The sequence below is a fragment of the Streptosporangium sp. NPDC087985 genome, from assembly GCF_044741965.1.
Taxonomy (GTDB): Bacteria; Actinomycetota; Actinomycetes; order Streptosporangiales; family Streptosporangiaceae; genus Streptosporangium.
Map to the genome: position 1 here is coordinate 57672 of NZ_JBIUTQ010000021.1, position 40833 is coordinate 98504.

Sequence of the window (40833 nt, forward strand, 5' to 3'; positions counted from 1 at the left end):
GTCCGCCCCGGGTTCTTCTTCCCTGTCCACGCGGAGGAGCGGAGCGTCACGACCGGCACGGGATGTGGGGGAGGCACCGTCCGGGGACGGGCCGGTGGGGACTCCACCGGGTGGGCCGGCTGCCCGCTCGCCCCTCTCCGGCCGGGGGAGGGGACCGTCTGCGTCCGCCTGGAAAGCGGTGAAGGCGCCACCGGGTGACGAGGCGGCGGCCGTACCACCGACCGGGGAGGAGCCGGCGGCGGCGTCCTCTTCACGGGAGGTGGCGGCAGGGCCGGTCAGCGACGCGATGGTCGCCTCCGCGGCGGCGGCCGCCGCGCGGAAGGCGGCGAACGCGTCCTCCTCGGACGGGCCGGCGGCATCGTCCCGCTCACGGGCGGGAACGCCACCACCCTGGGACGCGACAGACTCCTCACCGGCCCCCGGAGGCCGCTGAAAGGGAGCGGCACCGTCGCCGTCCCCGGAGGAGGCGTTCTTACGACCGGTCGGAGGAGAGGAGTCCTCGCCACCGGTCAGCGACGCGATGGTCGCCTCCGCGGCGGCAGCCGCCGCGCGGAAGGCGGCGAACGCGTCCTCCTGCGACGTGGCCGCCGTACCGCCCGCCCAACGGGAGGTACCACCGGCGCCGGGAGAGGCGGCCGTGCTCCCCTGAGACGAGGGGGCGGCGGCACCGCTCCCCCGCGGCGGAGTGGACCGCTCATCGCCCCGAGGGGGGGCGGCCGCATCGCCGGTCAGCGACGCGATGGTCGCCTCCGCGGCGGCAGCCGCCGCGCGGAAGGCGGCGAGGGGGTCGTCCGGGGCCGGGGTATCCCCCCTACCGGCGGCCTGTGGGTGGGAGGCGGAGGCCGCGTCGTCGTCCGGGCGGATGGCCCTGAAGGTGACCGTCTGTTCGACGGGGAACTCGGCATCGCCCGGCGAGGTGCCGCCGGGTGACTCCTGAGAGGGGCCGGCGAGGCGGTGGTCGCGCTCGCTCGGATGGGTGGGCTTGTTGGCAGCCGACTTCACGGTACCCGCTCCGCTCGAACCATCTCGACCTCCTGGCCGACCTTCACGACATCGCCAACGATCACGATCGCAGGTGGCCGAATCCCAGCCGCGGTCACGCGCTCCGCCACAGTGGAGAGCGTGGCGTAAAGAGCACGTTGGGTGGGAAGAGTACCGTCCTGTACCACCATTACGGGAGTTTCTGGCGAACGTCCATCATGGATGAGTGTTTCGGCAATCGTTCCGATCCGTTCGACGGCCATCATGAGCACCAGGGTTCCGCTGGATCTCGCCAGATTCGGCCAGTCGACGGTGGATCTGGCATCACCGGGCGGGACATGTACGGAGATCACGTGGAACTCCTGGCTCACGCCGCGGTGGGTCACGGGCACATTTGCCGCGGCGGGCACCGCGACCGGGCTGGTGATCCCAGGGACGACGATCACCGGGATGCCCTCACGGGCGCAGGCGAGCATCTCCTCACCGCCCCGGCCGAAGACGAACGGGTCGCCTCCTTTGAGGCGGACCACGAACCTGCCCTTCTTCGCATGCTCGATCAGCAGTTCGTTGATCTTCTCCTGGGCCATGTAGCGGCCGTAGGGAATCTTCGCGGCGTCGATCAGCTCGACATCCGGGGAGAGTTCGTCGAGCAGGGCCTGGGGCGCGAGGCGGTCGGCGATGACCACGTCGGCCTGGGCGAGCAGCTGCCGCCCGCGGACAGTGATCAGGCCGGGATCACCGGGGCCGCCACCGACCAGGGCGACGCCGACCGGCTTGGTGCGGTTACGCCGGGCATCGACCGTGCCGTCGCGGAGCGCCCCCACGACGGCGTCCCTGATCCCGGCCGCCCGGCGGGGGTCACCGCCGGCGGTGACCGCAACGCTGATCTCGTCCACGCGCCCGCTGGCGGGGGTCCAGGCCGCCGACGCGTCCCGGTCGTCCGCACGCACACACCAGATCCGCTTGGCCTCGGCCTCGGCGGCCACCGCGGTGTTCACCGCGCGGTCGTCGGTGCAGGCCTGGACCAGCCAGGCCCCGTCCACGTCACCGACCTGGTACGGCCTGGCCTCCCAGGTCACCCGGCCGGTCGCGATGAGATCGTCAAGGGCGTGCGTGACGCTCGGCGAGACGACGGTGACCAGGGCACCTGACTCAAGCAGGGCCGGGACCCGCCGCTGTGCGACGCGCCCTCCACCCACGACGAGCACCCGCCGCCCGGAAAGGCGCAACCCGAGCAGATAGGGCGACATATGACAGATCTCCCGTCTGCGATTAATCGTGAAGCACGACGCGTTAAGAGGTAAACCTACCGGCTAATGGCCTGATGTCTGTGGCCACCGCGTTAACAGGGTAAAGAAGAGGCTGACCAAAATTCACCTCGCGGAGTCAGGCCTTTCGTAGATCATGCTCCCTTGTCGGTGACCCCGGCGGAATCGAAGGTCGCCACCTCGTGCATCACCCTGACCGCCGCGCAGACGAGCGGATGAGCGAGCAGGCCGCCGGTGCCCTCTCCGAGCCGGAGCTCCAGCTCGACCAGGGGGCGCAGGCCAAGGTGGTCGAGCGCGACGGCGTGACCGGGCTCGGCCGAACGGTGCCCGGCCACGCAGTGGTCCACCACGTCGGGGGCCAGCGCGGCCGCCGCCAGCGCGGCCGATCCTGTGATGACGCCGTCGAGGATGACCGGCACCCTGAGTGCCGCCGCTCCCAGGATGAATCCGGCGATCGCCGCGTGTTCCAGCCCGCCGACCGCGGCCAGGATCTCCAGCGCCGACACCGCTCGGCCCGCCCCGGACACGCGCTCCGGCCCCGCCGCATCGGAGCCGTCCTCCGCTGCGGCGTCCGCCCCTCTCACCAGGCCGTTCACCCGTAGAGCACGCCGGACCACCTCGACCTTGCGGGTCAGGGTCTCGTCGTCGACACCGGTGCCCCTGCCTGTCACGGCGGCCGCGTCCCGGCCGGTGAACGCACAGATCAGAGCGGCTGAAGCGGTGGTGTTGGCGATGCCCATGTCCCCGGTGATCAGGCAGCGGGCACCTTGGTCCACGAGCGCACGGGCCACCGCGATCCCGGCCTCCAGGGCCGCCACCACCTGGTCGGCCGTCATCGCCGGCCCGAGGGACAGGTCGGCCGTGCCGTACGCGACCTTGCTGATCGTCAAGCCCGGCGCGGGGGTCAGATCGGCGGCCACGCCGACGTCGACAACGGTCACCGAGGCGCCGATCTGAGCTGCGAAGGCGTTGGCCACGGCGCCGCCCGCGAGGAAGTTTCCGACCATCTGCACGGTGACCTCCTGCGGCCACGGAGTCACACCCTGAGCGTGAACGCCATGGTCGGCAGCGAAGATCGCCAGAGCCGCGGGGGCCGGGAGCGGCGGCGGGCTGACGGCCGCGGCTCCCGCCAGCCGTACGGCCACCTCCTCCAGCACGCCCAGGGCGCCTCGGGGTTTGGTCAGGCTCTGCTGGTGGGCCCGTGCCCCGGCGAGGGCCGCCGGATCCGCGGGCCGGATCGCGGCGACGGTCTGTTCAAGGGTGGTCATACCGTCAAGTGTCCCCCCAGGAAGGGGACCTCACGGCAAGGTCACCAGGCGATCCCGCTGAGCGCCTCCTCGTAGCGCTCGACGACCACGTCGGCCAGGCCCTCGCAGTCGCCGATGACGTCGGCGCAGCGGACGTCCAGATCCGGGTGGCCCGCGGCATAGGCCATGGCCTGGGCCCAGACGCGATCCAGCGCGCCGCCGGCGAACAGCAGATAGGGGACGACGATCACGCGCTTGGCGCCGAGACGTCGGCAGCGCTCGATGCCGCCGGGCACGCCGGGCGGGGTGAGGGAGACGAAGGCGGTCTCCACGGTCATGTACTCGGGCGCGTGGGTCTCCCAGAACAGGCGGGAGACCCGGTGGACGTCGGCGTTGGTGTCGGGGCTGGTGGAGCCGTCGCCGACCAGGACCACGGCGGTCTCGCCGACCTCGATGCGCTCGGGTTCGTCGTCGAACGGCGCGGCGGCCGCGGGGACCAGGCGGAGGCTGGCGACCTCGGCCGCGGCATCGGCAAGGCGCTCGGCGAGCAGCGCCAGGACGCGGGGGTCGGCGCCCAGGGGACGGCCGTAGTCGCAGGCGAGCGTGGGATGCCGCACGTGTTCACGGGCCATCGCGGCGAGGACGTCGGCGTCGATCCGCGTCTCCCCGGCGAGGCTCAGCGACAGCGCCACCATGCGGTGGTGTCCGCGTGCCACCAGCGAGGCGACCGAGTCGCTGAGGCGTGGCGTGACCTTGGAGACGTATCCCCCGGACACGTCGGCCGCCACCTGGTCGAGGCGGCAGCGGAGCCGGTGGACGAATCTACCGAATTCAGCAGATCCATTGTCATCGTGCGAGCCCTGCCCGATGAGCAGCAGCGGCGGTTTCATCGAAACGGGACTCCAATGACCTTGACCTGGGAAGATGCAACGGCGACTCGCGAGGATATCCGAAAACGCCGTGGCATGGACAGGTAACGGTTCAGCAAAGTCCGGCCGATCACCGCCGGACGGATCCGGCCGGCGGTGGAGCGGGGCCGGGCTGAGGATCAGCGGGCGACCACGACCTCCAGCGTGCGGGGACCATGCACGCCCTCGACCCGGTTCAGCTCGATGTCGCTGGTCGCCGAGGGACCGCTGATCCAGGTCAGCGGCCTGGCCGGGTCGAGCCTCCTCACGGCCTCGGGCACGCCCGAGACGAGCTGGCCGGCCCGCACCACGCACAGGTGGTAGTCCGGCACCAGGGTCAGCGCCCGCCGCCCCTGGCCGGGGCCGGCGTCCAGCACGATCGTGCCGGTCTCGGCGATCCCCAGCGCGCACCCCGTGATCACGCCGTCGGCCGTGTCCAGCGCCGCCGCGCTCAGCGGAGGCTCGTCCCGCATGATCGCGGCCGCTCCGGTCTCAGGTGCCCCGCGCCCGGGATCGACGGCTCCCGCTCCGACGGCCGACCGTACGGCCCGCACCCATTCCTCCGGCAGCCCGTCGGGGACGACCAGACGGGTCGCCGCCCGGCGTTCCAGCGCCGCCGCGATCACCTCCGCCACCTCGCCCGCGTCCACCACGTGGACGACGGCCCGGTAGTCGGCCACGCGCTCGGCGAACAGTTCCACCACCTCGTCCGTAGCCGGCGACGTGCGGTAGACGCGGGTGATCGCGACTTCCGGCGCACCGGCGACGGCCGCGCGGATCCGGGACAGGATCAGCTCCCTGCCTCCCGTGGTCGCGCTCGCCCGGGTCCCTCGCTCTGCCCCGCCGCTCATCGGGCGCCTCCGCCGGTACGGCTCCACCAGTCGCGGAAGGACTCGGCGGGGATGTCGGGGAGGTCGCGGGTGTCGGTCCAGGCGGCCAGCGGGCCGGGCAGGCGCCGGGGGACGTACCTGCGGAGGCGGCCGGCGAGGCGCTGGGCGCCGGCCAGCCGTGCCGGGCGGTTGAACACCCAGCCGGCGGCGCGCATGCCCAGGCGCTCGGCGCGCGGGTGGCGGGCCTTGCCGCGCAGGTGGACCAGGACCTCGGGGATGTCGATCGCCACCGGACAGGCGTCGAAACAGGCGCCGCAGAGCGTGGACGCGTACGGCAGGGAGTCCTCCAGCTCCGAGCCCATGCCGCGTAGCTGCGGGGTGAGGATCGCGCCGATCGGGCCGGGGTAGACGGAGCCGTAGGCGTGACCGCCCACACGCTCGTAGACCGGGCACACGTTCAGGCAGGCCGAGCAGCGGATGCAGCGCAGTGCCTGGCGGCCGACCTCGTCGGCGAGGACCCGGGTGCGTCCGTTGTCCAGTAGGACCAGGTGGAACTCCTGGCCCTCGACCGCGCCGGTCCAGGTGGAGGTGTAGGGGTTCATCCGCTCGCCGGTGGAGCTCCTGGGCAGCAGTTGGAGGAAGACCTCCAGGTCCTGCCAGGTCGGCAGCAGCTTCTCGATGCCGACCACGCTGATCAGCGTCTCCGGAAGGGTCAGGCACATCCGGCCGTTGCCCTCCGACTCCAGCACGACCAGCGTGCCGGTCTCAGCGATCATGAAGTTCGCGCCGGAGATCGCGACTTTGGTGGACAGGAAGCGCTCCCTCAGGTGGAGCCGGGCGGCCTCGGCGAGGGCGCGGGGCTCGTCGGTCAGTCCCTCGGGGGCCGCCCGGCCGAAGGAGGCCATCTTCTCCTGGAAGATCTCGCGGATCTCCGAGCGGTTGCGATGGATCGCGGGAACCAGGATGTGCGACGGCCAGTCGTCGCCGAGCTGCACGATCAGCTCGGCCAGGTCGGTCTCGTAGGCGGAGATGCCCTGCTCGGCGAGGGCCTCGTTGAGGCCGATCTCCTGGGTGGCCATCGACTTGACCTTGACAACGTTGGTCTCGCCGGTCGCCCTGACGAGGTCGGCGACGATCCGGTTGGCCTCCCCGGCGTCGGCCGCCCAGTGGACGTGGCCGCCGGCCGCCGTGACCGCCTCCTCCAGCTGGAGCAGGTAGCGGTCCAGGTGGCGCAGGGTGTGGTCCTTGATCTCCTTGCCCGCGGCCCGGAGCTCCGCCCAGTCGGGCAGTTCGGCCACCGCGGAGGCCCGCTTGCCGCGGATCGTGTGCGTGGCTCTGCGCAGGTTGAACCTGAGCTGGGAGTCCTGTACGGCCACCGCGGCGTTCCGGGGGAACGCGGGCATGCCGAGGAACGTGGCGCTGCCGCTCATCGACCGGCCTCCGTGGTGGCGAGGATCTCGGCGAGGTGCATGATCCGGACACCGGCACGCTGGCGTCTGAGCATGCCGCCGATGTGCATCAGGCAGGAGTTGTCCGCCGCGCAGAGCACCTCGGCGCCGGTGGCCGTGACGTTGCCCACCTTGTCGCCGCACATGGCGGTGGAGACGGCTGGGTTCTTCACCGCGAAGGTGCCGCCGAACCCGCAGCATTCCTCGGCTCCGGGGAGGGGGACCAGCTCCAGGCCCCTGACCTGCTCAAGCAGTCGGGTGGGGCGGTCGCCCAGGCGGAGACCGCGCAGAGAGTGACAGGTCGGGTGGTAGGTCACCCGGTGCGGGAAGTAGGCGCCGACGTCGGTGACGCCGAGGACGTCGACCAGGAACTCGGAGAGGTCGTGGACCTTCGGCACCAGGGCGGCCGCCTGGCCGCCCTCCACCAGCCGGGGATACTGCTCGCGGACCGTCGCGGCGCACGATCCCGACGGCACGACGACCGCGTCGTATCCGGCGAAGACGTCTACGAAACGCCGCGCCAGCCGTTTCCCCTCCTCGGGATATCCGGTGTTGACGTGCATCTGACCGCAGCAGGTCTGCGCCCGGGGGAACTCGACGTCGCATCCGAGGCGGCGCAGCAGCGTCACGACCGCCCGGCCGGTGCCGGGGAACAGCGTGTCGTTCACACACGTGATGAAAAGGGCGACGCGCACGGCGTTCCTTCCGCTCTGTGATCTGACCCCAGTATGGTCTGGCCGCCGGGGCCCTGATCGACCCGCTCCGGCTCCGCCGTCCAGACCTGCCCGTGGCACACGCCTACCCGGACACCTCACGGACCTCGGTCACCTCAGGGAGGCCGGAGGCCGGAGACCGAGATCGGGCCGAAGACCGAGCCGGGCCCGGGGAAGGGGAGGGATGGTGGCGGCTCGATGAACGGGGGTGGTGCGACGAACGGGGGTGGCCGGACGGAGTCGGCTGAACGACAGGTCGCGCCGGAACAGGCCGCCAGGGTGTCGAGCTGCTGGTCGAACTGGGCGATCACGGCGGGCGGGACCTTGGCGGCGAGGTTGTGCAGCTGGGACGGGTCCCTGGTGAGGTCGTAGAGCTGGTACTCACCGGTCGAGTAGCGGACGAAGGTGTTCTGGGAGGTCCGCATGCCCTGGTAGGCGGGGACCGGCGTCTGGCGGCCCGACCTCTCACTGGTCGGGCGGTAGAACTCCAGCAGGACGTTCTGCCGCCAGGGGGAAGGCGTCTGGCCACGCAGGAGCGGGAGCAGGGACCTGCCCTCGACAAAGCTCGGGAGCTGGGCCCCGCCAAGTTGGGCGAAGGTCGGGGCGAGGTCCACGTTGGCGCCCATCTCGCTGATGACGCCACGGGGTCTGACACCCGGCCCGCGGACCACGAGGGGCACCTTGATCGACTCATCGAACGGCGTCGTCTTGCCCTGGGCGAGGCGGTGCTGGCCGAGGTGGAACCCGTTATCGGAGCTGAAGAATATGTAGGTGTTCTCCAGTTTCCCCGCGGCTCTCAGGGTCTCCATCAGGGAGCCGACCATGTCGTCCACGCCGAGCATGGCCCGGAGCCGGCGGCGGTAGCGCTCGTCGATCTTCTCGACCGTCTGGGGGGTGAACCTCTCCCGCGACTTCAGCCAGCGGGGCTCGTTCCTCACGTCCGGCTGGTCGAAGGACGGTGTCCGGGGAGCGGTGGCGCCGGCGAAGTCGTCGGCGTGCCGGGGCGCGTAGTTGGCCGGATTGTGCGGGGAGATCGGGGCGAGGTACAGGAAGAACGGCTCGGCGCTCCCCTGGGAGACGAACGCGTCGGCCTTCTGGCTGAGGACGTCCTCCAGATAGTCCTCCGACGTGTAGCCGTGTTCAGTCAGCAGCCCGTTCTCGTTGAGCGTGTAACCGTACTCCTCGTAGAGCCTGCGCACCGGCACGGCCCAATCGTCCCAGCCGGGCGGCACGTATGTGAGTTCGGCGGCGCCCCCGGGATAGTGATTCAGATATTTGCCCATCAACCCGGTGCGGTAGCCGGCCGATTTCATCCAGGTGCCGATGGTGGAACGTTCCAGATCGGAGTAGTGAAACTTGGTGAATCCCCCTTCCGGGGCCGTGTTGGTCAGCACGCCGTGGCTGTGAACGTACTGGGAGCGCAGGATCGACGAACGTGAGGGACAGCACCAGGAGTTCGACACGAAGAACTGCTCGAAGCTGGTGCCTTTAAGAACGATCTGGCTCCATATATTCGGAAATTTCTGCAAATCCCCGGCTTCCAGGTCGTCAACGAGAATGAACACGATGTTCGGTCGTTCGGTGACCTGGGCAACAGCGGGAGCAACTCCGGAGGCCGTGAAAACGGACAGCAACATCAGACACAGGGTCTTGCGGACAGCATTGAGCACAAGGGCTCGTTTCCCAGTAGATCGAATATCGACACCTCTCTCCCGGCCAGCCAATATAGAACGTGTTCTAAGTAAGGTGTGCGTATCCGCCTGGAGGCCTCCCGTGAGCACCGACCTGAAGCTCGGCCTGAACCTCGGCTACTGGCAGCGGAACGCCGACGACGCCGGCGGCTGGCTCCCGCTGTTCGCGCTTCCGGAGAAGGTCGAGCAGATGTACGGCCCGTCCCTGGCCGCGGCCAGGGACGGCTTCGATGAGGACGCTCCGCGATCTCGTCCTGGGCTGATCCCGGCCGTGGTCAGTCCGGACGCGGAGCGGGGTTGGCGGTGACGGAGCGCAGCAGCGGCGCGCTCGCCGCTCCGGCCCCGACCACCCCGGCGAAGCCGAGCGCCACGCAGACGGACAGGATCGTCAGGCCGGTGGTGTTCATCATGGCGAAGGCGAACGGAAGGGCGCAGAACATGCCGACCGCGATGGCGCCGCCGCCCATGACCGTCAGCGGGATGAGCGTCTCGGCGCGGCGTGCGCTGTTCAGCACCTCCAGAGGGGTCCCCGCCAGGCGGAGCAGGGCGTAGGTCTGCCTGCGGTCCAGGATCGAGGAGGCCGCGGTGATCCCGGCGCTGGCGATCGCGATCAGGAACGAGACCGTGAGCACGGCGACCGTACCGGTGCCGATGTCGCCGAGGGTCCGGGCGACGGAGTGATCGTCGTCGGCGGCCGTGGTGGCGACGCGCCCCGGAACGAGGTCCGTGAGCGCGGTACGGGCCCGGTCGACCGACCCGGCGTAGCGCGAGCCGGGGGAGACGACGAGCACACCGGTCCCGCCGCCGGACCTGCCGATCTTCACCGCGGCGGGGACCCCTGCCGCGGACAGGCGCTCGCGAGCACTGGCGGTGACCTCAGCCATCTGCGACGAGGGGACCGACACGCGCAGGTCGACGGCGTCCCGGACACCGAAGAGACCGCTGTCCGGGCTGAGCAGGCCGATGAACCCGGCGATGAACCCCGTCATGGCGACGCCGCTCACCGTACGCCAGGCGGACCGGGGATCGTCCATCAGGCGCCGCCCGGCCAGCAGCCGGACCGGGCCACGGGCCCTACGCGCTACGATCCGGCCGATCACGCCGACCACCCACGGACCGGTCAGGTTGACGGCGAGGAAGGCCAGAGCCAGGACGGCCACGACCACTCCGACGCCGGCCCCCAACCCGAGCGTGGGCACCACGGCGAGGATCGCCAGCAGGGCGACGACCCGGACGGCGCGCATCGCCGGAGGTGTCTCCCGCCTGGCGACGCCGAGCGGGCTGACCACGACGCGGCGCAGGCCGACCACCGCCGACAGCCCGACGAGCAGGGGCACCGCCACCAGTACGGCGAGCACGGGGAGCACTCCGGGCCACATGTCGGAGAGGAACCAGCGGCCACCGGAGATCTCGACCCCGGTGAGCAGCGGAGCGGACACGCCGTACAGGACCAGGCCCAGCAGCGCCCCGCCGAACGCGGTGATCGCGGCCTCCGCGACGGTCATCGCGACCACCTGCCCGGGGGTCGCGCCGACCAGCCGGAGCGCGGCCAGGCGCTGGTCGCGGCGGGCGACGGTGAGTCTGGCCGCCGCGCCGCCGAACACGAGCAGCGGCACGACCATGAGGACGCTGGCGATCAGCCCGAGTATCTGGTAGCCCACCGCGTTGTCGGTCGGCTGCCCGGTGAAGCCGGAGATCTTCACGGGGCCGGGGCTGTCCATGGAGCCGGACGGGCCGGCGGTCATCAGCGGGGAGTCCGGCGCCTGGCCGCGGACCGCGACGAGCTCGCCGGGGTGGACCAGTGTCTCCTCCCGGATCGTCCCGCCGATCTTCTGCGGGAACCGGCCAGCGAGCTGGTCGGCGGGGAGTTCTCCGGCGAGCTCGGCCAGCGCCGGGGAGAGCCAGACCTCACCGGGGGCGGGGAAACGCTCCAGACCGGGCGGCGGGGCCACGTCCGGTCTCAGCGCCGCCAGGTTCACGACGATGATCCGCCGGTCGCGCACGTAGTCCTCACGCACCGCCTGGATCGCCACGGCCTCTCCCCTGGCCTCGACCGGGTTGCGCCACGCCTCCCGGTCGGCCCGGCCCTGGAAGGCGAAGTTGACCGCCGCGGCGAAGAGCAGCAGCGCGGTGGAGACCGCCACCGCGGCCACGGTCAGCCACGTGCCCAGCAGGCCACGGCGGCCGCCGCCGCGCAGCAACCGCCATGCCAGGCCCATCAACCCGCTCATCCCGTCACCTCGGGGGTCCCGGGAGCCCGCAGAGCGCCGGGGAGGAGCCGGGTGAGCGGCTGCCGCACGGTGTCATGACCGGGAGGCGGTGGCGCGCCGTACCGGGCGGGGGCGATCTGGCCGTCGCGGACCTCGACCACGCGGTCGCACCAGCGGGCCACCTCAGGGTCGTGGGTGACGACCACCAGCGAGGCGCCGCTGTGCTTGGTGGCCTCCACCAGCAGGCGCATCGTGTCGTGGCCGGTGCTCTGGTCGAGCGAGCCGGTCGGCTCGTCGGCGAAGATCACCGCAGGCCGGGTGACCAGCGCGCGGGCGATCGCCACCCGCTGCGCCTGGCCGCCGGAGAGCTCCCCGGGCCGGCGTCCCTCCATGCCACCGAGGCCGAGCGGGCCGAACCATTCGCGGGCCTGCCGTACGGCGTCGGCCCGGGACACGTCTCCGAGCATGAGCGGCAGCGCGACGTTCTCCTCGGCCGGCAACTCCGGCAGGAGCTGGCCGAACTGGAAGACGAACCCGAACCGAGTGCGGCGCAGGGTGCTGCGCTCCCGCTCCCGCATCGTGTCGATGCGCCGGCCGAGCAGGTGCACCTCCCCCGCGTCCGGCTTCATGATCCCGGCGAGGCAGTGCAGCAGGGTCGACTTTCCCGACCCGCTCGGCCCCATGATCGCCACAGCCTCGCCGCCGTGGACGGCCAGCCCGACGCCTCCCAGCGCCACGGTCGGGCCGAACCGCTTGACCAGGCCGGCCCCTTCAAGAACAACATCCATGCCGACGACCCTCCCTCGCGGGGGCGCCGCGGCGGATCGGCCGAGCGTCCGATCCGCCGGACGGGGCATCGTCCGAAAGTCGGAGAAGGCGTGATGGTGGCAGAATCCGTCAGGTGACAATTCGGGTGCTCATCGCTGACGACCAGGAGCTGGTGCGGACCGGTTTCCGGATGATCCTGGACGCCCAGGAGGACATGGAGGTCGTGGCGACCGCGGGGAACGGCGCCGAGGCGGTCGAGCGTGCGAGGAGGTTCCGGCCTGACGTGTGCCTGCTCGACATCCGGATGCCCAAGCTGGACGGTCTTGAGGTCACCCGGCTCCTGGCCGGCCCCGGCGTGCCCGATCCGATGCGGGTGGTCATCGTCACGACCTTCGATCTCGACGAATACGTCTACGGGGCACTGCGCGCGGGCGCGACCGGGTTCCTGCTCAAGGACAGCGGGCCGACGCTGCTGATCGAGGCGATCCGGGCCGCCGCGGCCGGGGACGCGCTGGTGTCACCGTCGGTGACCGTGCGTCTGCTCGAACACCTGGCCCATCCCCGGGCGGGAAGCGTCCGGTCTCTCACCGACCCGCTCACCGAGCGGGAGCTGGACGTCGTCCGCCTGGTGGCCCGGGGCCGGACCAACCAGGAGGTCGCCGGGGAGCTGTTCGTCTCGCTGTCCACGGTCAAAACGCACCTGGGGAGCGTCCAGGTGAAACTCGGCGTCAGGAACCGAGTGGAGGTCGCGGCATGGGCCTGGGAGTCGGGTGTGGTGAGCTGATCCGCCGGGCGCGGGGAGCGGGTTAGCGGAGGGGCGGACGGGATAGAAAAAGGGCAAGTCCTTCAGCGCATGCCGGGGGGAGATACACATGCGCTTCATCCCGTCTCTACAGAAAAAGGCCATTTCGGCCGTTTATCTGGCCCTCACCGTCCAGGTGGTCGCCACCGCCGCACTGATGGTGTTCGAACAGGTCCGCGGCCGGCGGCTGGCCCAGGAGATCTCGACGCTTGGCGGTGACCCCCATGCCCCCGGCGCGCAGGCCCTCGTCGGCGCGGTCACCGTCTTCGCCATCCTGATCATGCTCGTCACCGTGACCACGGTCGCGGCCGTCGCCGCCTATCTCACCTGGCTGATCCGGGCCCGCCGGAGCGCCGTCCCCCGGGCGTCGGCGGCCCCGGTCCTGGCCGCCTGGCTCGTGCCGGGGGTCAATCTGATCGCCCCGCCGCTGCTGGTGTATCGCCTCTGGTGGGCCTCCCGCCCGCCCGCGGACCGCCACGGCCGCTGGGTGGCGCTGCTCGCCGCCTGGTGGGTGAGCTGGCTGGCCGCACTCGTCCTGGTCCCCCTGCGGCTGCCGCTCCGCGGCGTTCCGGGGAACACCGGCCTGACCGGCCTCGGCCCGGTGGAGCTGACCACCGTCGTGATCTCCGCCCTGCTGTGCGCGGCGACCGTCCGGCAGATCACCCGGATCCAGACCACGGGCGCCCGCTACCGGCGCCGGGCGCAGGAGGACCCGCTCCCCCCACGGGCGGACCCGGTCACGCCGCAGGCCGTTCCGCCGATCCTCACGAGGCAGATCCCCACGCAGCAGGCCCATCACACCCGGCGCTGACCGTGTGTCCGCCGGTCTCCCCGGACCGATCGGGCAGGGCGGCCCGGCAGTCCCCCGTCCTCGTCGGCGGCCGGCCCTCGCCCGCGGTGCCCAGGCGGGCCCCGGATCCCGGGCCTACGTTCCTACGGAGCCTGACGCAGGTCCCCCGGCTGCCGCACCAGGGGGTTGACGTCCACGGAGCTGCGGACACAGAAGGTCACGCCGCCCGCGCGGTAGCGGTCGTCGGACCACTCGACCGGGCGGCCCTCGTGGGTGGTGGTGACCCGCCGCTGGCGCAGCAGCGGGCTGCCCCGCCGTACGGCCAGCAGCCGGGAGTCCTTCACCCCGGCCGCGACCGCGTCGATGAGGTGCTCGCCATAGGCGAAGACGGGGCCGACGCTGTCGTGGAGGGCCTGGGTGACCGACTCGCACCCGGGGTCGATCCGCTCGACGGCCGGGGCGATCCACCCGGCGTAGACGGTCCGTTCCAGCATCACCGGCTCCCCCTCAAGGGAACGGAGCCGCAGGACCGACAGCACCTGCTCACCTGGCTGGAGTGCCAGCCGTACCGCTTCGGTGGCGTCCGCGCCCCGGCGGCGCTGCTCCAGCACGCGCCCGCCGACCCGGTAGCCCATCGTCCGCGCCCACCGCGCGAAGCTGAGAAGTTCGGCGAAGCTCTGGCTCGGCTCGCGGCCGAGCACGATGCGCCTGGCCCCCTGCCGGGAGCCGACCAGGCCCTCGGTCACGAGCGCGGCCACCGCCTGACGGACCGTGCCGCGCGAGGCCGCGAAACGGGTGGCGAGCTCGGCCTCCGTGGGCAGGCGCGCCCCCACGGCGTACTCACCCCGCAGGATGGCCTCCCGCAGCTCCGCGGCGATCCCCACGTAGCGCGCCGTCACGATCGTCCCCGGCCGGGCACTCGCCGGCCGCGCGATCCCGCCTCGCCTCTCAACGTCCGCCCTCCGTCCCGGCCCGGAGCCTCTCGATGCGCACAGCGGGCGACCGGTCCGTCTCCACCCTAAACACCTATGAATCACTCATAAATCCGCAGCTCTCGAGTTCCTCCGACGTATTTCGGGCGTTCACCGGATCGCAACCGACTACCGGCCTACGGGGTCTAGCTTGTTTGTACAAGTTCGCCTACTTTCGTTGAATATTGCACGCCCCCCTTGGGAGAAAACGTGATCGCATCCCGAGTTCGCTCCGCAGGCCTGGCCGCGTTCCTCCTCGTAGGCGCCGCGGCATGCGGGGCGGCCCCGACCACCGCCGCGCCGTCCGGCAACGGCTCCGCGGCCGGTGCGGACGCCAGGACCGCCACCTCCGCGGCCGACCTGGGCGGGCTGGACAAGCTCGTCGAGGCCGCGAAGGCGGAGGGCAAGCTCCATGTCATCGCCCTGCCGCCCGACTGGGCCAACTACGGAAAGATCATCGAAGCCTTCACCGCGAAGTACGGCATCCAGGTCGAGAGCGAGACCCCCGATGCCGCCAGCGCCGACGAGATCAACGCGGTGAAGACCCGCAAGGGCCAGGACCGCGCTCCCGACGTGGTCGACGTCGGCCAGTCCTTCGCCATCAGCGGCGCCGCCGAGGGCCTGTTCGCGCCCTACAAGGTCCAGACGTGGGACAAGATCCCCGACAACCAGAAGGAGCCGAGCGGCCTCTGGTTCAACGACTACGGCGGCTACGTCTCGATCGGCTGCGACGCCAAGAAGATCACCACGTGCCCGGAGACCTTCGCCGACCTGCTCAAGCCCGAATACAAGGGCAAGGTCGCGCTGAACGGCAACCCGACCCAGGCCGGCTCGGCGTTCGCGGGCGTCTACGCGGCGGCCCTGGCCAACGGCGGCTCCTTCGACGACATCCAGCCCGGCCTGGAGTTCTTCAAGAAGCTGAAGGCCACCGGCAACTTCAACCCGGTGGAGACCACCCCCGCCACCATCGAGAAGGGCGAGACCCAGATCAGCATCGACTGGGACTACAACAACGCCGCCTACGGCCCCACGATGGCCGAGAAGGGCCTCGACTGGAAGACGATCATCCCGAGCGACGGCAAGTACTTCCAGCTCTACGCGCAGGCGATCAACAAGGACGCCCCGCACCCGGCCGCCGCCCGTCTCTGGCAGGAGTTCCTCTACAGCCCCGAGGGTCAGAACCTCTACCTCGGCGGTTTCGCCCGGCCGGTGCTGCTGCCCGCCATGCAGGCCGACGGCTCGGTCGACAAGGCCGCCGAGGCCAACCTGCCTCCGGTCGAGGGTGAGCCCACCTTCCCGAGCGAGGCCCAGGTCAACAAGGCCAAGGAAGTCCTGGCCGGCGGCTGGGGCGCCGCCGTCGCCGGCTGACCCGTGACGACGACCGATGTGGGTACGGCTGCCCGGAGCGGCGGCCGTACCCGATCCACGAGCTGGCCGGCCGCCCTTCCCCTGCTCGCCTTCGTGGCGCTGGCCTTCGGGATCCCGGCGATCGCCCTGCTACTCGGCGCGTTCACCGTCAGGGACCCGCAGACCAGGATCTCCTCCCCCGGTGTCGCCAACCTGACCGCGAGCCTCCAGGGCAACTACCTCAACACCCTCGTCAGCAGCGTGCAGCTGTCGGCCGTGGTCGCGGTGCTCGGCGCGGTCCTGGGCACCTTCCTGGCCCAGGCCGTGGTCACCTCCCGGTTCCGGGCGCTGCGCGAGTCGGTGCTGACCGCCTCGGGTGTGCTCGCCAACTTCGGCGGCGTCCCTCTGGCGTTCGCCTGGATCGCCACGCTGGGCAACTCGGGTGTGATCACCAAGGCGTTCGGGCTGCACGAGGCCGGCTGGAGCCTGTACACCTTCTGGGGCCTGGCCATGGTCTACATGTACTTCTCCGTGCCCCTGATGGTGCTCGTCATGGTGCCCGCGCTGGACGGCCTGAAGCCGCAGTGGCGGGAGGCGGCCCGCAACAACGGGGCCGGTGCCTGGCAGTACTGGCGGCACGTCGGCATCCCGGTGCTGACCCCCTCGCTGCTCGGCGGGGTGGTGCTGCTGTTCGGCGGAGCGTTCGCCGCCTACGCCACCGCCAAGGCGATGGTCGGCAGCACGGTCCCGCTGGTCACCCTGCAGATCGCGGACGCGCTCACCGGCGACGTGCTGATCGGGCATGAGAACATCGCGCTCGCGCTCAGCCTCGACATGATCGTCGTCGCGGGCCTGGTGATGGCGGTCTACCTGCCGTTGCAGAAGAGGAGCAGCCGATGGTTGCGGTGACCCCGCTCCTGGAGACCCCGACGGCCGTCTCCCATGCCCGCCCGCGACGTCCCCGTATCTGGCGCGGCGCGGTGCTGGGGATCGCGGCGGTCTACTTCCTGGTCCCGATGGGGGCCTCGTTCTGGTACTCCGTCTACAACGACCGGCAGGGCTTCTCCCTCGACGCCTACCTGGGGATCTTCGGTGCGGAGGGCTTCGGCACGAGCATGCTGCTCTCCCTCTCGCTGGCCGCCGCCACGATCGTGGTGGTGCTCGGGCTCACCCTGCCGGCGATGCTGGCCGTACGGCTCGGCGCGCCCCGGCTGGGCCCCGTACTGGAGGTGATCTGCACGATCCCGCTGGTCGTGCCGCCGATCACCTTCGTGGCCGGGATCAGCACGGTGCTGCGCTGGGGGCCCGACTACCTGGCCGCCACCCCGTTCTGGGGGACGTTGATCGCGATCCAGAACGAGACGTTCCCGGTGGTGCTGGTGCTGGCCTACGTGGTGCTGGCACTGCCGTTCGTCTACCGCTCGCTGGACGCCGGGCTGCGCGCGATCGACGTGCGCACGCTGGTGGAGGCGGCCCGCAACCTGGGCGCCTCGTGGCCGCACGTCGTGTTCCGCGTGGTCATCCCCAACCTGCGCTCGGCCATGGCCAGCGCCTCGTTCCTCACATTCGCGCTGGTGCTCGGCGAGTACACCGTCGCCGCACTGCTCGGCTACCGGACGTTCCCGGTCTGGATCCTGACGATCGCCGGCTCCAACGGCCAGCTCTCCGTGGCCGTCTCGATCCTCAGCCTGCTGATCATCTGGCTGCTGCTCCTGACCCTGTCCAGCGCGGGTTCCAAGCGAAGGAGATCCTCATGACCGCCGGCGTCGAGTTCCGGGGGCTGCGCCGCACATTCGGCCGCACGGTCGCCCTGGACGGCCTGGACCTCACCGTCGAGCAGGGCGAGCTGATGGCGCTGCTCGGGCCGTCGGGCTGCGGCAAGACGACGGCCCTGCGGTGCGTGGCCGGTTTCGAGCATCCCGACGCCGGGGCCGTGCTCGTGGACGGCGAGGACATCACCCGGGTGCCCGCCAACCGCCGGGACGCGGGCATGGTCTTCCAGTCCTACAGCCTGTTCCCCAACCTCAACGCCCGCGACAACGTGGCCTTCGGGCTCCGGGTCCGCAAGGTACCCGCCGCGAGGCGGCACGCCCGGGCGGCGGAACTGCTGGAGCTGGTCGGTCTCCCCTCGCACGCCGGGCGCTATCCGCACGAGCTCTCCGGCGGCCAGCAGCAGCGCGTCGCGCTGGCCAGGGCGCTGGCGCTGGAGCCGCGTGTGCTGCTGCTGGACGAGCCGCTGTCCGCGCTGGACGCCAAGGTCCGCGTCACGCTGAGGGAGGAGATCCGGCGGCTCCAGCTCGACCTGGGCATCACCACGATCTTCGTGACCCACGACCAGGAGGAGGCGCTGTCGGTCGCCGACCGGGTCGCGGTGCTCCGCGACGGGCGGCTGGAGCAGTGCGGGCCTCCCGCCGAGGTCTACGACCGGCCGGCCACGCCGTTCGTGGCCGAGTTCGTCGGCACGATGAACCACATCCCCGGCCGGATGTCCGGGGACGAGGTCACGGCGCTGGGCCAGCTGCTGCCGGTGGACGGACCGCTGCCCGCCTCCCCCGACGTGGACGTGCTGGTCCGCCCGGAGGCCGTGCTCGTCACGCCGGACCCGGAGGGTGAGGCGCTGGTCGTGGCGTCGTCGTTCCGCGGTTCCTCCGCGCGGCTGCGGGTGCGGCTGGGCGAGCTGGAGATCCTCTCCGACGTGCCCGGCCATGACGCGGTGCGGCTGGCCCCTGGCACGCAGGTGGACCTCAAGCTCGTGCAGCGGCCCGTCCTGGTCGCCGAGCGCGCCGCGGCGGCCGCCCGGACACCGGCCGCCGCCGGTGCCACCGGGCGACACGGCGATGCCGTACGGCGTGCTGACCGTTGACAGTCCGGAGAAAGTGAATTCGACACTGTTGCGGCTGCTGGCGGAGGGGAAGATCCAGATAGGCTGAGCCACTTCACATGACGGTATGCGCGGTTAGGCAGGACGGTGAACGACCTCACTTCGGATGACCCCGTACAGATCGGGCGATACCGCGTGCTGAGCCGGCTGGGCCGGGGCGGGATGGGCACGGTCTACCTCGGCGACTCCCCCGAGGGGCAGCGGGTCGCCATCAAGGTGATCAATCCGGAGTTCAGCCAGCACGACCAGTTCAGGATGCGTTTCCGCCGGGAGGCCGACGCGGCCCAGCGGGTCCGGCGGTTCTGCACCGCCGCGGTCATCGAAGCCGCACTCGACGGGGAGCAGCTCTACGTCGTCACCGAGTACGTCACCGGTCTCAACCTTGAGGATGCCGTGCAGTCGGGAGGGCCGCTCCGCGGCTCCAGCCTCGACGCGCTGGCAGTCGGCGTGGCGACCGCCCTCACCGCCATCCACAGTGCCGGGGTCGTGCACCGCGACCTCAAGCCCTCCAACGTGCTGCTCTCCCCGTTCGGCCCCCGGGTGATCGACTTCGGCATCGCCCGCGCGCTGGACACGCTCAGCGGGATCACCGGGACCGGAGAGATCATCGGCACGCCCCGCTACATGGCGCCCGAGATGCTGCGCGGCGAGCCGGTCTCCCCCGCGTGCGACGTGTTCTCCTGGGGCTGCCTGATCGCCTTCGCCGCGAGCGGCCGGGCGCCGTTCGGCGGGGAGGCGCTGGCCGCGGTGGTGTACCAGGTGCTGAACACCGAACCCTCGCTGGAGGGTCTGGAGCCCGCGCTGCGCGAGCTGGTCACCTACGCCATCGCCAAGGACCCCAGGAACAGGCCCACCTCCCAGCAGCTCCTCGACCACCTCGTCGGCCGCTCCGCCGCCCCCGAGCAGACCGCCCACTCGGTCCAGACCGTCTGGCAGCAGAACCCGCCCACGATTCACGGGACCGGCCCATGGGTGGGAGCCGTGTCGACGGGACCGTACACCGGGCCGGGCACAGGCGCCTTCGCGGCCGTGCCCGCCGGGCGATCGGCGCGGAGGAAGAAGCTGGTCACCGGGGCGGCGGTGGCTGCCCTGGTCACGGTGTGCGGCGGGTCCGCCCTCCACCTCGCGCTCTCTCCCGGCGGACCGCCGGAGGACCTTTCCCCGCTGTACCAGGACGACTTCACCCAGAGCCAGAGCGGCTGGAGAGGCGGCATCTACGACGGGAGCAGCCCCCAGGGATACGCCCCCGAGGGCTACTACGCCGTCGACGTGGACGGCGACGATCCCGTCGTGCGGCAGAAGGCGCCGATCCCCTTCCTGACCGCTCCGCCGGCCACCCCCAACCCCACGGCCAGCCCCACGCCGGTCATACCCGGCCGGCTGCTGCTCGGCGTCGACGTCGGGATCCGCGACGGCAGCAGCGGCCTGGGCGAGTACGGGCTGTTCTGCCGGGGCGCGGACACCTACGACGCGACCCGTTACGAGTTCCTGCTCGACACCAGCGGCGGCGTCCGCATCCGCAAGAGCGTGAAGAACGCCGGGGGGGAGCTCACCAAGTCCGTCCAGGTCGACCTGCCCAGGGGCGAGCCCGCCCGCCTGCAGGCCGAGTGCTCCGGCACTCCGGAGGGCGTGCAGCTGACCATGTGGGTCAACGGCGAGCAGGTCCAGTCCGTGCTGGACCCCAGCCCGCTGCCTGCGGGCGAGGTCGGCCTGCTCGCCCGGGTCGGGGAGAACAGCAGGTCCCGGCTCAAGGCCTCGTTCGACAACTTCACCCTGCACGGCGCGCTTGAGGGCACGGCTTCCACCAGCCCCTGACCGGGAATGGCGAGTGATCGTCCCGAGGTTGGGGAAGATCCAAGCACTCGACTGAGCGAAGGAGCCCCAGCACGATGCACGCCATAGTCGTCTCCGCCACCGGCGGTCCCGAGGTCCTCACCTACACCGACTGCCCGGACCCCGAGTTGAACCCCGGCGAGGTACTGGTCGACATCGCGGCCAGCGGTGTGAACTTCATCGACGTCTACCACCGGATGGGCCGCTACCCGCTCTCCCTCCCCTTCATCCCCGGCAGCGAGGCGGCGGGCACCGTCGTCGCGGTCGGCGAGGACGTGCGGGGGATATCCGTGGGAGCCACCGTGGCCTGGGCGAACGTGATGGGCAGCTACGCGGAGAGGGCCGTGGTGCCCGCGTCCCACCTGCTCGTCGTGCCCGACGGGGTCACGGCCGACATCGCGGCGGCTCTGCTGCTCCAGGGGATGACCGCGCACTACCTGACCCACTCCACCTACGAGGTGAAGCCGGGCGACGACGTGCTGGTGCACGCCGCGGCCGGGGGCGTGGGCCTGCTGCTCACCCAGATCGCCAAACTGCGCGGCGCCCGGGTGATCGGCACGGTCTCCACCCAGGAGAAGGAGAAACTGGCCCGGCAGGCGGGCGCCGACGAGGTGATCCGCTACGGCGGCTTCTCCGAGGCGGTCCGCGAGCTGGCCGGTTCCGGCGTGCACGTGGTCTACGACGGCGTGGGCGCGGCCACCTTCGAGGGGAGCATCACCTCACTGCGCCCGCGCGGCATGATGGCCCTGTACGGCCAGGCCAGCGGCCCGGTGCCGCCCGTCGACCCGCAGATCCTCGCCAGTAACGGCTCTCTCTTCCTGACCCGGCCCACACTCGCCCACTACATCGCCACCCGCGACGAGCTGGCCTGGCGGGCCGGCGACCTCTTCGGCTGGGTGGCCTCGGGGCAGCTCCAGGTGCACATCTCCCACCGCTACCCTCTCGCCGAGGCCGTCCGTGCCCACGAGGACCTGGAGGCACGCCGGACCACGGGCAAGATCCTGCTCATCCCCTGACCCTGAACCGTCCCACCGGCGTACAGCAGCCGCTCCCGGACAGGGCCGGACCACGCCTCCGCCGGGCTTCCCGCCCGAGGTGCCGCCGCCCCACCATGGCGGCGGCCGGTCTCACTCCGGCCGGGACTCCCCGAGACCGACGGGGAAAGCGTCGAAGTGGATGATGACGCGCGCGGTGTCCGGGGTCTCCTCGGCCCTTTTCCCCTCCCCCGCCCGCTCGTGGCAGGCGTCGAGAACCCGTGAGACGTCCCGCACGAGGCCGGCGAGCTCCTCCTCGGTGAGGCGCAGCGTCATGCGGGAGTGGGTCCCGGCCTCCAGCCATGGCCGCGGGGTGGTCCGTGACTCCTCCATCCAGTGGGTGAGCTCGGCACCCCGCTGGCGCACCATCTCGGCGAGCAGGTACTCGGCGGCCTCCGCCGTCTCGGGGTCGCGGCGGAGCCGGTCGCCGTCGAAGGAGAAGCCACGGGCACGCCACCAGCGCTCCTTGCCCTTGCCCCGCTCGGGGATGTCCTCGATCAGGCCGTGCCGCGCGAGCCGGCGCAGGTGGTAGCTCGTCGCCCCGGTGTTCTCGCCCGTCCGGGCGGCGAGCTGGGTCGCCGTCGCGGGACCGTGCAGTTCCAGCAACTCCAGCAGCCGGAGCCGGGAGGGATGGGCGAGCCCCTTGAGCGCCGAGGCATCGAGTTCGCGAGTCTTGTCATCCACTGCATGCAGCCATATCTTTGCAAAGGAACATTTGCACACTTTCCTTTAAACAATACCGGAGGCCCTTGTGATCGGACCGTCGTTCCGCTGGCTGTGGACGGCCTCCGGCCTGTCGAACATCGGCGACGGCATCGCGGTCGTCGGCGTGTCCCTGATCGCGGTGACCCTGACCAGGTCGCCGCTGCTGGTGTCCCTGATCAGCGCGGCGGCGACACTGCCCTGGCTGCTGCTCGCACTGCACGCGGGCGCGATCGTCGACCGGCACGACCGGCGCCGGATCATGGTGGTGGCGAGCTGGAGCCGGGCCGGCGTGCTCGCGGTGCTGGCCGCGACGGCGTGGCTGGGGGCGCTCAGCCTGCCGGTGCTCCTTGCCGGAGCGCTCCTGATCGGCGTCGCCGAGGTCTTCTCCGACACCTCGGCCCAGTCCGTGCTGCCGATGGCCGTCCCGCGTGATCGCCTCGACGGCGCCAACGGCCGGCTCATCGCCGTGCAGACGCTCGGCAACAACTTCCTCGGCGGCCCGCTGGCCGGGGTCCTGATCGCCCTCGGCTCGGCCGCGGTGCTCGGGACGCCCGCCCTGCTCTACGCCATGGCGGGACTGGCCCTGCTCGGCATGCGCGGACGCTTCCGGGTCGAGACCCCGTCGACGCGCTCCCTGCGCGCCGACATCACCGAGGGCCTGCGCTACCTGTGCGGCCACCGCGTCCTGCGGTCTCTCGCCGCCTTCTCGGGCGTGCTCAACTTCGCCAACGCGGCCTACTTCGCGGTCTTCGTCCTGTGGGTGGTCGGCGAGGAGTCGCGGGTGGGGCTTCCCCCCGGTGGCTACGGCATCCTCATGGCGGCGCTGGCCGCCGGGGCGGTGACCGGCTCCCTGGTGGCCGGCCGGCTGGCCCGCTGCGCCGGCCAGGTCAGGACGCTGCTCACCGCCGACCTGGTCAACAGCCTCCTGCTGCTGGTGCCCGTCCTGATCCCCACCCCGGTCGCGATCGGCGTCACCGCCGCGCTGCTCGGCGCGACCAACGCCGTCTCCAACGTCATCCTGGTGTCGCTGCGGCAGCGCCTCATCCCCGAGGACCTGCTCGGCAGGGTGAACTCCGGCTACCGCCTGATCGGCATGGGGGCCTCGCCCCTCGGCGCGGCGGCCGGTGGCGTCCTCGGCTCCTACGCCGGGCTGCCCACCGTCTTCTGCGCCGCCGCCGCGCTGTGCGTCATCGCGGTCGCCCTGGTCTCCCGCCCCGTCTCCACCCGCTCGGTGGCCGCCGCGGAGGCGGAGTCCCAGCGGGACCTGACCCCGCACCTCGTATGACGGACCGGTGAGCGGACGGTCAGCCCGGTGCGTGAGCGGACGGTCAGCCTGGTGCGTGAGCGGGCCACTCCAGCAGGCGGGCGCCCAGGACCGCCGTCTCCAGGGTGAACCGCTGGGTGGGGTCGTCGGGTGAGAACCCGGTGAGGCGGCGGATCCGCTCCAGCCGGTAGGTCACCGCCCGGGTGCTGACGCCGAGCCTGCGCGCGGCGGCGGTCTGGTTGCCCTGGGAGGCGAAGACGGCCTCCAACGTGCCGAGCAGCGGCTCCGGGCCGCCTCTCGCCTCCCGCAGCGGGCTCAGCACGGTCGTCACCAGATCCTCGATGGCCGCCCTGTCCCGCAGGAGCACCGGGAAGACCAGCAGGTCGGCGGCCTTGAGCACGGGTGCCCGCAGATCCAGCCGGTCACCGAGCTCGATGGCGCCGGTGGCTTCCCGGTAGGAGGTGACCACCCCGCCGGGCCCCCGGTGAGGCCGCCCCAGGCCGACCCGCCAGCCGGGTGCGAACATCTGCCGCACGTGGTGGGTGAACTCCCCCGTCGCGACGGTGAGACTGCCGGGCACGACGCACACGAGCCCGCCGTCGCGGACCGCGACCAGCACGTTGTGCGAGCCGAACCGGGCGACCATCGCCTCCTCGATCCGCCGGGCCGGCCCGTCGCCGTCCCAGACCACCCCGCCGCCATCTCGCACCACCCCGCCACCGTCCCGCACCGTCCCGTCGCGCACGGAACCGTCGTCCAGTGGCACCGCCGGGCGGGCGACCGCAACCGCGTAGGTCTCGGCCAGCCGGAGGCCGAAGTGCTCGGCACGCTCGGCGAGCCGGTCGGCCCGGCCCTGGAGCAGGTCGTCCACGAACTCCCGGCGCGCGACCTCCTCCTGGCGCAGGGCCAGCCGCTGGGCGTTCTCGTAGCCCTCCATCAGGGCGGAGACCGCCCTTCTCAGGGCCGGGAGCGGAACCGGATCCATGGATTCGGCCATGACCAGGGCGGTTTCGACGAGCACGCGCAACGGCACGCCCGACTCGGCGGCCCGCGCACCGGCGGCGCGGTAGTCGTCCAGCGCGGCACGGCCGGGCAGCCGGCCGGTCGCGGCGGCTGCCGCCAGAACACGGGGGTGCCCGCCGAGCAGACCGGCGGGCACCCCCGGGACCTCGTCCATCAGACTCCTACGTCACGCCGATCGAAGGCGAGGATGGCGGCCAGGAGCAGTACGACCGTCGCGCCCGCGAGCACCAGGTAATCACCGGTGGGGAAGCCCTGGTAGAGCGGCCTGCCGTCGAGGTAATAGTGGAACGGCGAGATCCACCGGAGCCAGGAGATCGCGTCCACGTTCCTGCCCATGGTCTCGATGACGTAGCCCCCCACCGCGAACACGCCCACCACGGCCATGGCAAGGTTCTTGCGCCCCGTGGCGGCGCCCACGGTGAAGGCCAGCGTGCCGAAGAACAGGCCGACCAGGAAGAGCCCGGTGTGCCCGGCGAGGATCCTGTCGAACGCCACGTTCACACCGGCGGCGGCCGACAACGACCACACCACGAGGAACGTCGCCACCGCCACGCTCAGCAGACCGAGGGCGAGGGCGGCGAAGCGCTCGACGACCAGCCTCCTGCGGTCGATCGGCAGCGTGACGGTCAGCTCCAGCGTGCCGGACTCCTCCGGCTGCGCGATGGCCCGGTTGCCGAGGATCGCGGCGCAGACGGCGAACAGCATCGGCCCGAACATCTGGTAGACGAGGCTGTGCAGGTAGCCCACGCCGCTGGTGAGGTCCTCCAGGCCCCCCATCAGGTCACGCATGGCCCCGGGGAACTTGGCCATCATGGCCGAGCCGTAGACTCCGGGATCCTTGGCGATACTGGGATAGAACGACAGGTACAGCCCGCAGAAGGCGGTGATGCCGATCGTCCAGCCGATCAGCGTCCTGCGATAGTCCCGCAGGCCCTTAGACACCAGCACGGGCATGACGCTCCCCCTCTTCGCTGTAGTAGGTGAGGAAGATCTCCTCAAGATCGGGCTCGGCGCTGACCATGTGCACCACGGTGAAGCGTGCCGCCGCCTTCACCAGCGCGTCGGGACGACCGTCGATGGTACAGCGGACGCTCGCGCCCTCCACCCGCAGGTCCCGCACGCCCGGCAGGTTCTCGAACGCCTCCCGGGGCACCGGCGCGTCGAAGTGGAACTCCACCCGCCGCACCGCCTTCTCCCGCAGCGCGGTGATGTCCTCCACCGCCACCAGCCGCCCGGCGCGCACGATCCCCACCCGGTCGGAGACGTCCTCGACCTCGGCCAGCACGTGCGAGGACATCAGCACGGTCCGGCCCGAGGCGCGGACCTCCCGGACCATCGCCAGGAACTCCTGTTGCACCAGCGGGTCCAGGCCGCCGGTCGGCTCGTCCAGGATCAGGAGCTCCGGCTCGTGCATGAACGCCTGGATCAGCCCGACCTTCTGCTTGTTGCCCTTGGACAGCTTGCCCATGGGCACCGACAGGTCGGCTTCCAGCCGCTCGGCCAGCGCCGTGATCCGCTCCCTGGGCACACCCCCGCGCATCCCGCCCAGGAAGGCGAGATAGTCCCTCGCCTTCTCCCTGCCCTCCAGGGCGAGCTCTCCGGGCAGGTAGCCGATCCGGCCGCGCACCCGCGCGTCGCGAGGGTCCACGCCGAGCACGGCGGCCCGGCCGCTGGTGGGCCTGATCACGTCGAGGAGCAACCTGATCGTGGTCGTCTTCCCCGCGCCGTTCGGGCCGAGATACCCGAACACCTCCCCGGGATGGATCACGAGATTGAGATCCTCGAGCCCCCGGCGCTTCCCGTAGAACTTGGTAAGTCCCTCGATCTCCACTACCGCTGTCATGCCCCCGATCGTGCCGGTCCGCCCTTGCCCCGGCCATTACCGGACCCGGACAGTTGGACACCCGTTCGTTGCCCGGATCCGGAACTCCCCACCCGCCGCGGAACCCGCTCCCTGACCGGGCGGCCCGTCACCTGCCCGGGCCCGGCGGCCTATCGTGAGGTCATGGCAGTGGAAACAGCCTTCGTGCTCGGTGGCGGGGGGGTGCTCGGCGCCCACGAGGTGGGCATGCTGCGGGCGCTGGACGAGGCGGGCATCAAGCCGGACGTGATCGTCGGCACGTCCGTGGGCGCACTGAACGGCGTCATGCTCGCGGCCTCTCCAGGGGACGCGGTGGACGCTCTGACCGGGCTGTGGCAGTCCGACGTGGTCCGCACGGCCTTCGGCGGGTCGTGGATGACCCGGCTGTCCACCCTCGCCAGGACCGGCACCCACCTGCACTCCTCCGGCCCGCTGCGCGACCTGCTGGCCGGACTGCTCCCGGTCTCCCACATCGAGGACCTCGCCGTACCGTTCCAGTGCGTGGCCGCCTCCGTCGAACGCGCGGCCGCCCACTGGTTCACCGAAGGTCCCGTCGTCGAAGCGGTCCTCGCCTCCTGCGCCGTCCCCGGTCTGCTGCCCCCCGTCCGCATCGGTGACGACCACTTCCTCGACGGCGGCCTGGTCCACAGCATCCCGGTCGGCCGCGCCGTCGCCCTCGGCGCCCGCCGCGTCTACGTCCTGCACGTCGGCCGGATCGAGCGGCCCCTGGTCGCCCCGCGCCGCCCGTGGGAGGTCGGCCTGGTCGCCTTCGAGATCGCCCGTCGCCACCGGTTCGCCGAGGAGATGGCCACCATCCCCGCCGACATCGAGGTCCACGTCATGCCCGCCGGCGGCGACATCCGCCCCGGAGTGGATCTCTCCCAGCTGCGCTACCGGGATTCATCGCGTATATCTGGATACATAGATCGTGCCTATCGGGCATCGACCCGCTACCTGGCCCAGCACCCGTCCACCTGAGCCAGACCAACCGGAGACCGGGGCCGCGTCCAGGAAGGAGAGGCCCGTGCTCCCTCCTCGCTTCCTGCGCCGCCTGATCCTCGCGCCGCTCGTCATCGTGCTCGCCGTGGTCGCGGTGGTCACGCTCCCGATCTGGCTGCTGGTGGTGGCCGCGGCCTCCCTGGGGCTGCCGCCCCCGCAGCGGCGCGGCACCCGGCTGGTCTGGTTCGCGGTGGCGTGGCTGACCCTGGAGACGATGGCGCTGGTCGCCTGTTTCGGCATCTGGGTGACCTCCGGATTCGGCGGCCGGCTCAGCCGGGACGAGTACGAGGAGAGGCACTATGACCTCATCAGGTGGTTCCTCTCCAGGGTGTACGGCGCGGCCGAACGGATCTTCGGCCTGAGCGTCGAGATCGACGGGCCGCCGCCGGTCCCGGACGGACTCTCCCGGCGCCTGACCCGCCCGGTCATCGTGCTGTCCCGCCACGCGGGCCCCGGCGACTCCGTCCTCCTGGTCCACCACCTCCTCAGCGTGTACGGCAGGCGTCCCAGGATCGTGATGAAGGCGGTCCTGCAGCTCGACCCGTCCCTGGACGCGCTTACCCACCGGCTGCCCAACGTCTTCGTCCCCCGCGAGGTCGGCGCGGACGGGGTCATCGCCGAGATCCGCCGGCTGGCCTCCGGCATGGACGCCGACGACGCCCTGGTGATCTTCCCGGAGGGGGGCAACTTCACCCCCAGACGGCAGGCGCGGGCCATCCGCCGCCTGGAACGCAAAGGCCTGACCGAGGAGGCCGCCCGCGCCCGCCGGCTGAACCACCTGCTCGCCCCCCACCCCGGCGGGGCCATCGCCGCCATCGACGCCTGCCCCGCCGCCGACGTGGTCTTCGTCGCCCACACCGGCCTGGACGACCTGGTGACCCTCGGCGACCTCTGGCGCAAACTGCCCGTGCGCGCCAGGGTCAAGGCCACCTGGTGGCGGGTCGACGCGGCCGACGTCCCCCGCGACCGGGAGGGCCGGACCCGCTGGCTCTACGAGAACTGGGAGAGGATCGACACCTGGATCACCGCGAACCGCCACACCCCGGCCGCGAGCGCCTGAACGGTCCGGCCGACCGGACCGCTCCCCCCGGCTCCCAGCCATCCGGCGGCCTCCTACCAGTCCTGCGACAGGCCGGACATCCGGCGCAGGTATTCGTCCTCGTCGATCTCACCGGCGGCGTAGCGGCGCCTGAGGATCTCACGCGGGTCATCGGGCAGAGGTCCGCGCGCCATGGAGCCGCGGACCATCAGAGCGACACCGATGACCGCCGCGGCGATCAGCGCCATGACAAAGAAGACCAGCACGATCCGGATCATCCTTCACCTCCCGAACCCCTATTCTGCGCAAAATCCAGCGCTCCGTGTAGAGCTGCCGCCGGGAGGCAGGAGCGGCAGGCCCCGCGGAGCCCCGCCCTCCAGGAGTCGCGCCAGGGCATCGGTGTCCAGGTGCCGCTCCACCAGGTCGCCCAGGGCGTCCAGCCGCTCCTCGCGCAGCGCGGCGAAGGAGACGTCCGGGGCGGGGGTGAAGTCACGGCCGGAGACGGCCGCCACGTCGGCGAGGAACGCGCGGCGGAAGTCGTCGTTCTCCAGTGCTCCGTGCCAGGTGGTGCCCCAGACGGACCCGGCCCGGCAACCGTCCAGGAAGGGCTCGCCGCCCTCGGCCGTCACGACGCCGTGATGGATCTCGTAGGCCGCGACGCGGCAGCCGTACGCGCTGCCGACCGGGCGGCCCAGTGTCTTCTCCGCCGCGAACTCCACCGTCGCGGGCAGCAGCCCGAGCCCCTCGACCCGGCCCGCCCCCGACTCGACGTCGTCGCGGATGGTCCGGGCGAGCATCTGGTAGCCGCCGCAGATGCCCAGCACGGCCCGGCCGGGCAGGGCGCCGGCCAGACCGGTGGCCCGGAGCCAGGCCAGATCGGAGACCGTCGCGCGGGAGCCGGGCAGCACCACCAGGTCGGCGTCGTCCAGCTCGGCCGGGGAGGTCACGTAGCGGACCACCACGCCGGGCTCGGAGACCAGCGCGTCCACGTCGGTGAAGTTGGAGATCCGCGGCAGCCGGACCACCGCGACCCGCAGGGTCTGCCTGCCGTACGGCGTGCGTGCCCCGGCCGACGGCCGGTTGTCCAGGGAGAGGGAGTCCTCGACGTCCAGCCAGAGGCCGTCCAGCCAGGGCAGCACGCCGTACACCTCGCGGCCGGTCAGTCCCCTGATCATGTCGAGGCCCGGTTCGAGCAGCTCGCGCGCCCCCCGGAACTTGTTGATCACGAATCCGGCGATCAGCGCCTGGTCGGCGGGCTCCAGCAGCGCCACCGTCCCGTACAGCGAGGCGAACACCCCGCCCCGGTCGATGTCGCCGACCACGACGACCGGCAGCCCTGCGGCGCGGGCCAGGCCCATGTTCGCGATGTCGCCCCGGCGCAGGTTGATCTCCGCCGGGCTCCCCGCGCCCTCACAGACCACCACGTCGTAGTCGGCGCGCAGCCGCTCCAGCGCGTCCACCGCCACCTGCTGGAGCCGGTCCTTGGCCTCCCAGTACTCCAGCGCGTCGACGTCGGCCAGCGGCCGGCCCATGACCACGACCTGGCTGCGCCGGTCGCTGCCCGGCTTGAGCAGGATCGGGTTCATGTCCGCGCTGGGCTCCAGGCCGCACGCGGCGGCCTGCATCGCCTGGGCCCGGCCGATCTCGGCGCCGTCGGCGGTGACGAAGGAGTTCAGCGACATGTTCTGCGCCTTGTACGGCGCGACCTTCACGCCCTGGCGGGCCAGCCAGCGGCAGATCCCGGCGGTGACGACGCTCTTGCCGGCGTCGGAGGTGGTCCCGGCGACCAGCAGGGAGCCCCTCACGCGCCCCTCCGGCGCGATCCCCGGAGGGCGGCGAGAACGGCGAGGCCAGCGGCGGCGAAGCCCACCGCCCGGGCCAGCCGTACGGACCTGCGGATGTCCCCGGTCGACGGCTTGGGCCCGTCACCCATCTCGGGCCGGTGCTCCACCCGGTGGCCGTAGACGTTGGTACCGCCGAGCGTGACGTCCATCGCCCCGGCGAAGGCCGCCTCACAGCGGCCCGCGTTGGGACTCGGATGGCGGTGGCCGTCCCTGCGCAGCACGGCGGCCGCCCGGCGGACCGAACCGCCCGCCAGGGGGGCGGCGAGGACCGTGAGCGCCCCGGTGATCCGGGCGGGGACGTAGTTGGCCACGTCGTCTAGCCGGGCCGAGGCCCAGCCGAAGCGCCCGTAGCGGGCGTTGCGGTGGCCGACCATCGCGTCCAGCGTGTTGACCGCCCGGTATGCCAGCAGCCCGGGGACCCCGGCCACCGCGCCCCAGAACAGCGGCGCCACCACGGCGTCGGAGGTGTTCTCCGCGATCGACTCGACGGTGGCCCTGGCCAGCTCGGGGGCGTCGAGCAGGGCGGGGTCCCGCCCACACAGGTGCGACAGCCTCCCGCGCGCCCCGGTGAGCTCGCCGGCCTCCAGCAGCTCCGCCATGGCCACGCCCTCGCGTCCCAACGTCGTGCCGCCCAGCACCGACCAGGTCGCCACGGCACTCAGCGCGCCGCGCGCCACCGGGTTCCCGGTCCGGCTCACGGCGAGCCCGAGCAGCACCGCCGGACCGACGCACAGTGCGGTGTAGAGGACCCCGGCGGGCCGGGCGTCGCCGTACACCCGCCTCTCCAGGGCGGCGGCGGCCCGCCCGAACAGCGCCACCGGATGCCCGCGCCGGGGATCGGCGAGAACGGCGTCGAGCGCCACTCCGGCGAGCATGCCGAGCGCCTCGGCCCGCCTGAGCCCGGGGCGGCCGGGAGCGGAGCGGCCAGGTTCGGAGCGGCCGGACACGCGGCTGGGAGCGGAGCGGTCAGATGAGATGGGCATGGAGTTCATCCTGGTGGGTCTCAAGCCAGGCTCGGGCCCGGCGGATACGCTCGCCGGCGCCGCCCGCCCACATGCGGGCCCAGCCACCGCCCGTGGTGGCGGCCTTGACGCGCATACTGTCGTAGGAACGCCCGAAGCGTAGCCGGGCGAGGTCGAGAAGGCCCCGGCGCTCGCGGGAGGCCAGGCCGTACGCGTCGCAGAACAGCCGCAGTCGCGGGCCGACCGCCAGGTCCCGCCGGAGCGGCTCCAGATCCAGGGGGTCGGCGATCGGGGCCCAGTGCCGCAGGGTGGTCACCACATCGAACAGCCGGGTCGTCGGCCGGGCCATGTCGAAGTCGATCAGCGCGGCGGGGAGCCCATCCCGGAAGATCACATTGTCCAGGGTGATGTCGCAGTGGCCGATCACCTCCGGGTCCGCGTCATCGTTGGACCCGGCCTCCCAGACGGCGCCCGGCGGCGGGACGAAGCTCGCCGAGGCGTCGTGGAAGCGCCGCAGCAGTGCCGCCAGAGCGGCCAGCGACTCGTCGGTGACCGCGCAGTCGGTCAGCGGCGCGGTCGCGGACTCGCCGTCGACATACGTCAGGATCTCCCGGCCCTGCGCGTCCAGGCCCAGCACCCGGGGCGCGCCGTCGAACCCGGCCGCCTCAAGATGGCGCAGAAACGCGTGCACGGACGGCGTGGAAGGCCGGGTGGGCCTGCGGACGGTGTCACCGACCCGCACCACCCCGTCGGTCACATCACCGCCCAGCAGGGGAGTCTCCTCTTGGGCGGTGACGGCGGACATGACATCCGAGCGTAGACCGATTTCGGATGTTCCGTCTGCACTTTTACGTATCTCCGGCATGCCCGTAAAGCAGTCCCGCGATGATGTTCCATGGCACCCGTCCCCAGCCGCCGACGCCCTCACCGGCGATCCCGGCGCTGGTCAGCACCCCTCGCCACCCCGTTCACCGGACCGGCCGCCGGCACCGTAGAGTGATCCTCGCGACACCCGTGCGGATCCGATACATGGACACTCCCCGGATCATGCACAATTAGGCGGGAGCGCCCTTAGCTCAGCTGGATAGAGCACCGGACTTCTAATCCGACGGTCGCAGGTTCGAATCCTGCAGGGCGCGCCTCCAAGACCAGGTCATCTAGCCTCTGACCTGGTCTTTCTTGTTGATCGGCGGTTGCCACCGCCTGCAGCCGGATGCCACTGAACGCAGCCCCAAGTCGGTGCTCACGGGATATACGCGGGATGAAAACGGCGCCGTTTGCCCAGGTCAGATAGGCAACAACGAAGGGCCACGGGATGACCGTGACCCTTCGAGGGTAGATCGTTTTCATGCCGTCAGCACGCCCGCTATCCGCTGGTTGGCGATGTCCCGTTGACCATCGATGCACTTGGCGTAGACACGAAGCAATACGTCCACGCTGTGCCCAGCCCGTTCGGCCACGTCCGGAGCGGGAACCCCGGCGTTGAGCCAGAGCGATACCGCCGCATGTCGCAGGTCATACGGCCTGCCGGCCAGCGGTGAGACGACCTGGTCAGGAGTCAGCGCGTACGTACGGGCTTCCTTCCACACCTTGCCGTAGGCCGTGGTGGAGAAGACGCTGCCCGTCGCGGTCCGGAACAGCCGCCCGTCAGCCGCGGTCCCATGCCGTTCGAGGTGCTTGCGGAGGATCGCCACCAGCTCAGGAGGGATCGGCACGTCCCAGATAGCCTTGCGCCGACGCTGCTTGAGCCCGCGAACATCATGCGTCTTCCCCGAGTCCGAGAACCGCCGAGCTCCACCGGAAGGCCACCCTCCACGCCCGGTAGTGGGCGCGTGTGTGGACGTCTGCGGCCAGTCGCGGGCGAGCCGGGGCAGGCCGGCGCCATCGATCGCCGCCCTCCAAGCCGGGACCTGCGTCCCCGCAGGCAGGCCCGGTCCGTCACCGGGCCTGCTGTGCTGCGGCTCAGCTGTTCGTGCGGATGGTCTTGTTGATCCAGTCGCTGTAGGCGGGCACGTTGGTGTAGAGGCCGGGACCCTGCTCGCAGGAGGGGCTCTTGGCGCCGGGGCCGGAGGTGACGCCGATCAGCTCCCACCTGTTGTTGCGGCCGCGCTGGATCTGGGGGCCGCCGGAGTCGCCGTTGCAGGCCATGGCCTTGGGCTTCTGGCTAACGGTGCACAGGCGGGTGTCATCGGCGAAGCCGGGGCCGCACTCGGAGACCGCGCCACGCCGGGTGTCGAGCTGGCGCAGCTTCTCGGCCATCTTCCACTCAGCCGGGTTGGTGCTGAACTTGGTGATGCCGAAGCCGATGATCCGGGTCGGCGTGCCGGGCTTGCCCGCCTGCTCGGCGATCTTGATGGGCTTGATGCTGACTGGGCGGTCCAGGCGGACCAGCGCGATGTCGTTCTTGTTGGGTGAGTTCTGGGCGTAGTCCGGGTGCAGGAACGCCTGCGCGATCTTGCGGACGGTTCCGCCGGACTTGCGCTTGTCGCTGCCGATGCGCACCGTCCCCTTCGAGATCGAGCCGATCTCCATGTCGAGGCAGTGCGCGGCGGTCACGACCCACTGCGGGTTGATCAGGGCCGCGCCGCAGTTACCGTCCGTCAGGCCCATGAGCGGGGCCGTGGTCGGGATGGTCGCCATGAAGGGGTAGGACTCGGTGGACTTGGAGCCGTTGATGATCGCTCCGGCGCTCCCGGCGGTGACCGCGAGGCAGGCCGCGCCGGCCAGTGCGACGACGGCGGAGCGGGAGACGATACGGCGGAACGAGGTGGTGCCAGACATGAGTGAAGCCCTTCATCGGTTGTTTGTGACGTTATGAAGCTATATGTCCGGCTTCGCCGAGGTGATCATGCCAGCAGGCCAACACGCGGTAGGGATAACCCCACCCGACCAGGGCAGATGCGCCCAGCGGCGCCCTGGCTAATCCGACGGTCGCAGGTTCGAATCCTGCAGGGCGCGCTTCAACGAACTGGGCAGACTCCCCCATCTCCATGATCGGGAAGCCTGCCCAGTTGCATTTCCAGTTGCGGTCGTCATGGTTCCGTTGCAGTCAGCCGTCCCACAGCGCCCGCCCCATCCGCGCCGCAGCCTCGCTCGCCAGGATCTCCGTCACCTGCGTGTAGCGCTTGGCCGTGGTGAGCTGGGAATGGCCGAGGATCACCTGAACCACCCGGATGTCCACACCTTGCTCCAGGAGCAGCGTCGCGGCCATGTGGCGAGCATCGTGAACACGAGCGTCCTTATCGATCTCGGCGAGCTTCAGGAGTCCCTTCCACTCGTCCCAGTCGTCTTTGGCGTCGATGGGGCTTCCATCCGGCATGCACCACACGAGATCCCAGTCCTGCCACTTCTCCCCCGCCGCCTCCCGTCCGGCTTTCTGCGCCTCTCTGCGGAGCTTCAGGAGGGCGATCAAGCCGCCGCCCTGCGGGCGTCGGTGGCGCGGCGCGGCCGGTCGCGGCCGGGCATGCGGCCTCTTCGGGCCGGTCCCGGCCGCACCGCCGCCAGCCACGCCCGATGGGCAGACGCTGACCGCCGTAGCGACCGAACGACACCGTAGGGGGCTGAGGTTCTCTTGCCTCCGGCGGGGGCGCTCAGGCTCCGAGAGGTGGCCCGCGGAACGTGCCGGCCGTAGCTGGCTGGGCGGGAAGTCCTGATCGCTCGCCCGTCAACGACCCAGGCAGAGCCCAGCAGCCCGACTCCTCCAGGTCAAGCCCAGCCGTGCAGGTCGGGCAACCAGCGGGCGAGGAAGGTCACCGGGGACATGTACACGCGAGGCCGGGCCTGACCTGGCGTCGCCGGCCCGCTGTCCTTCGGATGGGTCGAAGGCAGACGAGAGATCAGGACAGGGGCATCCTGTGCGGGGCCGCACATGGCGACGATGAAAATCCAGCGGCAGAGCGTGCCGCAGGCTGTACCCGACACTCTTCTGGTCGGGCATTGGGACGATGGAGTGACTCTCCTCAATCCCCACGTCAAGACCCCTTAAGGTGAGTGGGAAGCCTCCAACCCGCACGGGGGCCACGGCGGACCATCAGGCGACGGCGGTGGAGGGGGCTTCCGGTCCGTGCCGCTTGAGCCGCTCGGCGACGTTCGACAGCAGCTCGTCGGAGAACTCCGGGTCGTTCACGGCCCGCGCCATGAGCATGGCGCCGACCAGGGCGCTGAGGGTGAGCATCGCCTCGGCGCGCCCCTTCGCGGGATCGTCGTCGAGGTCGGCGATCAGATCGAGGTAGCTGCGCACCTGCTTCTCGTAGGCCTGCTTGAAGCTGTGATCCCCGCGCGCCGCGGCGGCGCCGAGCGTGACGAGCGCGCAGCCGGTGCCCGGCGAGTCACGGTGGTGCTTTCTGAGGTAAGCGTCGATCAGGCCTGTCTGGGGCTCGTCTCTGTTCTTCCGCGCGCTCTTTTCCATCTTCGCCTCGCCCTCGGCCAAGGCCAGGGCCGCGGCCTGCGCGATCAGGTCGTCGCGTGAGGCGAAGTGCTTGTAGAAGCCGCCGTGCGTCAGCCCCGCTTCCTCCATGATGTCGGCGATGGCGGGGCGACTCACGCCCTCCGCTCGGACCTTGCGGGCCGCGATGCTCAGCACGCGCTCGCGGGACGCCGCCTTCTCCGCCTGCGAGTAACCCATTCCGCTCGCCTCCGATCCGACAGGGCGGCCTGTGCCGCTCAGCAATCTAGATGATTTATATCATACACATATCCCCGCACCACGCCCATGAGCTGCGTGGATTTGACAGTTAGGACGATGCGAGTAACCATCGTTCTGGATGATGTAAGACATCCACATGGAACGGAGGAGCACCGTGTCCGAGACCTACGACCACCGCCGGACGGCGGTTCTGCTGGTCGACCCCTACAACGACTTCCTCTCCGAGGGCGGCAAGGTCTGGCCGCTTGTGGAGCCCGTCGCCAAGGAGGTCGGCCTCCTGGACAACCTGCGCGCCGTCGTCGGCTCCGCCCGGGAATCGGGCGTGTCGGTGGTGTTCGTCCCGCACCGCCGCTGGGAGCCGGGTGACTATGAGACCTGGGCCCACCCCAACCCGACCCAGCGGAACGTCCAGGTGCGGCACACCTTCGCCCGGGGCACCTGGGGTGGGGAGTTCCACCCCGACTTCCAGCCGCAGCCGGGCGAGGTGGTGGCCCAAGAGCACTGGGCACAGAGCGGGTTCGCCACCACCGACCTGGACTTCCAGCTCAAGCAGCACGGCATCACCCACGTGGTGCTCATCGGCCTGCTGGCGAACACCTGCCTCGAGTCCACCGGCCGTTACGCCATGGAGCTGGGCTATCACGTGACCCTGGTGCGCGACGCCACCGCGGCCTTCCGCCCCGAGATGATGCACGCCGCCCACGAGCTGAACGGCCCCACCTACGCCCACGCCATCGTCACCACGCAAGAGATCGTCACCGCATTCGGGGGAGCGCAGTCATGACACTGACCGGAGACCTGCTGATCGGAGCGACCTTCGTGCCCGCCACCGCGGGGACGATGAAGGCGCTGAACCCGGCGACCGGGGAGCTCATCGGGCCGGAGTTCGCCTTCGGCGGCGCGGCCGAGGTCGACCGGGCGGTGCGCCTCGCCGACGAGGCCTTCGACAGTTACAGCCACACCAGGCCCGCCGAGCGGGCGGCGTTCCTCGAACTCATCGCGGACAGGCTCGAGGCGGTCAAGGGGGAACTCGCCGAACGCGCCTCGCTCGAGACAGGCCTGCCCGTCGCGCAACTCGAGGGCGAAACCTTCAGGGCCGCCGCGCAGTTCCGCAAGTTCGCCATCGTCGTACGGCAGGGCAGGTTCCTGCAGGCGACCATCGATCCGGCCCAGCCGGACCGGCAGCCCACGCCGCGCATGGACCACCGGATGCAGAAGGTCGCCCTCGGCCCCGTGGTGATCTTCGGCGCCAGCAACTTCCCGATCTCCTACTCGGTCGCCGGCGGTGACACGGCGTCAGCCCTGGCCGCCGGGTGCCCGGTGGTACTCAAGGCGCATAACGCCCACCCGGGGACCTCTGAGCTCATGGGACGGGTCATCCAGCAGGCCGTCACCGACGCGGGGCTGCACGAGGGCGTCTTCTCGCTCGTGCGGGGCGCAGGCAACGAGATCGGCGAGGCACTGGTGGACCACCCGCTGGCCCGGGCGGTCACCTTCACCGGTTCAGAGGGCGGTGGCATGGCCCTGTACCGCCGGGCCCAGCAGCGCCCCGACCCCATCCCCGTGTTCGCCGAGATGACCAGCGTCAACCCGACCTTCGTGCTGCCCGCCGCCCTGGCGGCCCGCGGCTCGGAGATCGGCGCGGGTTTCGGCCGGCTCGCGCTGTACATGGTCGGGCAGATGTGCCTGAAGCCGGCGATCCTCCTCGCGGTCGAGGGCCCCGGCTTCGACGACCTGCGCGATGCCGTGATGGCCGAGGTGCGGAAGGTCGCCGCGCGGACCATGCTGACGCCGGGCATCCACGACTCCTACCTCCGCAACGTGCGACGGATGGAGGACTCCGGCGCCACGCGGATCAGCACGGGACCGGACCCGATCCGCGAGTGGGACGGCCAGTCCCTGGCGTACGAGGTCATCGGCGAGCAGGTGCTCGCCGAACCGGCGCTCCGGGAGGAGGTCTTCGGTCCCTCCATCCTGCTGGTCCGGCTGACCGACCTGGAGCAACTGTTCCAGGTGGCTCGCGCCTTCCGGGGACAACTCTCCGCCACGATGCACATCGAAGAGCCCGACCACGCCGACGCCGCACAACTGCTGCCGATCCTGGAGCGCCGCACAGGGCGGATCGTGGTCAACGCCTTCTCGATCCCGCAAGAGGTCTCCTACGCGACGATCCATGGAGGTCCCTTCCCGGCCACCTCGGACAGCCGCTTCACCTCCGTCGGGATGAGCGCGATCGAGCGATTCCTGCGCCCGGTCACCTACCAGGAATTCCCGGACGGACTGCTCCCGGAGTCGCTTCGCGAGGCCAACCCATGGGGGCTGTGGCGACTCGTCGACGGCGAACTGGCCCGTGACTGAACCAATCTAGAAGAACTCACACCATGACAATCACGAATCAAACGACCGAAGCGCACGACCGCCGGGCCCGCGAAGAGGTGCGCCGGAGACTTCTGGGCGCGTGGGAACTCGTGTCGTACACCGCGACGAGCGCTGACGGGCATGTCATCCACCCCCTTGGCGCCAATCCACACGGGCTGATCGTCTACACCTCCGAGGGGTACGTGTCCGCGCAGCTGGGCCGGAGCGACCGCCCGCGCTTAGGCGCAGTTCGCCTAGAGGAAGGACCGGCGAAGGAATTGGCGCGGGCGGCGGCGACCTACGTCGCCTACGCGGGGACATTCCAGGTCGTCGATCCGACAACGGTCGAGCACCACGTCATCATCAGTCTCTTTCCGAACTGGGTGGGACGTCCCCAGGTGCGGACGGTGCACTTCGACGGAGATCTGCTGAAGCTGAGCCTCGCCACCCAAATACGGGACGCCGACCGCATCGGTGAACTCACGTGGCGGAGACTGTAACGCAGGCTGGCTAGGACGGCTTCAGCTGGCCCCAGTTGACGGCCTGACCTGGACCCAGTTGTTGATCACTAGGTGAAAATGTGGCGGCTTGAAATGGCCCCACCCTGGCCGGTCGGTGTTCTGTGCTACCGAACCTTGAGTGGTTTGACAGACCCTCAACTGATGCTGATATCTCGTTGCCACTGATCGGCCTGGCCGAGCACGCGCATGCCGACAGCCTCATAGACACCCGTGGCGTTCGTATCGTTTGCGCTGTCAACATCGACACCGACCATGTGGTGGCCACGTGCCTTTAGCTCGGCAAACGCGGTGAGCAGAAGGCAGCGGGCCAATCCTCGCCCTCGGTAACGCTGCTCGGTGCCCAGCCAAGCGATCCAGCCGCGGTTCGGCTGCGAGCGGGCGATCAGCCCAGCCGCTGGGGTTCCATCGACCTCGGCGATCCACCACAGGCTGGGATCGTGACCGTCTCGCTGTTGTTGATCGGCCCAGAACTCCTCGAACGTTCGACGGTGGTGGTTCCAGTGTCCGCTCAGCGCTTCCTCCAGCACCGCGTGCAGGCGGCGCCGATCGTCGTCACAAGCCGCGATCCGAATCTCGGTTCCGGCCGGCAATTGCAGAAGGGAGGGCCGTTCGCCGTTCAAGTCGATGATCAGGCGGCTGTAACGACGGACAACGTGCCAGCCGTGATCTTGGAGCGAGGGCATGGCGAGAGCTTGAGGCATCTGGAAAAGCGTGACGCTCTCACGCTCTCGGCCTGCTGTCGCGGTCTGTTTGTGCGCCCATTCCTCGATCTGCCGCAGTATCGCATCAGCCAGGGAGTCCGGGGCGACGGGTGACACTCCAAGGTGCGCGCGGAGCCGGTCGGCGTGCGGAGCGGGGTGGAGCGCGGCGAAGCCGATGATGTCACCGTCCTTCTCATATACGCGACTACGTCGCTCCAGGTCCAGCTCTGGCGTGATCAGGATCTGTCGGATGTCGGCCTCGTTGGTCTCTGCTCGTCCGATCTCGGCTAGCTCGATCGCCTGGAACAGTTCCGTCAGGGCTGTCAGGTCGTTCATCATCGCGGCGCGTATCTGCATGCCGGGACTGTCCCAAGGCAAGCGGTGCGCGGCAACATTTTTTCCGGATGCAGGCCTGTCGTTCACAGCGCGGGATACGCCTCCACCTCCGTGATTTCCCCAATCGCCCTCCTGTCCAGCACGCGTCCCCGCTACTCAAACTTCGGTGGCACGAGACAGTCGGCTGCGGGGTGATCGTGCGGTCTGCGGTCTCGGGGGCTGCCGCCCCCAAACCCCTGCCACGCGAGGGCATCGCCCGCCCGCCGGGCGCGACGGCGGGCGTGGTGGGGCGGGGCGGGCGATGCCCTCGCCTCGATGCGCGGGGCAGGGTGGTGTCAGGATGTGCTGTTGTGCTGAGCCTTGGTGTGGGCCAGCCGGTAGGAATCGGTGCCGGTCTCGATGATGGTGCCGCCGAAGGTGAGCCGGTCGACGATCGCGGCGCAAAGGCGCGGGTCGGTGAAGGTTTTGGTCCAGCCGGAGAAGGTCTCGTTGGAGGCGATCGCGACGCTGCTTTTCTCCTCGCGTTCGGTCAGCACCTGAAAAAGCAGCTCGGCGCCGCGCCGGTCGAGTTCCATGTAGCCGAGCTCATCGATGCAGAGCAGGTCGACCCGGCCGTAGCGGTTGATGGTCTTGGTGAGCTGGCGGTCGTCGGCGGCCTCGACGAGTTCGTTGGCGAGTTTGGAGGCCAGCACGTAGCGGACCTTGAAGCCGGCCATCGCCGCGGCCGAGCCCAGGCCGATCAGCAGGTGCGACTTGCCGGTGAGGGGCTGAGATCATTCCGGACAGCGGAATCTGCGGTTGTTGACTACGCAGCCGATTGAAGTGCCGCGTACTCGTCGAGAACTTCGAATGG

General features: G+C 70.8%; 39 protein-coding genes, 1 tRNA gene and 1 pseudogene (1 of these 41 cut by a window edge). 16 read left to right on the forward strand and 25 right to left on the reverse strand.

Annotated elements, in window-relative coordinates:
* The 8 genes from ACIN94_RS27955 to ACIN94_RS27990 form a co-directional block, all read right to left on the reverse strand.
* Positions 1 to 1002, reverse strand: partial view of a dynamin family protein gene (locus ACIN94_RS27955; protein ID WP_400712153.1) — the 5' portion only. The gene continues 1914 nt to the left of window position 1, outside the view; the window shows 1002 of its 2916 coding nt (coding positions 1-1002); its start codon is at positions 1000 to 1002; its stop codon lies beyond the left edge, outside the window.
* Positions 999 to 2231, reverse strand: coding sequence for a uroporphyrinogen-III C-methyltransferase (gene cobA / locus ACIN94_RS27960; RefSeq protein WP_400712156.1), 1233 nt, complete (start codon positions 2229 to 2231; stop codon positions 999 to 1001). The genes ACIN94_RS27955 and cobA overlap by 4 nt, the downstream gene beginning before the upstream one ends.
* A gap of 152 nt (positions 2232 to 2383) precedes the next feature.
* Positions 2384 to 3517: a nicotinate-nucleotide--dimethylbenzimidazole phosphoribosyltransferase gene (locus ACIN94_RS27965; RefSeq protein WP_400712159.1), complete on the reverse strand. Its 1134-nt coding sequence runs from the start codon at positions 3515 to 3517 to the stop codon at positions 2384 to 2386.
* 41 nt (positions 3518 to 3558) lie between these two features.
* Positions 3559 to 4386 (reverse strand): sirohydrochlorin chelatase, encoded by an 828-nt coding sequence (locus tag ACIN94_RS27970; RefSeq protein ID WP_400712162.1) that lies wholly within the window; start codon positions 4384 to 4386, stop codon positions 3559 to 3561.
* Between the two features lie 158 nt (positions 4387 to 4544).
* Positions 4545 to 5255 (reverse strand): lactate utilization protein C, encoded by a 711-nt coding sequence (locus ACIN94_RS27975; protein WP_400712165.1) that lies wholly within the window; start codon positions 5253 to 5255, stop codon positions 4545 to 4547.
* Entirely contained in the window at positions 5252 to 6664 is a 1413-nt protein-coding gene (locus tag ACIN94_RS27980; RefSeq protein ID WP_400712168.1) for a lactate utilization protein B, read from the reverse strand. Before ACIN94_RS27980 ends, ACIN94_RS27975 begins: the two co-directional genes overlap by 4 nt.
* On the reverse strand, positions 6661 to 7377 hold the full coding sequence (locus tag ACIN94_RS27985) for a (Fe-S)-binding protein (RefSeq protein WP_400712171.1): 717 nt from the start codon (positions 7375 to 7377) through the stop codon (positions 6661 to 6663). Before ACIN94_RS27985 ends, ACIN94_RS27980 begins: the two co-directional genes overlap by 4 nt.
* A gap of 134 nt (positions 7378 to 7511) precedes the next feature.
* A complete protein-coding gene (locus tag ACIN94_RS27990; RefSeq protein ID WP_400712174.1) occupies positions 7512 to 9032 on the reverse strand; it encodes a sulfatase in 1521 nt (506 codons plus the stop codon).
* Positions 9033 to 9168: 136 nt separating this feature from the next.
* Between ACIN94_RS27990 and ACIN94_RS27995 the strand changes: the two genes are divergently transcribed.
* Positions 9169 to 9393, forward strand: a complete 225-nt coding sequence (locus tag ACIN94_RS27995; protein WP_400712177.1) for a hypothetical protein — start codon at positions 9169 to 9171, stop codon at positions 9391 to 9393.
* Here the strand turns inward: ACIN94_RS27995 and ACIN94_RS28000 are convergent.
* Together ACIN94_RS28000 and ACIN94_RS28005 are read right to left on the reverse strand one after the other, a co-directional pair.
* A complete protein-coding gene (locus ACIN94_RS28000; RefSeq protein WP_400712180.1) occupies positions 9362 to 11317 on the reverse strand; it encodes an FtsX-like permease family protein in 1956 nt (651 codons plus the stop codon). The genes ACIN94_RS27995 and ACIN94_RS28000 overlap by 32 nt on opposite strands.
* Positions 11314 to 12084, reverse strand: a complete 771-nt coding sequence (locus ACIN94_RS28005; RefSeq protein WP_400712183.1) for an ABC transporter ATP-binding protein — start codon at positions 12082 to 12084, stop codon at positions 11314 to 11316. Before ACIN94_RS28005 ends, ACIN94_RS28000 begins: the two co-directional genes overlap by 4 nt.
* A gap of 113 nt (positions 12085 to 12197) precedes the next feature.
* On the opposite strand from ACIN94_RS28005, the gene ACIN94_RS28010 reads away from it, so the two are divergent.
* Both ACIN94_RS28010 and ACIN94_RS28015 read left to right on the forward strand, forming a co-directional pair.
* On the forward strand, positions 12198 to 12848 hold the full coding sequence (locus ACIN94_RS28010) for a response regulator (RefSeq protein WP_400712186.1): 651 nt from the start codon (positions 12198 to 12200) through the stop codon (positions 12846 to 12848).
* 88 nt (positions 12849 to 12936) lie between these two features.
* Positions 12937 to 13677, forward strand: a complete 741-nt coding sequence (locus ACIN94_RS28015) for a DUF4328 domain-containing protein (protein ID WP_400712189.1) — start codon at positions 12937 to 12939, stop codon at positions 13675 to 13677.
* Between the two features lie 122 nt (positions 13678 to 13799).
* On the opposite strand, the gene ACIN94_RS28020 is transcribed toward ACIN94_RS28015, so the two are convergent.
* Complete coding sequence (locus ACIN94_RS28020; protein ID WP_400712192.1) at positions 13800 to 14555, reverse strand: GntR family transcriptional regulator; 756 nt, start codon at positions 14553 to 14555, stop codon at positions 13800 to 13802.
* Between the two features lie 282 nt (positions 14556 to 14837).
* On the opposite strand from ACIN94_RS28020, the gene ACIN94_RS28025 reads away from it, so the two are divergent.
* The 6 genes from ACIN94_RS28025 to ACIN94_RS28050 all read left to right on the forward strand — a co-directional run bounded on the left by ACIN94_RS28025 (position 14838) and on the right by ACIN94_RS28050 (position 21704).
* A complete protein-coding gene (locus tag ACIN94_RS28025; RefSeq protein WP_400712195.1) occupies positions 14838 to 15995 on the forward strand; it encodes an ABC transporter substrate-binding protein in 1158 nt (385 codons plus the stop codon).
* A 3-nt stretch (positions 15996 to 15998) separates the two neighbouring features.
* Positions 15999 to 16883, forward strand: a complete 885-nt coding sequence (locus ACIN94_RS28030) for an ABC transporter permease (protein ID WP_400712197.1) — start codon at positions 15999 to 16001, stop codon at positions 16881 to 16883.
* Complete coding sequence (locus ACIN94_RS28035) at positions 16871 to 17731, forward strand: ABC transporter permease (RefSeq protein ID WP_400712200.1); 861 nt, start codon at positions 16871 to 16873, stop codon at positions 17729 to 17731. Before ACIN94_RS28030 ends, ACIN94_RS28035 begins: the two co-directional genes overlap by 13 nt.
* On the forward strand, positions 17728 to 18837 hold the full coding sequence (locus ACIN94_RS28040; RefSeq protein WP_400712203.1) for an ABC transporter ATP-binding protein: 1110 nt from the start codon (positions 17728 to 17730) through the stop codon (positions 18835 to 18837). The genes ACIN94_RS28035 and ACIN94_RS28040 overlap by 4 nt, the downstream gene beginning before the upstream one ends.
* A gap of 105 nt (positions 18838 to 18942) precedes the next feature.
* Positions 18943 to 20670 carry a serine/threonine-protein kinase gene (locus ACIN94_RS28045; protein ID WP_400712206.1) on the forward strand — a complete coding sequence of 576 codons (1728 nt, stop codon included), beginning with the start codon at positions 18943 to 18945 and terminating at the stop codon, positions 20668 to 20670.
* Between the two features lie 74 nt (positions 20671 to 20744).
* Entirely contained in the window at positions 20745 to 21704 is a 960-nt protein-coding gene (locus ACIN94_RS28050) for a quinone oxidoreductase family protein (protein ID WP_400712209.1), read from the forward strand.
* Positions 21705 to 21815: 111 nt separating this feature from the next.
* Here the strand turns inward: ACIN94_RS28050 and ACIN94_RS28055 are convergent, their stop codons facing one another.
* Positions 21816 to 22406 carry a helix-turn-helix domain-containing protein gene (locus ACIN94_RS28055; RefSeq protein ID WP_400712212.1) on the reverse strand — a complete coding sequence of 197 codons (591 nt, stop codon included), beginning with the start codon at positions 22404 to 22406 and terminating at the stop codon, positions 21816 to 21818.
* Between the two features lie 67 nt (positions 22407 to 22473).
* Here ACIN94_RS28055 and ACIN94_RS28060 point away from each other — a divergent pair, with 67 nt between their 5' ends.
* Positions 22474 to 23712, forward strand: coding sequence for an MFS transporter (locus ACIN94_RS28060; RefSeq protein WP_400712215.1), 1239 nt, complete (start codon positions 22474 to 22476; stop codon positions 23710 to 23712).
* 43 nt (positions 23713 to 23755) lie between these two features.
* Here ACIN94_RS28060 and ACIN94_RS28065 read toward each other — a convergent pair whose 3' ends face one another.
* The 3 genes from ACIN94_RS28065 to ACIN94_RS28075 are packed head-to-tail and all read right to left on the reverse strand — an operon-like array spanning position 23756 to position 26557.
* Entirely contained in the window at positions 23756 to 24868 is a 1113-nt protein-coding gene (locus ACIN94_RS28065; protein ID WP_400712218.1) for a PucR family transcriptional regulator, read from the reverse strand.
* Positions 24868 to 25668: an ABC transporter permease subunit gene (locus ACIN94_RS28070; protein WP_400712221.1), complete on the reverse strand. Its 801-nt coding sequence runs from the start codon at positions 25666 to 25668 to the stop codon at positions 24868 to 24870. The genes ACIN94_RS28065 and ACIN94_RS28070 overlap by 1 nt, the downstream gene beginning before the upstream one ends.
* Complete coding sequence (locus tag ACIN94_RS28075; protein WP_400712224.1) at positions 25649 to 26557, reverse strand: ATP-binding cassette domain-containing protein; 909 nt, start codon at positions 26555 to 26557, stop codon at positions 25649 to 25651. Before ACIN94_RS28075 ends, ACIN94_RS28070 begins: the two co-directional genes overlap by 20 nt.
* Positions 26558 to 26719: 162 nt before the next feature.
* On the opposite strand from ACIN94_RS28075, the gene ACIN94_RS28080 reads away from it, so the two are divergent.
* Positions 26720 to 27553, forward strand: coding sequence for a patatin-like phospholipase family protein (locus ACIN94_RS28080; protein ID WP_400712226.1), 834 nt, complete (start codon positions 26720 to 26722; stop codon positions 27551 to 27553).
* 46 nt (positions 27554 to 27599) lie between these two features.
* Positions 27600 to 28634 (forward strand): 1-acyl-sn-glycerol-3-phosphate acyltransferase, encoded by a 1035-nt coding sequence (locus ACIN94_RS28085; protein ID WP_400712228.1) that lies wholly within the window; start codon positions 27600 to 27602, stop codon positions 28632 to 28634.
* 53 nt (positions 28635 to 28687) lie between these two features.
* Here the strand turns inward: ACIN94_RS28085 and ACIN94_RS28090 are convergent, their stop codons facing one another.
* The 4 genes from ACIN94_RS28090 to ACIN94_RS28105 are packed head-to-tail and all read right to left on the reverse strand — an operon-like array spanning position 28688 to position 32224.
* Entirely contained in the window at positions 28688 to 28891 is a 204-nt protein-coding gene (locus ACIN94_RS28090; RefSeq protein WP_400712230.1) for an SHOCT domain-containing protein, read from the reverse strand.
* Between the two features lie 18 nt (positions 28892 to 28909).
* On the reverse strand, positions 28910 to 30418 hold the full coding sequence (locus ACIN94_RS28095) for a cobyric acid synthase (protein WP_400712233.1): 1509 nt from the start codon (positions 30416 to 30418) through the stop codon (positions 28910 to 28912).
* Entirely contained in the window at positions 30415 to 31440 is a 1026-nt protein-coding gene (locus ACIN94_RS28100) for a cobalamin biosynthesis protein (protein ID WP_400712236.1), read from the reverse strand. The genes ACIN94_RS28095 and ACIN94_RS28100 overlap by 4 nt, the downstream gene beginning before the upstream one ends.
* Positions 31424 to 32224, reverse strand: a complete 801-nt coding sequence (locus ACIN94_RS28105) for a phosphotransferase (RefSeq protein WP_400712239.1) — start codon at positions 32222 to 32224, stop codon at positions 31424 to 31426. Before ACIN94_RS28105 ends, ACIN94_RS28100 begins: the two co-directional genes overlap by 17 nt.
* A 260-nt stretch (positions 32225 to 32484) precedes the next feature.
* Here ACIN94_RS28105 and ACIN94_RS28110 point away from each other — a divergent pair.
* Positions 32485 to 32558 (forward strand) — tRNA-Arg (locus ACIN94_RS28110).
* 207 nt (positions 32559 to 32765) lie between these two features.
* On the opposite strand, the gene ACIN94_RS28115 is transcribed toward ACIN94_RS28110, so the two are convergent.
* The 4 genes from ACIN94_RS28115 to ACIN94_RS28130 form a co-directional block, all read right to left on the reverse strand.
* Positions 32766 to 33134 (reverse strand): hypothetical protein, encoded by a 369-nt coding sequence (locus tag ACIN94_RS28115; RefSeq protein ID WP_400712242.1) that lies wholly within the window; start codon positions 33132 to 33134, stop codon positions 32766 to 32768.
* Positions 33135 to 33381: 247 nt separating this feature from the next.
* The gene (locus ACIN94_RS28120; RefSeq protein ID WP_400712245.1) at positions 33382 to 34200 is read right to left on the reverse strand and encodes a S1 family peptidase; all 819 of its coding nucleotides are present in this window, start codon (positions 34198 to 34200) and stop codon (positions 33382 to 33384) included.
* A gap of 268 nt (positions 34201 to 34468) precedes the next feature.
* Positions 34469 to 34831, reverse strand: coding sequence for a tyrosine-type recombinase/integrase (locus ACIN94_RS28125; protein ID WP_400712248.1), 363 nt, complete (start codon positions 34829 to 34831; stop codon positions 34469 to 34471).
* 618 nt (positions 34832 to 35449) lie between these two features.
* Positions 35450 to 36043, reverse strand: a complete 594-nt coding sequence (locus ACIN94_RS28130; RefSeq protein WP_400712251.1) for a TetR/AcrR family transcriptional regulator — start codon at positions 36041 to 36043, stop codon at positions 35450 to 35452.
* A gap of 175 nt (positions 36044 to 36218) precedes the next feature.
* On the opposite strand from ACIN94_RS28130, the gene ACIN94_RS28135 reads away from it, so the two are divergent.
* The 3 genes from ACIN94_RS28135 to ACIN94_RS28145 are packed head-to-tail and all read left to right on the forward strand — an operon-like array spanning position 36219 to position 38922.
* Positions 36219 to 36848 (forward strand): cysteine hydrolase family protein, encoded by a 630-nt coding sequence (locus ACIN94_RS28135; protein WP_400712254.1) that lies wholly within the window; start codon positions 36219 to 36221, stop codon positions 36846 to 36848.
* On the forward strand, positions 36845 to 38422 hold the full coding sequence (locus ACIN94_RS28140) for an aldehyde dehydrogenase (NADP(+)) (protein ID WP_400712257.1): 1578 nt from the start codon (positions 36845 to 36847) through the stop codon (positions 38420 to 38422). The genes ACIN94_RS28135 and ACIN94_RS28140 overlap by 4 nt, the downstream gene beginning before the upstream one ends.
* A 23-nt stretch (positions 38423 to 38445) precedes the next feature.
* A complete protein-coding gene (locus ACIN94_RS28145; RefSeq protein ID WP_400712260.1) occupies positions 38446 to 38922 on the forward strand; it encodes a lipocalin-like domain-containing protein in 477 nt (158 codons plus the stop codon).
* Positions 38923 to 39077: 155 nt separating this feature from the next.
* On the opposite strand, the gene ACIN94_RS28150 is transcribed toward ACIN94_RS28145, so the two are convergent.
* Both ACIN94_RS28150 and ACIN94_RS28155 read right to left on the reverse strand, forming a co-directional pair.
* Positions 39078 to 40001: a GNAT family N-acetyltransferase gene (locus tag ACIN94_RS28150; protein WP_400712263.1), complete on the reverse strand. Its 924-nt coding sequence runs from the start codon at positions 39999 to 40001 to the stop codon at positions 39078 to 39080.
* 314 nt (positions 40002 to 40315) lie between these two features.
* Positions 40316 to 40729: pseudogene (locus ACIN94_RS28155) on the reverse strand (ATP-binding protein); the annotation flags it as partial.
* Between the last annotated feature and the right edge of the window lie 104 nt (positions 40730 to 40833).

What these genes read in the sequence shown, in the direction of transcription:
- cobA (WP_400712156.1), bottom strand. Translation starts at nt 2,231, where the DNA reads ATGTCGCCCTATCTGCTCGGGTTGCGCCTTTCCGGGCGGCGGGTGCTC.
- ACIN94_RS27965 (WP_400712159.1), bottom strand. Translation starts at nt 3,517, where the DNA reads ATGACCACCCTTGAACAGACCGTCGCCGCGATCCGGCCCGCGGATCCG.
- ACIN94_RS27970 (WP_400712162.1), bottom strand. Translation starts at nt 4,386, where the DNA reads ATGAAACCGCCGCTGCTGCTCATCGGGCAGGGCTCGCACGATGACAAT.
- ACIN94_RS27975 (WP_400712165.1), bottom strand. Translation starts at nt 5,255, where the DNA reads ATGAGCGGCGGGGCAGAGCGAGGGACCCGGGCGAGCGCGACCACGGGA.
- ACIN94_RS27980 (WP_400712168.1), bottom strand. Translation starts at nt 6,664, where the DNA reads ATGAGCGGCAGCGCCACGTTCCTCGGCATGCCCGCGTTCCCCCGGAAC.
- ACIN94_RS27990 (WP_400712174.1), bottom strand. Translation starts at nt 9,032, where the DNA reads ATGTTGCTGTCCGTTTTCACGGCCTCCGGAGTTGCTCCCGCTGTTGCC.
- ACIN94_RS28000 (WP_400712180.1), bottom strand. Translation starts at nt 11,317, where the DNA reads ATGAGCGGGTTGATGGGCCTGGCATGGCGGTTGCTGCGCGGCGGCGGC.
- ACIN94_RS28005 (WP_400712183.1), bottom strand. Translation starts at nt 12,084, where the DNA reads ATGGATGTTGTTCTTGAAGGGGCCGGCCTGGTCAAGCGGTTCGGCCCG.
- ACIN94_RS28015 (WP_400712189.1), top strand. Translation starts at nt 12,937, where the DNA reads ATGCGCTTCATCCCGTCTCTACAGAAAAAGGCCATTTCGGCCGTTTAT.
- ACIN94_RS28035 (WP_400712200.1), top strand. Translation starts at nt 16,871, where the DNA reads ATGGTTGCGGTGACCCCGCTCCTGGAGACCCCGACGGCCGTCTCCCAT.
- ACIN94_RS28040 (WP_400712203.1), top strand. Translation starts at nt 17,728, where the DNA reads ATGACCGCCGGCGTCGAGTTCCGGGGGCTGCGCCGCACATTCGGCCGC.
- ACIN94_RS28050 (WP_400712209.1), top strand. Translation starts at nt 20,745, where the DNA reads ATGCACGCCATAGTCGTCTCCGCCACCGGCGGTCCCGAGGTCCTCACC.
- ACIN94_RS28065 (WP_400712218.1), bottom strand. Translation starts at nt 24,868, where the DNA reads ATGGACGAGGTCCCGGGGGTGCCCGCCGGTCTGCTCGGCGGGCACCCC.
- ACIN94_RS28070 (WP_400712221.1), bottom strand. Translation starts at nt 25,668, where the DNA reads ATGCCCGTGCTGGTGTCTAAGGGCCTGCGGGACTATCGCAGGACGCTG.
- ACIN94_RS28075 (WP_400712224.1), bottom strand. Translation starts at nt 26,557, where the DNA reads ATGACAGCGGTAGTGGAGATCGAGGGACTTACCAAGTTCTACGGGAAG.
- ACIN94_RS28080 (WP_400712226.1), top strand. Translation starts at nt 26,720, where the DNA reads ATGGCAGTGGAAACAGCCTTCGTGCTCGGTGGCGGGGGGGTGCTCGGC.
- ACIN94_RS28090 (WP_400712230.1), bottom strand. Translation starts at nt 28,891, where the DNA reads ATGATCCGGATCGTGCTGGTCTTCTTTGTCATGGCGCTGATCGCCGCG.
- ACIN94_RS28100 (WP_400712236.1), bottom strand. Translation starts at nt 31,440, where the DNA reads ATGCCCATCTCATCTGACCGCTCCGCTCCCAGCCGCGTGTCCGGCCGC.
- ACIN94_RS28105 (WP_400712239.1), bottom strand. Translation starts at nt 32,224, where the DNA reads ATGTCCGCCGTCACCGCCCAAGAGGAGACTCCCCTGCTGGGCGGTGAT.
- ACIN94_RS28120 (WP_400712245.1), bottom strand. Translation starts at nt 34,200, where the DNA reads ATGTCTGGCACCACCTCGTTCCGCCGTATCGTCTCCCGCTCCGCCGTC.
- ACIN94_RS28130 (WP_400712251.1), bottom strand. Translation starts at nt 36,043, where the DNA reads ATGGGTTACTCGCAGGCGGAGAAGGCGGCGTCCCGCGAGCGCGTGCTG.
- ACIN94_RS28140 (WP_400712257.1), top strand. Translation starts at nt 36,845, where the DNA reads ATGACACTGACCGGAGACCTGCTGATCGGAGCGACCTTCGTGCCCGCC.
- ACIN94_RS28145 (WP_400712260.1), top strand. Translation starts at nt 38,446, where the DNA reads ATGACAATCACGAATCAAACGACCGAAGCGCACGACCGCCGGGCCCGC.
- ACIN94_RS28150 (WP_400712263.1), bottom strand. Translation starts at nt 40,001, where the DNA reads ATGCAGATACGCGCCGCGATGATGAACGACCTGACAGCCCTGACGGAA.